Source organism: Microcoleus sp. K1-B1, assembly GCF_036704705.1.
GTDB lineage: Bacteria > Cyanobacteriota > Cyanobacteriia > Cyanobacteriales > Microcoleaceae > Microcoleus.
Genome location: NZ_JAUBSH010000050.1, coordinates 1 through 47,622, shown reverse-complemented (window position 1 = coordinate 47,622; position 47,622 = coordinate 1). Strand labels below are relative to the sequence as shown.

Sequence of the window (47,622 nt, the reverse complement as noted above, 5' to 3'; positions counted from 1 at the left end):
GACCTATCTTTTTTTACCACAAGTTGGTCAACACCTCACTCTATCTCGGTTGCGGCGGAGTTGTCACCCCGCCAGGTTTTAAAGTGGATTTTTTACAAGCAGCGGCTTGGGCGCGGTGCTGAATATAATCATTTTTTGACCCCTAATTTCGGAGATAAGATCGTACGTAATCTTAAACCCTAGTTTTCCCGCGCATAAAATCCTAAATGATTGGCAATGGGACGTTCCTGCATGGGAATTTTATTCTGAATCGGAGCATTTAACAGTTTCGCTCCTGACGGCGATGCTACTGCAAAAGTTACGGACCCGCCACCATCTAAATTTAGCACTGTCTCGGCTCCCAACTGCATCGAAATCTCAGTTATTTCGCTCAATTTCAGCCCTTCACTGTAAAGCCTCTGCTTGCCGTCTGCCAGAATTAACCACAACTTGTCGCCTGTTTTGTCGATCGCCGCGGCTGCACGGGGATAGGGTTTATCCTGTTTGCGTTCTTCCTGACTTTGTGCTACGGGTTTGCCATTTTTAACCAGCAAAGTATCTCCGGCAACTGCATAGGCTGTTCCCGCAGGACAAGTGCCGTTTTCGATTATTTGAGCGCGGTTTTTGGCATCAAAACAAAGGGCGGGAAAGCCTGGATTTGGTTGAGAATAAGCTTGGCTTTTGGCAATGGCTTGTCCGACATTATTTACTCGATCGCCACTGCGGGGATAGTAATCCCAAGGTGCTTCCTCGATGCAGGGATAAAAAAAATTGCCGTTGACTGCTAATTGCAATTTAAATTCTTTCAGGAATTCAGTAGCGGTGCGGGCATTGGTTTCTGTTAAATCGGGTGTTGGGTTTCCGGGAGTGACAAAAATTCCTATTCCCGGCGCTTTTAGGTCGATGCTAACAATGTGAATTAGGGTGGGACGCGGATTAGTCCGAAATTCCCTGCGGTAGGCTATTCCTTGAAAGAGCGATCGGGCTTCGTTTGTTTGTTCGGGACGCAAAAAGTAGGGAATGTTGTAAAGTAGTATTGGTGCGAGCAATATTCCGAGACCGAGAATCTGCCAAATTTGTTTGATCGTGGGTCGATAAGTCATACCATTTTAGATTGGAAATTGGGGACGAAAACACTGACAGATTTATATATTTTCAAGCATCCTGTACTAATATGAAGTATTCGGATTCCAATAATTTTAGCAATCAAATTTTACGAAATCGATCGTTCCAAGGACAAGTTCTTAACGGTGCTGATTTCAGCGGTGCGGATGTTCGAGGCTGCAATTTTAGAAATGCTCAGTTAGCGGGTGCGAATTTTATCGGTGCGAAAATCGGGCTTTCTCGGCGACAGATAGCTGTTTTGAGTGGTGGGGCGATCGCGATTTGTTTGGTTGTGGGCGATGTTCTGACTCGACTGATTTTGGGAACTCAAGGACAATTACCGGGATCTGGCAGTTGGCCTTTTGTTCTGTTGCTGTACGGGGTTTTGAGCGCTGCTGGCTTCGCTTCGGCGATCGCCAGCAAACAGCCAAAAACCTCAAAAGCGGGTAGATTGGCACGAACAATTTCTGCTATTCTATCAGGAGCTTTGTTGGGATTTTTCTATGCTGGCACTGCAACTAATAATAATTCCCAGGCTGCTCTTGCTGGAATGTCGATCGGCGGGGTGTTAATGTTTTTGGTGCATTCCCGGATTCGTAGCCAATTTTCACAGGTGGCGATCGCCTCGGCTGGAAGTGTGGCGACTTACGCAGGGGCTTTTTTGTTCAGTGCAACGGCGAGCGCTTTTCTGAGCACTCACAAACTGTTTTGGGGTATGTGTTTCGGTTTGCTGTCGCTGCTGTATCTTTGGTTTGCGTTTGTGTCTTTCTCGGCTATTGTTCGAGAGATTGGAAATGCTGAGGGTACTTCGTTCAGAGGGGCAAATCTCGCTGATGCTAAGTTCGATATAAATTACCTCAATCTAAAATCTAAAATTTAAAATCTCAAATTCCCCGACTGATATTCAAACAGCAATTGATCCAGCAGAAAGCGACGCTTTGCTGCAAACGGTGAGGGAGCAAATGGCGCTGGCAACTTTCAATCCCAGCGACAGCGAACTGCTCAAAAAGATGGTCGAATGTATGGGAGATTCCCAGGGAATGGTAAGGCTGAGTTTAGCCGATACACCATATCGCTGCGATTGGTGTAGGTCACTAAGCTGTCGCGCATTTAAATTGTATATTCAGGGCGGGCGGGCCGCCCAACCCCTACTCCCCACAAGACTTTGATTTTTTTTGACATACAATTTAAATGCCGCAACAGCTTATGGTTTTCTACTATTGGCATTATATCGGGGCGTGTTTTTCCCGGCGATCGCCCGTAATTTACACTCAAACATTGAAAAGCGAGATCCCTTGATTTGTCTAAAAGAATTCAAGGGATCTCGCTCTAATCAAAGTATTTATCTCATATCAGAGATTTTTGTTGCAGGCTGTTTTTTTGCCTAAACAGCTTGTTTAACGGAGAGGGAGGGATTCGAACCCTCGTTAAGTTGCCCTAAACACACTTTCCAGGCGTGCGCCTTCAACCGCTCGGCCACCTCTCCAGGACTAAATTAATTCATTTAGCCACAGCTAAGCTATCTTAGCAGAACAAATCTGATTTGGGAAGGGGTAACGGCATAAATTTACTGTTTAATGTGGGTAGGGTGTGAAAGGGGCAGCCTTGGATTCTCCTCCCTGTGTCGCAAACCCATTCATTTCAAGGATATTGCCCCGCCAACCCCAATCTAAAATCTAAAATCTAAAATCTAAAATTCCATGACTCGCTCTTACACAATTAAAATTCATAACAGACAGACAGGCGATCGCCACACTGTGCGAGTACCCGAAGACCGCTACATCCTGCAAAGCGCCGAAAACCAAGGAGTAGAATTGCCCTTTTCCTGCCGCAACGGCGCTTGTACCGCCTGTGCGGTGCGCGTCAAGTCGGGGGAACTGCACCAGCCAGAAGCAATGGGGCTTTCTGTGGAACTGCAAAAAGAAGGTTATGCCCTGCTGTGCGTCAGCTATCCCCGTTCCAACATCGAGGTAGAGACGCAAGACGAAGACGAAGTGTACGAACTGCAATTCGGCCGCTACTTCGGCAAAGGTAAAGTTAAAGCCGGTTTACCCTTGGATGAAGAGTGAGGCAATTTGATAAATTATCAACTACCAATTATCCATGCTTTATCGGTTATTTGCGATCGCCCTTTGTCTGTTGTTAGCTAGCTGCCAAAAACCAGAAATGCCCCAAGGTACGATCGCTAAAGTAGAAAGGGCCATCAGCGGCCAAACCATCGAAGTTATCAGTACAGCCGACAAAATAGCCTTATTAGAACAAATCAGGCTGATTGGTATTGATGCGCCGGATTTAAAACAGCAGCCTTGGGGAGAAGCAGCCAAACAAAGACTAGAACAGCTAATTGGGGGAAAACAGGTATTGTTAGAATCAGACATCGAAGGCAAAGACCAGTTCGATCGCAAACTAGCCTACTTGTGGCAAGATAAAAATTTGCTCAACGAACAGCTAGTTAAAGAAGGTTATGCCCTGGCCTCAGTGCGATCGCCCAACACCAAATACCAGCAGCGACTCGTGAACGCTCAAGAATGGGCGAGACTCATGGGTAAAGGCCTGTGGAATCCAGAACGAGCTTTGCGCCAAACTCCCGCAGAATTTCGCCAGCAAAATCGGAAATAGTCAGTAGGGAATTGTTGACGGTTGACGGTTGACGGTTGACGGTTGACTGTTGACTGTTGACGGTTGACAACTAACAACTAACAACTAACAACTAACAACTGACAACTAACAACTGACAACTAACAAATGACTGACAATCAACTGCAAAACTTCTTAGAAATAGCCACCGAAGCAGCCCTAGCCGCCGGTTCCGTCCTGAAATCTTTCTGCGGAAAATTAGAAAAAATTCAAGAAAAAGGGCGATCGGGCGATTTAGTCACAGAAGCCGACAAAGCCTCAGAAGCCGTCATCTTAGAAATTCTCGGCCGCCACGTACCCCACCACGCCATCCTCGCCGAAGAATCCGGCAAATTAGGAGATGCTAGCAGCAAATACCTGTGGGCGATCGACCCTTTGGACGGCACAACCAATTATGCTCACCAATATCCTTTTTGGGCCGTGTCGATCGGACTTTTAATCGACGGTATACCACAAATAGGAGTAATTTACGACCCTTTTCATAACGAATTATTTCGGGCAGGCAAAGGATTGGGAGCAACCTGCAACCGTAAGCCGATCGAAGTTTCCCAAATCTCAGAATTGAGAACCAGCTTGCTAGTCACTGGCTTTGCATACGATCGGCGGGAAACAGCAGACAATAATTATGCCGAATTCTGTCACCTCACCCACCTCACCCAAGGCGTGCGGCGCAGCGGTTCCGCATCCCTAGACTTGGCACACCTGGCGATGGGGCGATCGGACGGATACTGGGAACGGGGACTCTCCCCTTGGGACGTAGCTGCAGGTGTAGTCATCGTCTCCGAAGCCGGAGGTCAAGTTACAGCTTATGACGGGAGTGCCTTTGAGATGAACTCAGGTCGGGTTTTGGCCACAAACGGCAAAATACACGCCGAACTCAGCAGCGCACTGCTAGCAGTTCCTCCCTTATCTTCTTGGAAGTAGCGCCTCCCAGCAATAGATCGGGGGTAGTACGGGGGTCACAACCCCTTGACTCAAGCTACATTAAAGAATAGTGAAAAGCCAGGAAAGGAAGAGTAAAAGTTATGTCTTTTGAAATGACAAAAGGGCTGTTCAAGTACGACTTTACAGATCAGCACGCAATTTTGGGAATTCCCTTAGACGCCGAGTTTAACGACATCCGCAAGCGTTACATGAAAATCGCCCGCCGGTTGCATTCGGATACTTGCTCTTTTGAAAGCCAAGCCGATAAAGATTGGGCTAACCAATTTTTGTCAAAAGTAGTCAATCCGGCTTACAACAAATTCTCTAAGGAAAGCGATCGCAAAGAATACAGCCTGCTATTAGCAGCCATCGGCAAGCGCGTTGTTAAAGAACAGGCGAAAATGCAAATTGAAAGCGAAGCAGCCAAACAGTTAGCTACCGCTAAAGATTGGGAAGAAGCTTACAAAACAGCAGTTAGCAAACTCGCTCTCAAGCAGTACGAATCAGTTAAGGAAACGCAAGAGGCGATCGATCAAATTAGCGAACTTAACATGGTTTACCTGCTGCGAAAAGAGCGCCAAGGCATTGCAACCCCGCCACCACCCCCGCCACCACCCCCAACCCCAGTTCCAACCCCAACCCCAAATCTACCCCCAAATCTACCCCCGCCCAAAGACGACCCGCGGATCGAAGCCTATTGCCGCCGAGCTCAAGGATTTATGGACAGCAAAAATTACGCTAAAGCAAGTTTGGAGTTGAGGGAAGCCCTGAAGAACGCCCCAAAACACAGCAAGGCTCACGCTATGTTAGCAATGTGTTACCTTGAACAAAATCAAGCCACAATGGCTAAACTTGAGATGAACAAAGCTTTGGCATCAAATCCTGAAGAACCGACGGCTTTGGAGGTTAAGAAAAAGCTGGAACAAGCTTCCGCAAAAGCCAAAAAAGGTGACGAGAAACCAGGATTTTTTGCAAGTTTGTTTGGCGGGAAGAAGAAGTGAGAAGTTGTGAGTTGTGAGTCGGGAATATTTAGAAATTGGTAAACTGCTCAGCAGTGGAGTGATCTCGCTCAAAAGAATCAAGAGTTGGTGATATCACATCGGATCACAATCGGAATTATACCGTCAGTGCGATCGTCCCGCGATCGCGGATGCTCCAGAAAGAACGGGACGATCGCACTGACGGGGAAAATAATTATTCCGATGCCAACGAAAACGATATGACGCCTTAATTTGTTAAAGTCGAATGTTAAGCTTGCCTGCTTCGACTTTAACACCGTCCCCTAAAGCTAAGCTTCTAAGCCCAATCTAAAATCTAAAATCTAAAATCTAAAATTGATATGACACCTTAATTTGTTAAAGTCGAATGTTAAGCTTGCTTGGTTCGACTTTAACACCGTCCATAAAGCTAAGCTTCTGGGCCCCATCTAAAATCTAAAGTCTAAAATCTAAAATTGATATGGTTCACCAACCCCCATCCGGCGCAAGAGATTTATTGCCCCTTGACGTTGCTCAAAAAATTTCGATCGAACGGCGCTTGCAGCAGGTTTTTCACCGCTGGGGCTATCACCGGATTATTACCTCTACTCTAGAAAGGCTGGAAACTTTGATGGCTGGGGGCGCGATCGACCGATCGACCTTAATTCAACTGCAAGACGCCGAGGATGGAGAACTTGGTTTGCGGCCGGAATTGACAGCATCCATCGCCCGCGCGGCTGCAATGCGGATGGCCGGGACTCGCTGGCAGCCTCAGCGCCTCTACTACAACGCTAACGTGTTCCGCAAAGGCCCAGATACTGGCTCAGGCGGGCAACAGGAGTTCTATCAAGCTGGGGTAGAGCTGCTCGGCGCGGGGGGGGCGGTTGCGGATGCGGAAGTGCTGCTGCTGCTGTCAGAGTGCTTACAGAGCTTGGAAATTGATGAGTGGCATTTGGTTTTGGGAGAAGCGGGCTTGACTGCAACATTGCTGGAACCGTTTCCGCCAAATGTGCGCCAAAAAGTTCGGGGGGCGATCGCCAATCTCGATCGAATTGCCTTGGAAACTTTGCCGCTGTCAACAGAATTGCGAGAAAGAGCACTGCTATTATTTGACTTGCGCGGCCGCCCAGAAGAGGTGTTGCCAATTGTTGCCAAGCTGGATTTAGATTTGCCGCAGCAAGCCGCGTTAAATAATCTCAAATCGGCGATCGAATTGCTGCACCAATGCCAGTCAAAAATTCCCAATCTCAAATCCCACATTCACCTCGATTTGAGTTTAATTCAAACATTTGATTACTACACTGGAATTGTGTTTGAAGTTGTCAGCAGCAGCAAGACAGGACAGCGAGTTTTAGGACAAGGGGGACGCTACGACCAACTGTTGGGACTGTTCGATCCCCAAGGGCAAAATTCCCCCGGCATCGGGTTTTGTCTAAATATTGAAGATTTGCACCAAGTTTTGCTGACAGAGGGGCAATTGCCCACGCAGACGCCAGCTACCGACTGGTTGGTTGTGGCTCAAACTCCTGAAGCTAGTGCTGCCGCGTTTGCTTACGCTCGCAAACTCCGAGACTCTACGCACCTAGTTCGGGTAGAAATAGATTTGGAGAGTCGGGAGACAGCAGAGTCGGCGCGGGAATACGCGCGCGATCGACGAATTGCTCAAATTGCTTGGGTAAATGCCGAAGGATTGCCAACAATTGAAACGGTAAATTAGCCTAATTGGTAATTGGTAATTAGTAGTTGGTAATTGGTTAAAAATCACCGGATATGATATTATGTATCCTGCTGATTGATAGAAGGTTTTGCCAATTGCTAATTGCTAATTCCCTATCTACCTAAAATCTTTTGAGAGAACACTATGGCACACACTATTGTTACGAATATTTGCGAGGGAATTGCTGATTGCGTCGGCGCTTGTCCGGTTGCTTGCATTCACCCCGGCCCAGGCAAAAATGTCAAGGGTACTGATTGGTTTTGGATTGATTTTGATACCTGTATTGACTGCGGTATTTGTTTGCAGGTGTGTCCTGTCGAAGGTGCGATCGTTCCAGATGAGCGGCCTGAATTGCAGCAAACTCCGACTTGATTGAATTAACTCTTTTTCCCCTTCTGTTCTCTTCCTTTGTGTCCTAAGCGTTTTCGCGGTTCGTTAAATTTATATAGGAACTTTTTTAACGAACCGCAGAGGCCGCAGAGGACACAGAGAAGAAGTTGAGAAAGAACGAAAAAATCTAACGTTGAGATATCTTAAGTGCAGGTAATTAGTTATGCTACTTTTAGATCCCAAAACTCTCGCTCCAGCGACTGAACAGCGCATAATTCTATATGATGTGACTTGGGAGCAATACGAGCAACTTTCCGATATGTTTGTGGATGAATTTCCCAGAATGACGTACTTGGAAGGAACGTTAGAAATTATTATGACAAATTCGCCAGAACATGAAAGGCTTAAAAAAATTATTGCCCGGTTGATAGAAACTTATGCGGTTGAAAGGCTAATTAATCTCAACGGTTACGGTAGTGCTACATTTCGCCGCGAAGCTGTGAGACGGGGTGCCGAACCGGATGAGTGTTACTGCTTGGGTTCACTTGCAGAAATCCCTGATATTGCGATCGAAATTGCTCTAACTAGCGGTGGAGTTGACAAACTAGAAGTGTATCGCGGTTTGCAAGTTCCTGAAGTCTGGTTTTGGGCTAACGATCAATTTTCTATTTACCACTTGCGGGAGTCGGGTTATGAGTTAATTTCCAGCAGTGAATTTTTGCCTGAGTTAGACTTTTCTGTATTGAGTCAATATGTAGGATATGTTAACCAAACTGAAGCTGTCATTGCTTATAGAACTGTTTTGCAAACAGCTACAGGAACCTCCAATTAATAGACATTTCCAGAAAAGCCAGTATTGAACAGGCAAGATGCCTGTTCCACAATTTTAAAAAAGCCTGTGAAGCGTAGCTATCCCGCTCTTAATCGCACTTTACAAAAAAATCTACAATAAAATCTACAATAAAATCCCATGCAGCCGATCGCACTTTCCGACTCTCAAATTTTATCAATCCGCACCCACGCCGAAAGCGCTTATCCTGAAGAATGCTGCGGCTTGTTGCTCGGTCGAGTTACTGGCGATGTTAAAACTTTAGTAGAAGTTTGGCCGACTGAAAATGCTTGGAGTGGGGAAGCTGAAGAGAATTGGCCTGAACAAAAAGGATTGACAGAACGACGCAGATATGCTATTAAGCCCGAAGATATGTTGCGGGCGATGAAACATGGGCGCGATCGCAGTCTGGATATTATCGGTATATATCATTCTCACCCGGATTGTCCCGCAGTGCCCTCAGAGTGCGATCGGACATTGGCGTGGGCCGAATACTCTTATATTATTGTGTCCGTCCGACAAGGCTGTTGGGAAGACCTCCGCAGTTGGAGTCTTGACGGAGAGGGGAACTTTCAAGCAGAGGAAATTCGCCTAGTGGAACCGACTGAGATTAAGAAATAATTAGTAAAAATAACAAACACGTAAAAATGCGAAAGATTCAGATAGGATGTAATTCAAAATCTGCGCTACAAACAATATCATGCTAAATCCTAATCTGGAGGAGATCCAGCTCAACAAACAAGAATACGAACGCTACTCTCGCCACCTGATCCTCCCAGAAGTGGGATTGGATGGGCAAAAGCGTCTCAAAGCTGCCAGTGTGCTCTGCATCGGTACAGGAGGCCTCGGTTCGCCGCTGCTGCTGTATTTAGCAGCCGCCGGTGTGGGCCGCATTGGGATTGTAGACTTTGATGTTGTAGACCATTCCAATTTGCAGCGGCAAGTAATTCACGGCACTTCTTGGGTTGGGAAACCGAAGATTGAGTCGGCTAAAAATCGGATTTTAGAAATTAATCCTTTTTGCCAAGTTGATTTGTACGAGACTCGCGTTAGTTCCGAAAATGCGATCGACATTGCCACTCCTTACGATATCATTATCGACGGTACGGACAACTTCCCGACTCGCTATTTGATGAACGACGTTTGCGTGCTTTTGAATAAGCCCAACGTCTACGGTTCCATCTTCCGATTTGAAGGGCAAGCAACAGTTTTCAACTACGAAGGCGGCCCGAATTACCGCGATTTGTACCCGGAGCCCCCGCCTCCTGGGATGGTTCCTTCTTGTGCCGAAGGCGGTGTTTTAGGCGTATTGCCTGGAGTAGTTGGCTGCATTCAAGCAACGGAAGCTATCAAGATTATCTTGGGTCAAGGCACTACTTTGAGCGGCCGATTGTTGCTTTACAATGCCTTAGATATGACATTCCGGCAATTGAAACTGCGGCCTAATCCAGTGCGCCCGGTAATTGAAAAGTTAATCGATTACGAAGAATTCTGCGGCTTTAATCAAGTAAAAGCAGAACAACCGCAAATTCCTGAGATGACTGTCAAAGAACTTAAGCAGTTAATCGACAGCGGTGCGAAGGATTTTGTATTGTTGGATGTTCGCAATCCCAATGAGTATCAAATTTGTCAAATTCCTGGGTCTGTTTTGGTTCCTTTGCCGGATATCGAACACGGCGCAGGTGTCGCTAAGGTCAAGGAATTGTTGAACGGCCACCGCTTGATTGCACACTGCAAAATGGGCGGGCGTTCTGCGAAGGCTTTGGGGATTTTGAAGGAAGCTGGAATTGAGGGAATTAATGTTAAGGGCGGAATTACTGCTTGGAGTGAAGAAGTAGACCCGTCTGTACCTCAATATTAAGGCTAATCTTTTTCTGGGGCGGGCGATTTGCCCGCCCGGAACGGGGATTAGGGCGGGGGCAACTGTTTATTTCTATTGAGTAGATTCTTGAACTTACCTAGTAGATTCTTGGACTTGGCCAGTAACACAACCCCACCCCAAACTAGAGCCCCGGCACCGATACTAATCAACAATACGAAGGCAAAAGAATTAATTCCCACCTTCAGGAAAGGCAAAGCAACAATTTGATTCGGCGGGTCTTGTTTAATTAAATAAGGAGAACTTCCAGCCACCACTCCGGCTACTCCTAAACCAAAGCCGACAGCTTGAATCGTTACCTCTAGTTTGGCATCCCGATAAGCTTCTTCGATCGCCACAATAGCTCTAATTGCCTCGGTTGCTTGGTCTAGCAAGCCGGAACCGTGTTTGAAATAGCCTAAATCTGCTTGAATCTGCCTTTGAAACTGCGGGCAAGTTTCTTTACTGAATGCTGCGAGGAAACTTAAATCGGCATCACTATCATTGTACTTTTTAGCTGCTTTGATGTCAAGACTTATTTCATTTAATTTATTCTGGTAATTTTGGGCGTTAATGGCGATCGTATTTTGGCGAAACTCCAAATCAATCAGCATTCGGGCATACTTCACAGCGCGCGGCGGCATCTCTATTGTCTGACGTTCGAGATGTTCTAGTTCCTCTTGTTTTAAACCCGCACCTTTCGATTGCCTCTGCTGAGCTTTATCTCGCTGCAAATACTTAAAAGTATTGTCAATATCCAGTTCAATTTGTTTGTATTCCTCGCGAGTCACGGCGTAAAGCTTGCGGCTGTCGTGATAAGCGCGAAGAATCTTATTTCGGTACAGAAACAAATCCATAAAATCGCTGTACCGCGTCTCATCCCAGATTTCATCAGTTGCCGAACTGTTGAAAAACCAGACGATAACGTGGCAGTAACTATCGGGCTGACTCGGATTGCCGTATTCTAAAATCGGGCTACCGAACAATTCGCCTTGACGGTAAAAATCGGGCAGATTTTGACCAGAAATCAACTTTTCTAGACACTGTTTGCCTAAACTTTTGAGAAACTGCGAATCTGCCCGCGCCGCCTGATTTTGTTCGACACTCAGCCAAGCCGTAAGCAGCAGAGTTTGCCCGAAATAACTCTGCACGAAATCCGGCAGCAAGCAGTTATCGGGATTAAATTCCTTGAAGATGCTAACATCGACAGCAGGTGTTTTAATGCCGTTAACTTTTTCGGGAACAAAAATTTTTAAACCCAGGGCATAGCTGTCATCAATTCGCAGCGGTAGGGCAAAACCCTTGACAGGAATTTGCTGATTCTCAACCGAAATCTCCTTAGCAAAGGCAAGGGAATTGCGGTTGTCAACACGTTGTTTATTAATTAGGTTAACTCGGAAGCCGACAGGTTCCTCTTTTTTGTGGAAATAGCTGTCATTAAATTTTGTACTGACTGCTAATTTAGTTTGCAAAATCTCATCGCACTTCTGCCACAAACTGGCGGATTCCACAGGGAAATTCGACTCTGATTCTAGGGCGTTGCAGAGGTGAAAGGCAAATAAATAAACGTTGGGGGCATAGATTTGGCTAGTTGGAGTCATTGCTGGTATCTGATTGATTATTTGCTGCGCTTTCTTGAAGTTTTTTGTAGCTATCTTCAATGCTGGTACGCAGGGTTTGAGTGATATTGGTTAGCGGCGGTGTTGTACTTGGGGTGGGTTCGCCCGTATCGTCGAAATCTTTCCGCAGACAATCTCTTAATTGTTCTCCCAAGTCGCGCTCTATACACCAATTTTTGATAGCTTCAGCAATTAAAGATTCATTATCTGCTAAGTTTGCTATTTCGTCCTCTAAGTTGGGTAAATCTCGCCATGCTTCCGGCAAGAAAATGCTCGGTTCTTCCTTCAGCCAGTAGAGAAAGGTAGCGATATTTTTGTGAATTTTCACTGTAAAATCCTCCGTTAATAAAATGTGATTTACTTGGGCGGGCATTGTCAGCTAGTGGTGTCAATCAACACGCTCTTTCCCGAAGTCCGGCAGGGAATGAATTCCCTGCCTCAAAGCGAAAGTCCTCTGAAGAGGACTAATACCAAATTTAGCTTAAGTACCCCATTTATCTTGCTTGTCTGCGGAGGCAGACTTAGTTTAACAAGTAGCGGTTGTAACCGCCGAATCATAAAGGAGGTGAATAACTCGAATTAAGTATAACTCTTCAGTCCTCTTCAGAGGACTTTCGCTATTAGCCAGGGAATTCATTCCCTGGCGGCCTTTCGGTTTAACCTAAAACCATTATAATACCCACCCGATCTAATATCCAGTAGCACAAAATGCGGCCCAATACTTAGGATGAACAAAAGGCTGCTTAGCCTTGGGTATATAACTTAACCAATCTTTCACACTTTGTCTAGATTTTTCATCTAAATTTAACAATCCTACCCAAACTCGAAAATCCTCCATACTCACCCCGCGCATCCAGTTTTGCGCCGCATTCAAAGCGAGGGCTACTGAATCTGCCTCCGGCAATTCCTGATAAAATTTAATCATCAAAATTGCCGTGGCAAAATCATCGACTGCCCACAGACTGCTGACAACATTCATGCTACCCGCATACAAGAAACCGCTGGGTAAACCAATGTATTCATCCGTCATTGCGGTTGAGTCGGTTAACCCGGTTTCGCAGGCGGAAAGTGTGACGAGACTGCACTGCGGTAACTGCAAATCGGCAAAGATTTCTCGCAGGGTGAGGCATTTTTCTGGGATGGCTTTTCTGCCGCTGCGTAGGGTGACATAGGGCTGTTTTTCAGCGGGATGATTTGACTCTGCCGGCGGGGGTGAGGTTTGCGGTTCCAGGGAATCGGCTAAGACTAGGGATGACAGCAGCGGATAGTCAAAGTTGAATACGCCGTGACAGGAAAAGTGCAGGTAGTTGGCGTTTGAGAGGTTTTCTCGGTTGTCGTTGAGGGCGGTTTTTGTGGCTTGTTTTTTGAGTAAAATTTGATGCGGATTGAATCTGGTTTTGATGGTTTCTACTTCCATGTCGGCGTTGAATAAGTCTTCGGTGGGATTCTGGAGGGCGAATAGTTGTTGCTGATTGGGTGGGGGGGATTTTCTGGTGGTGATGCGATTTTTTACGAGTTCCAGCAGTTGCAAGCTGGGGGCGTATTTCACGCCTGCGGGGAAACTGTCGAGTAGGTAGCCGCGAAAGTTTGTTTTTTCTTGAAATCGGGTTTCTGAGGTGAATTGTAGGGCGTGGAGGGGGAATAGGTGCAGGTAGCGGTGGGGTACTAGGATTAGTTGTTTGCAGTTGGGGGGGATGTGGGCGATTATCTCGTTTAGTCGCAGGATTTCTGAGAGTTTTTCGAGTTTTTGGGATAGGGTGTTTTGCCAGGTTTTGTTGGTGTTTTTGGTGCGGTATTCGTCGAGATAGTTGTTTTTCCAGGTTTCTAATTCGGCTATTTCGGTTGTGGTATATGTGACTGGTTTTATGCTGTCGCGGGTGATGATGAAGGCTGATCCGCCCCAGCTATCGTCGGAGTTGGAGTTATTGCCGATGTACCATTCTATGATTGCTGTTTCGGTGTCTAAGGTTTGTTGGAATTTGGTGATGTCGATGGGTTCGACTTTTTGAGTTAGGGTGAATTCTGGTTCTCGCTGTTTTATTTGTTCCAGCAGTTGTGTTAGTTGCTGTGATGTTGTTTCTAGTTTGTCTTTTTCTTGTTGGAAATATTCGGGGCTGAGGCTGCGGGTTTGGGTTGTGCGTTGTGAGGGAGAGTCTTCGGGAACCCCCCCCGGCCCCCCCTTGGTAAGGGGGGGAGAAAGAGGGGGAGGAGATGGGGTTTCTGTTTCTAGGAGTTGTTGGGAGGCGGCGATTTGGCGGCGCAGGTTTTGGAGTTGCTGTTTCTCGGTTTCGGTGGCTGTTTTGGGGTAGATTTCGCTGTTGGTGAAGAGTTCGACTAGGTAGCGGGATTTGCTGCGTTCGATTGTTTGCAGGGCTTTGTCATATTGTTGGTGATTGATGCAGGATGGGATCATTTTTTCGTAGACATCGAGATTTTCTGCGATGATTTCTCGTTTGCGGTTGTCGGATGTTATCCAGTCGCGGCTTTGTTCGACTGCTTGGATGGCTTTTTCGTAGCCGAAGATGGCGGTTTCCCACAAACTTTCTGCAACTCCTAAATTGCCTAGATTTCTGCCTGTTTGCAGACAGTCAATTGGCAAAGCGGTGGGAGTGTGAACTTGTAAAGCTGCTTTAAAAAGTTGGATCGCCCTTTCTATATTCTCACCCTGTTCTCCTTTGATTCTGTGAATGTAAGCAATTGCCAAATTATTTTGACTCCCAGCCCAATCTTGGGGAAAAGCATCGCGGGTGAGAACTTGTAAAGCTGCTTCATAAAATGCGATCGCCTTTTCGATATTCTCACCCCGTTCTCCCTTGATTCTGTCACTGTAAGCAGCTCCCAGAGTATTTTGAGTCTTTGCCCAATCTTGGGGAAAAGCATCGCGGGTGCGAACTTGTAAAGCTGCTTCATAAAATGCGATCGCCTTTTCGAGATTCTCACCCCGTTCTCCTTTGATTCTGTCACTGTAAGCAATTGCCAAATTATTTTGAGTCATCGCCCAATCTTGGGGAAAAGCATCGCGGGTACGAACTTGTAAAGCTGCTTCATAAAGTGCGATCGCCTTTTCGAGATTCTCACCCCGTTCTCTTTTGATTCTGTTACTGTAAGCAATTGCCAAATTATTTTGAGTGATCGCCCATTGTTGGGGAAAAGCATCGCGGGTACGAACTTGTAAAGCTGCTTCATAAAATGCGATCGCCTTTTCGATATTCTCACCCCGTTCTCCTTTGATTCTTAGACAGTAAGCATTTGCCAAATTACTTTGAGTCTGTGCCCAATCTTCGGGAAAAGCATCGCGGGTGTCAACTTGTAAAGCTGCTTCATAAAATGCGATTGCCTTTTCGATATTCTCACCCCGTTCTCCTTTGATTCTCAGACAGTAAGCACTTGCCAAATTATTTTGAGTCTGTGCCCAATCTTGGGGAAAAGCTGCGCGGGTACGAACTTGTAAAGTTGCTTCATAAAATGCGATCACCCTTTCTATATTCTCTCCCCTGTCTCCCTTGATTCTGTTTCTGTAAGCAACTGCCAAATTATTTTGAGTCATTGCCCAATCTTCGGGAAAAGCTGGGCGGGTGTAAACTTGTAAAGCTGCTTCATAAAAAGCGATTGCCCTTTCTATATTCTCTCCCCTGTCTCCCTTGATTCTCTGGCTGTAAGCAGTTGCCAAATTATTTTGAGTCCCAGCCCAATCTTGGGGAAAAGCTTGGCGGGTGCGAACTTGTAAAGCAGCTTCATAAAAAGCGATCGCATTTTCTATATTCTCTCCCCTGTCTCCCTTGATTCTGTCACTGTATTTATTACCTAGACCTATTTGAAACCTTGCCCACTTTTCTGAGTAAGCTTCGCGGGTAAAAATAGTTAATCCTATATCCAGACAAGCAATCGCAATCTCTATGTTGCTTCTGCGACTGCCTTGCTGAAGACTTGAAATTTCTAGATTTAAATTGTATAAAATATTGGCACAATATTGGGCTATATCTGCATCCAAGTTGGGCAGGGTTTCTGTTGCCCACTCTCGCAAATATTCGGCAAAATCATCGTCTAATAATTCTAGATGGGCTTGCAGGATGGCGGTTTGTTCGTCGCTGGGACAGGTGAGGAGAGATTCAATCAGGGTGAGATAGGCTTGGCGGCGTGGTTGGTTCATTTTTGACTACCCATGTTTGTAGGATTTTACATTTTTTGTGGGCTCGGCGCGGGGATGAAGAAACCGGGTTTTTGGGAGTTTTCGGGTGTTGGGCGATGATTGTCAAAAAAACCCGGTTTCTGGGCTGGGCGCGGGGATGAAGAAACCGGGTTTTTGGGAGTTTTTGGGTGTTGGGCGATGATTGTCGAAAAAACCCGGTTTCTGGGCTCGGCGCGGGGATGAATTACCCCAACCCTTCAACTAACAGATTGCGAGCACTTTCCAACGCTTCCTGCAACTTGCTTGCATCGCGTCCCCCAGCTTGCGCCAAATTCGGCCGCCCGCCGCCTTTTCCGCCGCAAATTTGAGCAATTCCCCCGATAAACTTGCCAGCTTGCAATCCTTTCTTATTGACTTCTGGACTAAAAGCTGCCACCAAACTTACCTTGTCCGGTTCAGGAATTGATGCCAAAACAACCGCAGCATTTCCTAACTTTTGCTGCAATCTTTCCGCCGCAGTTTTCAGCGCTTCTGCATCCACATCTCCCAATTGAGCTACAATGATTTTGAATTCGCCGAGATCCTCAGCCGCACTCAGCAACTGGTCGGATTTCGCGATCGCCAATTCCGACTTCACAGCAGCCAAATGTTTCTGAGTATCCTTCAACTCATTCTGCAAATTAGTAATCCGGTTCGGCAATTCTTCAGGCTTCGCCTTAAATCGATCGCCCAAATCGCGCACCACCTTATCCCGCACGTTCAAATAGTCCAAAACAGCTTGACCGGAAACCGCTTCAATCCTGCGAGTTCCCGCCGCTACCCCCGCTTCGGAAACAATCTTAAACAGCCCAATTTCTGCGGTATTGCTGACGTGAGTTCCGCCGCACAATTCCATCGAAACGCCGGGAAAATCGATAACCCGCACCACGTCGCCGTACTTCTCGCCAAACATCGCAGTCGCGCCTTTTTCTCTCGCAAGGGCGATCGGCATTTCTGCAACGACCGCAGCGTGCGCCTCAGCAATCCAACTATTAACTAAATCCTCAATTTTCTGCAACTCTTCTGCTGTGACAGCGCGCGGAGAATTGAAATCAAACCGCAATCTCTCTGACGATACCAGCGAACCAGCTTGCGAAATCGAATCGTCTACAATTTTCCGCAAAGCTGATTGTAATAAGTGAGTTGCTGTGTGGTTAGCCTGAATTCGGCGGCGACCGCTATTGTCAATCTTCGCAGTAATACTATCGCCAACTCTCAGCGTTCCCCGTTCCACAAAGCCGAAATGCACGAAGAAATCCGATTCCTTCTTCACATCATCAACTCTTACTAACAAACCCTCTCCCTTCTCTCCCTGAATGCTGCCATTCAAATAACCTTTATCCCCAATTTGTCCGCCGGATTCAGCATAAAACGGCGTTTGGTTCAAAACAACTTGTACCTCAGTACCCGCCGTTGCTTCCTCCACAGATTTGCCGTCAACCAAGATAACTTCCACCTCAGCTAAACTCGACAATTCAGCATAACCGACAAACTCAGTTCCTTGGATTGTTTCAGCCAACTTATCCAAAGAACCCTGCACCGTCAAATCGATTGTTTGGCGAGCATCTTTAGCGCGAGTTTGCTGTTCCTTCATTGCCGCTTCAAATGCGTCCAAATCCACAGTTATTCCCTGTTCCTCAGCAATTTCTTGAGTCAGTTCTAAGGGGAAACCGTAGGTATCGTAAAGAGTGAAAGCATCTTTACCGCTGATTTGTTGGTTGGTTTGCTGTTTTGTACGATCGACAATTTCCTCCAGCAGCTTCTCTCCGCGTTCCAAAGTCTTGAGAAACTGCGCTTCTTCCCTTGCCAATTCCGCCTTAATTTGAGCTTCCCGCCGCCGCACATTCGGATAAGCTGCTTCCGAAAGGCCGATCGCACTTTCAGCTACCCGCACCGTAAATTCGCCCTGAATTCCAATCAGTCGCCCGTGGCGCACCACCCGGCGAATCAACCGCCGCAAAATGTAACCCCGACCAACATTCGACGCGCGAATTTCGTCCGCAATCATGTGTACAACAGCCCGAATGTGATCGCCAATTACTTTCAGTGAAACCTTGACTTTTTCATCGCTATTGTGGTAATCAATCCCGGCAATTTCTGCTGCCGATTGAATGATCGGAAAAATCAAATCTGTTTCGTAATTATTGGGGACTTTCTGGAGGATTTGCGCCATCCGTTCCAGTCCCATGCCAGTATCAATATTTTGATTTTGCAGCGGTGTTAAATTGCCCTCTGCATCTTTATTGTACTGCATGAAAACCAGGTTGTAGAATTCAATAAACCTGCTATCATCTTCGAGGTCAATATTGTCGCCTCTCTCTGGGTGGAAATCATAGTAAATCTCCGAACACGGGCCGCAGGGACCTGTCGGCCCCGATTGCCAGAAATTGTCATCTTCTCCCATGCGCTGAATCCGATCGCCCGGAATGCCAATTTCATCGCGCCAAATCGCAAAAGCTTCGTCATCTTCTCGGAAAACGCTAACAACCAAATTCGACGCTGGTAAACCGAAAACTTCCGTGGAAAGTTCCCACGCCCAGGCGATCGCCTGTTTCTTGAAATAATCCCCGAAACTGAAGTTACCCAACATTTCAAAAAACGTGTGGTGGCGGGCGGTGCGGCCGACGTTTTCGATGTCGTTGGTGCGGATGCACTTTTGAGAAGTCGTGGCGCGCGGTGATTCGGCGGTGCGCTGTCCGAGAAATATCGGCTTGAATTGTAGCATTCCGGCGATCGTCAGCAACACCGTCGGATCTTCTGGCACCAAAGAAGCACTCGGCAATATCTTATGTCCCCGCTGAGCATAAAAGTCGAGGAAGGTTTGGCGGATTTGGCTGCCACTGAGAAACTTAGGAGAAATAGACATGACAAAAACACTTAAGTATGTAAAGATGTAGCAACAATAGAATTTATAGGACTTACGCACGGGTGTCCAGAAACCCGGTTTTTCTACCAAAATACTTGCTTAAAATCCTCAATCTCGGTAGAAAAACCCGGTTTCTTTGTTCGGAGCGCGTGAGTGCTAACTTACATCTATTTGGAGATTCATATCATTATACTTAGTAATGTAAAGACCTATCAAGTTTTGCAAATTGTGCTTTACTCCTCCGAAAAGCCATGCTAACTTAATAATAGACACCAGGACAGGAAGAGAAAGGAGGTCGCTATATTTAGAAAGAAAGTTCGAGGATATAGGCATGGTGTCTCCGGTCTAGATTCCCAGGCGCAGCAGAAATTAACCGAACACAACTTGAAATAGTGGCGAACTGCCAAACCGCAGTCAAGCCAAACCGCAGTCGAGTCAGACTTAGTTGTCGTTGCGGATTAAAAGTAAAGCTGCACAAGTTGTAAACCCTAGTAAGTAAAAGTTCTCAACCGGAAACATCTCGTTTGTTAGAAGAAAAAACAAAGTTCTCATATTATTGGGTCTGGTCGCTGTCGATCGGGCCCTATGAATTTTTATAGGGCGATCACAGGAGGAGACGGTTCGAGAGGGAGATTGGGGGAGAGTTCGACGGTATAAGTGCTTTCTGGTGAAAAGAAACTTCCCTGCAAGTCGATCGGCGAGCGATCTGTGCAGCTTTTGAGTTATATCTTATATATAATTGATTGAACGTGTGCGCCCGCGCCCGCCTGCTTTTTGCCGGGGGTCAAGCGCTGTGGTATGAGGCACTCTCAAGATGCGATATCATTGAGGATGTCAGTCAAGACATTAAAACCTACCCCGCTGTGCTGTATAGCAGCAAAATCAACGCTTCTATGAGCTTGCTGCAAGCCAAGGATAGCCAACCGCCATTTTTGGTGACAAAACCAGGCTCAAAAATTTGAATCTCAGGATATTTAGAGTCAAGACTCTAAATAATCCCATCCCCGACGCAGGGGTGAGAGTTCAAAAAATAAAAGCCCGCCCACTCAAAAAAGCTAGTGCCACTAACAACGGTAGTAAATCACTAGCACAGTTCTTAAACTCACAATTTCCGGAGATTCCAGGTACAATTATGGCCGAAATAACTAAAGAAGAAATGCGCGAACGGCTGGGAAATATCGACCAGATTCGCGATATAATTTTTGGAGCGCAGCTTAGAGAATACGACAATCGCTTCGATAAAATAGATTCCGACTTGTCGATGATGCAGCAAGATATGCAAACTCGCATCGAACAAGTAAAAACAGTTCTTTCAGGAGAAATGAGGGCTGCAGTTGATTCGTTAGAGAAGAAAGTTAAATCGCTCACCTCAAACACCCAAGAAGAAAGCGCAGACATCCGCCAGCAAGTCGATCGCGTTAACCGCAAATTCTCCAGCAGCATGGAAGCCCTCGACGAAGCTATCGACAATCAAACCAGTTCGCTGCGCGAGGAACTCTCCCAAACCAGAGAGCGACTATCTGAAGAAACCCGCACTTTGAAAACACAGGTTTTTGAAGAGCTCGATCGTCGCTTTTCTATGCTCAGAGATGTTAAAGTTTCTAGAGACGACATGGCAGAAATTCTGTTTGAACTCGGCATGAGGCTCAAAGGAACAGAATTTGTACCCGAACTTAAAGGCGTTGCGGATAATAAGTTAAATACCGAATTTCTGTTGCCGGAGCGCCACCATAACGGATAATAACGAATGGCTTTACCGAAAGAAAATCCGGCTGACGAAAATGAGTTAGAGGGTTTTGTTTCTCAACCTGACGAGTCTGCTGCCGATGCAGCAACCCAGCTAGAACCCTTGCTGAATCTGTTAGTAGATCTCAAAATTTTTGCGGGTTCCAACCAGCAAAATGCAGAGCCCGAAGATCACAGCAGTGGCGATAATAATCAAGCTGGGGCCCTCGGTGGGTTGATGGATTTGTTAGGTATTTCTGAGCAAGCGCCAGAGGAAGTTGCAGCGAGTGTACCCGAAACTGGCGATGATCGCCAACCGGAGTCTGGCGATTCCCCGCCTGTTGCAGACGAGTTCAAAAGTTTGCTATTCGCTACTCACAAACTCAACACTTCTGAACTGGAAAAAGACTATTCCTCAGCTAAAACTATAGATGTTTCCGCGATCGCCCAGCCGGATTTGGAGGAGGAATCACAGCCTGTCGAAGAATTGTCTAACTTGACAATGAAAGATTCTCTACAGGAAGTACAGGCTCAACAATCCCACGGGTTCGATCGGCAACAAGATGTTTCCCCTCCCGAAACCGAGTCAAAATCCTCGGAAATTCCCAATGACTTCATAGTTTCCACAGTCTCATATCCACCAGAAACAGGATATTTAGATCCGGTGGTTGCTTCGCTTCAATCGACGCCAAACTTGGTAGAACAGCCGACACCGATATCGCAGCCAGGAGAAATATTAGGCCAAATTAAACAGGATTTAAATGAAGCCGACAGCGCGATGGAAAGGCTGCAAAATCTGATGTTCGGCTCAAAAATGTCGGATATCGAGCAAGTCAAAAATCTTCTGGCAGAAAACGATTTGCCGGGGGTGCGCCACCTGATGGCAACAATCGACGATAAATTAGGAAAATTGGAGCACCAAATTTACGAGCCCCAAGAGTTGATTGAGTTGATGTTACCTTGGATCGCAGAAATTCTCAGTCGCAAAGTGGCCGATTCCAGGGAAGAAGTTGTCAAGGCGATCGTCCCAATTATTGACGAAGTGATTAGGGCAAAAACTGTCGAAAACAAGTCGGCAATGAGTGCGGCAATAGCTGAGCTGCTTCCCGACGCACTTGCTCAACAAATAGTGAATTCGCCAGCGGATATTGCTCGCGCGATCGCCCCAGAAATTGGTCTGGCAATTAAAGAGCAAATTCGCCTTGACCAAGAGTCGATCGCTCAAGCCCTCGCCCCCGAAATGGGCAAAGCGATTACAGCCCAAATAAGACTCGAACGGGACTCTATGGTGGATGCGCTCTATCCCGTAATTGGCAGTACAATTTCCCGATACATGGCAGAAGCTATCAAGACAATCAATGAAAAAGTGTCAAATGCCATCAGCGTCGAAGGATTCCAGAGAAAAATTCGCTCCAAAGTACAAGGAGTCTCCGAAGCTGAATTAATCCTCAAAGAATCAGTACCCTTTACCGTCCAAGCCGCATTCTTAATTCATAAAGCATCAGGCTTGATTATTTCCGAAGTTCAAAACTCAGAAAGCTACCAGCTAGAATCCGAAATGGTAGCAGGAATGCTCACAGCTATTCGCAGCTTTGTTAACGAGTGCATCGTGCAGCCGGGAGAATCTTCCGAACTAAATCAAATTGAATACGGCGACTCAAAAATTATCCTAGAAGTAGCGGGATATTGCTACATGGCAGTCGTGATTAAAGGAGAACCGCCCCACTTATTCATCAAAAAAATACGACAAACCGTTAGTAATCTCATCCTTAATTATGCTAAAGTAATTCACGAGTTTAACGGCGACCCCGGTACTATACCGGAGTCGCTGCACCCGTGTATAAAAACTTTATTCGACCCGCTAGAAACGGAAAAATCAAAAAAACCCCCGATCGCCCTTGCGGCGATCGGTTTAGCCGCCTTGAGCTTAATCTTAGTACCTTGGGGAATTTATCAGTACCGCAGCAGCGTTGAGCGCCGCCTCGAAGCAAATGCCATCGCAGCTTTAGCATCGACTCCCGAATTAGCAGTTTACCGCTTAGATGTTGCAGTTGATGGCAAAACTTTAAAGCTAACCGGTAAGTTGCCAAATCAAGAATTGCGTGCACAAGCCGCAAAAATAGCCGCATCAACAGCACCAAAATTGCAATTAGATAATAAAATTATAGCTGTAGATGTCCCCCCTGATCCAGTTTTGACGGCGGCTGAGGTGCAGCGGATTACCGCCGTTTTGAATCAGAAAGAGGGCGTTTCTATTTCTACGCGGTATGGCGATCGTAAAGTGACTGTAGAGGGGACAGTTAGAGAGGGTGCAGACGGACAGAAAATAGCTCAGTCCCTGAAGCAAATTCCCGGTGTTCAATCGGTGATTAGCACAGTTAAATTAGAGCCGCTGAAAATTACAACCCGCATCTACTTTCAGCCAGGAACGACAACATTAGACTCTACACAGGGAGAAATCATCGCCAGTGTCAAAAAATTCATGGATCAATATCCTCAAAAACAGCTTAAGATAATTGGGCACAGCGATCGAACAGGAGAACTTGTTACAAATCAACAGTTGTCGCTCAGGCGTGCCGCAGCAGTGCGAGATGCTTTGGTACGGCAAGGTGCTGATCCAAAGCGCCTCCAAACGGTTGGCATCCCCCATCCTCCTGCCGACGTGGAACCAAATCAACCACGACTTTTAAGCAGATGCGTGGTATTTGAACCAATAACTAAGACCATAAACAGTAAATAATTATGTCAGTTACTATATCTAAAAAAATGTGTATGATCGGCGATTTTGGCGTGGGCAAAACCAGCCTGATCCGCCGTTTTGTTGATCGGCAATTCAGCGACCAATATCTCTCCACCGTGGGAGTAAAAATTTCTCGCAAAAACGTAGAATTAGAAGGCGTAAAACAGCGGGAAAACGTGACTGCACAGTTGCTAATTTGGGACTTAGAAGGGCATACAAAATTCAAAGGAATAGCACCGACTTACTTGCAGGGAGCTAGCGGCGTTTTAATCGTTGCCGATGTCAGCCGCTCGGAAACAGTTGAGCGAATCTCCGAACACATTAAGCTTTTTTCTTCAGTCAATCCTAAAGGAGCAATTATCGTCGCTTTGAACAAAGTAGACTTGATTGACGAGGAAAAATTGGCGCTGCTAGTGGAAATGTCCCATTCGATAAGTCAAGACAAAGTAATAGCAGTTTGCACGACATCTGCTAAAACAGGCAAAGACGTTGACGAAATTTTCTACAAACTAGCTTACACAATGGTAGAACAAGTATGAACATCCTGTTAAGAAAGCTGTTAGGCCCGCGACAAACACAGTATTTTCTAGTAAATCACCATTTCATCATTCAGGAAACCTCCGCCGAACTGCAGCATTATGCCGATACTCCGGGCGAGGCTATACCCGGTGTAGATGCTCGCCTGAGTTTTCCTGAACTGATTGGCATTGAAAATATCCTCATGTCTATCATTATGGGACGGCTGCCAGGTTTTGAAGTCAAAGGTATCGCTCGGTTTGCTGACCCGAACCGCCCTTTATACTTTGATATGTTGGCTATCAAATATGAAGAAGAACAAGAAGATGTGCCCAGTAAATTACTAATTTTGATTGAAGATACCACCGAAAAGATGGTAATGAAGCAATCCTTGATTCAGAGGGCGAATGAAGCTAATCTTTTGGTGAGTGCTTTAGCCGCTTCTAAAGATTATATAGATAAAGTTATCCGTTCGATGGGCGATGCTTTGTTGGTGACAACAACATTAGGAACGATCAAAACAATCAATCAATCGGCACAATGGTTATTTGGGTATAGCGAAGCAGAATCAATCGGCAAACCCCTGTCTTTAATAGTCGTAGAAGAAACATTAATTTACCAAGCTCGCCACAGCTATATTTTGTCTCAAAAAGAGCTGCGTAGAGAACTAGAAATAGTCTGCACTACTAAAGCAGGAGAAGAAATTTGGGTAGAATTTTCCTGTTCGGCAATTCAGACAGAATTAGAGGGACTTTACGATTTCATTTATATAGGTAGGGACATCACAGAACGCAAACAACAAGAAATAGAAATTCGCCGCTCTTTGGCAAAAGAGCAAGAACTCAGACAGGTAAAATCTCGTTTTTTCTCGATGATTGCTCACGAATTCGGCAATCCTTTAAGTACAGTATTATTTGCTACTAAAATTCTCCAAGACTACGGCGACGACCTCACCCACGCGGAAAAACAACAATACCTGCAACACGTTAAATCAGCATCTCAACAAATGGCTCAGCTATTAGATGACGTGCGGTTGCTCAGCAGCGCCGAAGCAGGAAAACTCGAATTCTATCCCGCACCACTTGACTTAAAAAAATTTTGCAGTGAGTTAGTAGAATCAATTAAAATTAGTTATGGAAAAAATCATACAATTAACTTTATTTATCAAGAATTAGTTACCCCCGCGAAACAAAATGATACCGACTCGCAGGAAACGCCACAGTTGCCCGCACTAGATCCCAAATTGCTGCGGCACATTTTGACAAATTTGCTGTCAAATGCGGTCAAATATTCGCCCCTCGACAGCCATATTTATTTTGAATTAAATTGTCAGAATAATGAAGAAGCTATATTTAAAATTAAAGACGCAGGCATTGGCATTCCTCTCGAAGACCAAGAACAACTCTTTGAATCTTATTATCGAGCCAAAAATGTCGGAAAAATACCCGGTACAGGACTGGGTTTATCCATAGTCAAGCAGTGTGTAGACTTGCACGGAGGTCAAATCGAATTTTCCAGTGAGATAGGGCTAGGCACTACCTTTATAGTCAGAATTCCATTTGAGAAACAGAGATAAATAAATAAATTTTATATAATTAGATACAGAGGGCGCCTTCCATACTAAAAACCTCACATGAAAACCTTGTTTAAAAAACTGTTAGTTCCCCACCACTTGGAGTACCTAGCACTGGATAAAAACTTTTTAATCCAAGAAATCTCTCTGAAAGTGCAGCGGTTTGCCGACTGTCCCGACGAAGTAGTCGCCGGCAACGATGTCCGCATTCCCTTTCCAGAATTACTGGGAACTGAAGAAATTTTAATCGATATTTTTGAAAAACGTTTGCCAAATTTTGAATTAAAAGCGATGACGCGACTATTAGAAAATGGTTCGCGGCTTTATTTTGATATGTATATTGTGGAGTTCACCAATGACGAGAATTATCAGAGATTAATTATATTTTTTCAAGACGTAAGCGACCGGATGGCTTTAGAACAAACTCTAGTGCAAGCTACCAATGAAATGGATATTTTATTGAGTACCTTAGCAGCTACTAATAATTATGTTGAAAAAATTATAACTTCAATGGCCGAAGTTTTGTTGGTAACAACAGCTTCGGGAAAGATTAAAAAAGTCAATCAAGCGGCTCAAGATTTGTTCGGTTACAGCGAATCAGAATTAGTAGGCCAGCAAATAGACGCTCTTGCAGCTTTTGGTTCCTCTTTGCAAGCACTGAGCCAGGAGCCTCAACAATTGCAAACTAACGCCGAAGTAATTTGCACGGCAAAAACCGGAGAAAAGCTAACGGTTTCGTTTTCCTGTACGGCGATTTCGACTGATATTAAAGGTTTTTCTGGCTCTGGGCCCGCCCTTCAAGATTTCGTGTACATCGGCCGCGATGTCACGGATAGACAGCGCGCCCGCAAGCGACAAATAACTCAGTACGTCACCACTCGCATCCTGTCGGCATCCGAAACAATCAAAAAAGCTATAGCAGCAATTCTCCCCGTAATTTGTGACAGCTTGGGATGGGATACGGCCGAACTTTGGATGCCCGAATCTGGGGAAAAACTGCTGTCAGAAACTAAGAGAATAACTGGGGTTTCCGATCCCAATTTGCTTCGGTGCGTCGCCAGTTGGACAAAACGCTCAGTTTCTATCCCCAAATTTGCCGAATTTACCGAACAAATGACTTGTGCGTTTGGCGAAGGATTGCCCGGTTTAGTTTGGGCCAGCGGTTCCTCTCAGTGGATTGCCGATGTCACAAAAAGCGACAGTTGTATGCGCCGCGAACTCGCTGCTGAAGAAGGACTACACGGAGCTTTTGGTTTTCCAATTTTGGGCGACTACGACCCGGAAAATTCTGCAAAGTCTGTGTTGGGGGTGATGATTTTATTCAGCCGCGAAGTGCAGTGTTTTGATGAAGAATTGCTCCAGATAATGGCAACCATAGGCAGCCAGCTCGGTCAATTTATCAAGCGCAAGCAAGCGGAAATAGCTTTGCGGGAAAGCGAAGAACAACTGCGAGACTTATTTGAAAACGCTACTGACTTAATTCAAAGTATTGGAGCGGACGGTCATTTTTTGTATGTAAATCGGGCTTGGCGGGAAACTCTGGGCTACACCGAAGCAGAAATTGCTCAAATGACTGTTTTTGATATCATTCATCCGAACAGTTCGCCAGAGTCTCTGGATATATTGTATCAAGCTCTTAGAAAAAAAACGGTCAATGAAAATACATTGTATCCCGACTCTATTGAACTAACATTTATAACTAAATATCAGGAAAATATTTTGCTCGAAGGCAGCATAAGCTGTAAATTTGCGGCAGGTTCGCTAGTAGCGATTCGCGCTATTTTGCGAGACATTACTGCTCGAAAACTGGCCGAAGATGCCCTAGCCAAATCTGTGTCCCTGCTGCTAGCAACTTTTGATTCTACTGCGGACGGTATTTTAGCGATTGACAGGAGCGGAAAAATCGTCACTTTCAATCGACAATTTGTGGAAATGTGGGGCATACCTGATGAATTGATGGTACTGCGAGACGACGCCACAACGATCGCCTTTGTGCTGAACCAACTCAAAGATCCCCAAGGATTTCAAGAAAGAATACAATCGCTTTACGAGCAGCCAGAAGCCGAAAGTTACGACTTGTTGGAATTTAAAGATGGCAGATTTTTTGAACGCTATTCGCAACCGCAGCGGCTGGGAGATACAATTATCGGCAGAGTCTGGAGTTACCACGACATTACGGAACGTAAACAAGTAGAAGATGCCCTGCGGGAAGAACAAGAAAAATCAGAAAAGCTGCTGTTAAATATCTTGCCCAAGGCAATAGCAGAACGCCTCAAGCAAAACGAAACTACTATTGCCGAATACTTTCCCGAAGTGACTGTTTTGTTCGCTGACATTGTGGGGTTTACTGCTTTGTCGGCAGTCATGAATCCGATCGAACTTGTGGATCTCCTAAATAAGATATTCTCAGGATTCGACCTTTTGTGCGAACGGCACGGGTTAGAGAAAATCAAGACCATCGGCGACGCATACATGGCAGTAGGAGGACTGCCTGAACCCAGGGCAGACCACGCAGATGCGATCGCCCAAATTGCCCTAGATATGCAAGCAGAAATAGCCCGATTTAATGCTAACAATAATAAATTTTTTAGCATCCGCATCGGCATTCACAGCGGCCCGGTTGTTGCCGGAGTAATTGGTATAAAGAAGTTTATTTATGATTTATGGGGCGACACGGTAAATATTGCTTCCCGCATGGAATCTCAGGGTTTGCCTTGGCGGGTTCAAGTAAGCGACACTACTTATAATTTATTGAAACACAAATATTTGTTTCAGGAGCGAGGAATGATTGAAGTTAAAGGCAAAGGGGTAATGAAAACTTATATTCTCATTGGCCGAAAATCAGGCAGCTCATCAGTTATAAGTCATCTGGCTGATGACTAAAAGTGTTGCTAAAGTTAATTAGCAATACTTTTTGACCAAGACTAATGGAACTTGCTAATTTGTCGGCAAATTTACGATCGCCCGACGAAGCTGTCGATCGCCACCCTGTGACGGTTGCGCCCTCAACTTCCCTGGCAGAGGCGATCGCCCTGATGCGTCGGACGATCAACCCCTGCCCACTGCCTAATGACCCTGGACTTCCCGACTCAAACGAAACTGTAAAAGCATCGATTAATTGCGTCTTAGTTGTCGATGAAAATCAGCTAGTCGGACTGCTAAGCTCGCAAGATGTGCTGAACTTAGCTACCGCCGAATACGGATGGCAAGGCATGAAAGTTGCCGACGCAATGACGCGGAATTTAATTGTCTTACAAGAATCAGAATTTACAGATATTACTACCGCATTCAAGCTATTTTGTCAATACTCGATCGATTGCTTGCCAATTGTAGATGAACGGGGTCAGCCAGTAGGTATAGTCAGTGAAAAAAGGATTCGTCCAGCAATGTATAGCTGGATCGAGGAACTGCATCAAGAAGTGGCAAAACTCCAGGAACAATGCGAACTGTTAGAGGGCAATTGTGAACTAGAAAAAGCCAGCGATCGCCAAAATGCCGAAAATGCCATGCGGCAGAGCGAGGCGCGCTACCTGGCGATTGTGGAAGACCAAACCGAACTGATTTGCCGGTACCTCCCAGACGGTAAAATAACTTTTGTCAATCAAGCTTACTGCCGTTATTTCGGCGTGCAGCCGATCGATCTACTCGGCAAATGCTTCATGTCGCTGCTGCCAGAAGCATACCGAGAAATTTTTCAACAGCAATATACTTCTGTGTCTCCCGACAACCCTATTTTTACCTGCGAGCACCAAGTAATTTTGCCTAGCGGGGAAATTCGCTGGCAGCAGTGGATCGATCGGGCGATATTTGACGACAGCGGACAAATCGTCGAGTATCAAGCTGCGGGCCGGGATGTTACGGATCGCAAACAAGCAGAAATCGCTTTGCAGCAGCTCAATGCAGAGTTAGAACTGCGAGTGCAGCAGCGGACACAATGGTACGAAATGGCAGTATCGGCCGGCAAAGTGGGGGTTTGGGACTGGAATTTGGAAACCGACGAAATCTACATTGCTCCGTCTTTGAAAGCTTTGTTGGGCTATCAAGACGCAGAGATTCCTAACCGCATGGAAAATTGGGCGTCTCACGTTCATCCCGACGATCGAGTTGTAGTCGCCGAAGCAGTAAATGCTTATCTAGAGGGTTTGACAGAAATTTATGAAGTAGAACACCGGATGCTGCGTAAAGACGGCAGCACCTGCTGGATACTTGCCCGCGGCAGCGCGATTCGATCGGCTTCTGGCAAGGCCTTCCGCCTGACTGGCACTGACACCGACATTACCGAGCGCAAATTGACCGAAGAAAAACTCCAAAACTCCGAAGCCGAACTGCTGGCGCTGTTTAACGCCATGACGGATATAGTGCTGGTTTTCGACGCCAGCGGTCGCTACCTCAAAATCGCCCCCACGGCCCCCGAACTGCTGTACAAACCTGCTCCTGAAGTGCTGGGCAAAACCCTCGCCGAAATCTTCCCAGAAGCGGAAGCTAATTTTGCCCTGGCCCACATTCGCCAAACATTAGCATCTAGGGAAACCCACAGAGTTGAATACAGGATGGAAATTGGCTGCAAATTATTTTGGTTTGATGCCAGTATTTCGCCACTGGATTGTGATCGGGTGATGTGGGTAGCCCGAGACATTACCGCTCGCAAACACGCAGAAGCTGCACTGCAAAAGAGCGAGGAAAAGTTTCGCAACTTATTTGACGATGCTCCGATCGCGCTTGGTTTGGCAAGCCTGCGCGACTTCCGCACGATCAAAGTGAATGAAGCTCACCGCCAGATGTTGGGCTACAGCGATTCGGAGTTGGCTAGCATGACTTTTAGTGAACTCACGCATCCAGAAGATTTACAAGCAGATTTAGAGGAAGTCAAGCAGTTGATCTGCGGCAATATTTCTCGCTTCCAAAGGGAAAAACGCTTGATTAAAAAGAATGGCGAGCTGATGTGGGCCAACTTGACGGTGACGCTGATCCGCGATCGCGAGGGCATTCCTCTGTACAGTATGGGGGCGATCGAAGATATCAGTTATCGTAAGCGGGCAGAAATGGAATTTCAGCAATTAAAAGAACGCCTGCAATTTTTACTGGGTTCTAATCCGGCGGTAATTTTTACAGCCGCACCGACGGGGGACTTTTGTACTACTTACATCAGCGACAACGTTCAGACAATCGTTGGCTACGACCCCCAAGAATTGTTAGCAGATTGTAAATTTTGGTCTAGCCGGATTCACCCTGAAGATAGGCCACAATTTATAGTAAATTTTTCCGATTTGTGCGAGGGAAAAAATTGCATTTGCGAGTACCGTTTTCTACACCAAGACGGAATTTACCGCTGGCTAAGGACGGAACTCAAACTATTGGTAGACAGCAGGGGCATTCCGATCGAAATTATTGGTTACGCCGCTGATATCAGCAATTCTAAACACGCCGAACTCGCTAGGGGGCAGCAGTTCGAGCAAGAACGGCTTGTGGAGGCGATCGCCCGTCGTGTCCGCCAGTCTTTGCAATTAGAGGAAATTCTCAACACCACCGTTGCGGAACTCCAGCAAGTATTATTAGCCGATCGAGTTTTGGTTTATCAACTTTTACCCAAAAGGGGCGGGCGAGTTATTGCTGAAGCCGTGGCCGAAGGATGCAGCCAACTCCTGGATAGATATTTTGGCGAAGAAGTTTTTCCGGCTGAAAGTTATCAGCTTTATTTACAAGGGCGAATTTCTGCGATCTCCGAACTAGATGACCCCTCCATTACGCCCTGTGTGATGGAGTTTATGAAACAAATTCAAGTTAGGGCAAAGTTAGTAGTGCCGATTATTCAGCACAGGCAGCTTTGGGGATTGCTGATTGCCCACCAATGCGATCGCCCTCGTGATTGGAAAGAATGGGAAATCAATTTATTTCAGCAGTTGGTGAATCAATTGGCGATCGCCATTCAGCAATCTCTACTTTACCAGCAACTGCAAGCTGAACTGAGCGATCGCAAACAAGCGGAAGCAAATTTGAAAAACTCCCTCAGAGAAAAAGAAATTTTGCTCAAAGAAATTCACCACCGCGTCAAAAACAACCTCTGCGTAGTTGCCAGTCTGTTAGAATTGCAATCAAACACAGTTGCCGATCCCCAAGTAAGCAAAATGTTTGAAGAAAGTCAGAATCGCCTTTATTCTATGGCTCTGATTCACGAAAAACTGTACCGTTCCACTAACCTAGCGCAAATTAATTTTGGTGAATATCTTGAAGATTTGGTAAGTAACTTGTTTCACTCTTACAATATTAGCAACAACCAAATTCAGTTGCAGGTATTAGCTGAGCCAATTTCCCTAAATCTTGAAACCGCTACTCCCTGCGGTTTAATTGCCAATGAGTTGGTTTCAAATACGCTGAAACACGCTTTTCCTGATGGTACAACTGGTACGGTTAGTGTAGAATGCTATCAAACGGGCGATCAAGAAATCAACCTTTTAGTTAAGGACAACGGCATTGGCTTTCCTCAAAACTTAGATTTTCGGAAAACTCAGTCGATGGGGTTTCAAGTTGTCTGCACTTTAACCGAGCAGTTAGAAGGAACCATCGAAATATCCAGAGAATTTGGTACATCCTTTCACTTAAAATTCAACGAGTTAAACTACTTTCAAAGATTGTAATAATATGAGCTTGGTCGAAAAACCAATTAAGATTTTGATTGTCGAAGACGAACTGTTAATTGCCAAAAATTTATCCCCTAAATTAGAAAAACTGGGATATCAAATCGCCGATATCGTTTCTTCAGGAGCGGATGCCATCCAGCGCGCCCGCGAACTAAGACCCGATTTAATTTTAATGGACATAGTTATCAAAGGCGACATTGACGGCATAGAAACAGCAGCAATAATTAATCAAGAATTAGATATACCAATTATCTATACAACTGCCTATGCAGACGACGAAACTTTGCAGCGAGCCGAAAATACTGGTTCTTACGGCTACCTGCTCAAACCTTTTAAAGAAAGAGAAATGCACGCCACTATCAAGATAGCACTGAGCAAACATCAAGAAGCTGTTATCCTGAAAAAATTAATGGCATTAGCAGCAGAAAAAAGCGAAAATAGATCGCGCTTTATTTCGATGGCATACCACGACTTAAATACTCCTTTAACTACGATACAGTTATCGGCTGAAATGCTAGAAGATAGCGACTTGCATAGAACCCCCGGAACGAACAATAAAAATGTCGATCGCATTAAAAAAGCCGTCAGTAATATGAGTGGGTTGCTGGAAGATATTTTAATGCTTAGCAAAGCAGAATCCGGCAAAATTTCCTTAAATTTAAATTTGATTAACGCGACGGATTTATGCAATTCTATTTTAGAAGAACTGCAACCTATTGTCACCGACAAACACCTAGTACATTTCCGCAGTCACACAAATCCGCTGCACGCCAATCTTGATGCCAAACTACTGCACCACCTTCTGACTAATTTGCTTTCAAACGCTATTAAATATTCTCCCAACGGCGGCAAGGTAAGTTTAGACTTAAGCTGCGAAAACCAACAAATAATTTTGTGCGTTCGAGATGAGGGAATTGGGATGACACCGGAATATCAAGGAAAACTATTTCAGCAGTTTGAACGGGGTGCTAATGTAGGCAACATTAAAGGATCGGGTTTGGGACTCTGCATTGTCAAACACATAGTTGACCTGCACGGCGGTACAATAAGTGTAGAAAGTGCGATCGACAAAGGTACTACATTTATTGTCGCCCTGCCTTTTTTAGTTAGTAGTCATTAGTCATCTATCCTTCTTCCTTCTTCCTTCTTCCTTCTGCGATAAATCTATTGGGGGATAAAAGCTCGATCGCCCTATCTTCTTCTCCCCCCGCCGCCTTCGCAAATCGCTCAGCCAAAGCAGGTACAAGCACCAAAGGATTGCTGAATCCCGAAAAAACGTGCAATCCAGGGCGATCGGCAATCGGCCCCACTACAGGCAAATTATCAGCGCTAAATGCCACAATACACTCGTGCCAAGTTGCCGGCAAACCTGCCAAATCAGGCAAAACCTTGCCGATTCCTGCACGAATTGCCGTTTCGCTGGTTTCGCGATCGACTTTAGCATTCAAATCGCTCAAAGTGCGCGACAATTGCCCGATCCGCAAACTGCCATCATTAAATTGAATGGCACCCGAATCTAAAATCGGCGACAGCAACTCTTTACCAGGTTCATCCCAAAGAAAATCCACCTCATTTCTACTAGACTTAGCTTCCAATTCAAAACGTTTTAATACCGCAGGCATCACCAAAGTTCTGAGTTTCAAATCCACAGGTGCTGTTTCCAAAATCTCCGTGCGAGTAAAATAAACTCCCACAGAAACACCAGCCAGCTTCAGTAAACTCCGACTCCAACCTCCAGCACAAACAACAGCATTTTCACAACGATAAATTCCCTGCGCCGTCTTGACTCCCGAAATCCGATTTCCCTCTTCTATAAACCCAATTACTTCAGCAAATTCTATCGTTCCTCCCAACCGCAGAAACCCTTGACAATAAGCTTTATTTGTGGAACTCGGCGAAATGTGACCGTGACGCACAGTCAGAGCTCCGGCGATCGCACTTTTATTCAGCAAAGGTTCCAAATCGCCAGCTTCTGCAACACTCACAAGCTGCGGAACGATCGCAAAATGCGCGTAATTAGCCGCTACTTTTTCGGCATCATTGCCCGCATCAATTGTCAGCAACAAATCCAACTCGCGAAACTGAGTATCAGCATCTAATTCCGCTGATAAATGGCGGTGGCGTTCAATACCTTCCCGACACAATTGCCGCGTTAAATCAGTCGTTCCCGACCAATAAGCCAAGCCGCCATAACTAAAACGAGTAGCATTTTGCATGGTAGCATCTCGTTCCAAAAGCAGCACAGCAAAACCTTTTTTTGCCAGTTCGTAACTCAGTGCCGCACCCGTAATGCCACCGCCGACAACAATCCAATCGTAACTTTTCATGGGCAACTCAAAGGAAATGAAAATATCATGCTTAGATTTTAGCTTACGTTTTTTCGGCACCAATCGAAAAACCTCTACCTACAGGAAGAGGCTGCCTGCGATCGCCCTAACTGAAACTTCCACCCGTCGGGAGATGTTTGCGTAGAGATATTTTTCGTTCAATAGTAGGAATTAGAGTCAGCAAAAAATTAGAAATACCAGAGAGGTTTTTATGAGTATCGACAAACCAGGCAAAGATATGGAGCGCACTGTCAATCCGGGCGATCGTATTTCCGACAAACCGCAAACCATTGAAGAAAAAGCGCAGCAACTGGCGGTAGACCACGTACCCGACATCGTGGGAGATGTTGTTACAGTTCCAACTTATGTAATCGTCGAAGAACCAGACGGGGAAAAGAAAGCTTTGCACCACGTCAAGGACGCCGAAGAAATTTCCGACGTAATTCGGCAGGCCCGCGTTGACGAAAATGGCGAACGGGTTTGGGATTAAGTTCAATCCAATAAAAACGGGTTTTTTGTACAAAAGTTATCGTAGAAATCATGGAAACAAATCCCAGAAATAGTACGCCCTATCCCAATATTCCGCCGATTCTAGAAAGTGACGACACAGAGTACCGCGACGCCGGCATTACAAGTACAGTTTCAGTTGCAGGCCATCCCCTCCACCCAGTGCTGATCGTGTTTCCGGTAGCCTTTTTAGTAGGAGCCGCCGGCACGGATATCGGTTATTGGCTGACAAGCGATCCGTTTTGGGCGAGAGCTTCGGTTTGGCTGATTGGTGCTGGTTTTGCTGCGGGGATTTTGGCGGGAATCACGGGCTTTTTAGATTTTTTCAAAATAAAAAGAGTGCGCGATCGCAGTGCCGGTTGGTTGCACATGGGGGGCAATGTGGCGGCTTTGGTACTTTCCCTGATTAACTTGCTGTTGCGACAAGGAAATCCGGCTGAGCCGATCGTATATACAGGTTTAGCAATATCGATCGTCGTTGCGACCTTGCTGGGCGTTACAGGCTGGTTTGGCGGCGAACTAAGTTTTCGCCATAAAATCGGCGTCATTGGCCCTACAAGTCATAATTCTTAGGTTTGTGACCGTTTGTAGTAGGGACTTCAGTCCCTCTTGATTTGACACTTTAGCACTAAAGTCTTGACTACAAACTTAAAGATTGTCCCAGCCAATTGAGATAAGCATCGCTGCCAGCAATAATAGGAATAGCAATAATTTCGGGAACTTCATAGGAATGGAGTTCCTGAACTTTTGTTTTTAAAGCATCAAATTTAGCCAAATCAGTTTTAATCACCAACTGCCACTCTGACTCGGAATGAATCTCGCCTTGCCAAGTATAAATAGAGCGAATTGGTGACAAACTCACACAAGCAGCCAGCTTGTTTTCAACTAGAGATTTCGCGAGATTCTCCGCCTCCGCCTCCGATGCCGCAGTTACCAGCACCACCCCAAAATTAATTGTCATAGTCATAGTCATCAGTGAACAGTCAACAGTGAACAGTCAACAATCAACCGTTAATCTCATTAACTTCCCAAGAATTGACTTTGCCAGCCCCAGCTAATGAAAAATAGCGCCTAGTAGAATCCGGCAAAATAGCTCCCGCCAACAAAGCATTATCTAAATTAGCTCCTATTAACGTCGCCTCGCTCAAATCTGCCGCAATCAAATCTGCTTGACACAACTTCGCCCAATTCAGATTTGCCCCTCTCAAACAACTTCCCCTCAACTTAGCCCCGGTTAAGTTTGCACCCGCCAACTTCACCCCACGCAACTGAGCCGCGCTGAAATTCGCCCCCGCCAAATTCGAGCCTTCCAAATTAGCTCCCATTAGTTTAGCTTCGCTCACGTTAACGCCGCTTAAATCTGCACCGCAGAGATTCACCCCTGTCAACTGCGCTCGCCGCAGACTGACTCCGGTTAATTGAGCTCCAAAAAGTTTTGCACTGTTGAGCCTTGCACCGTAAAGGTTAGCCCACTTAAAATTAGCTCCCGTCAAATTCGCGCCCAGCAAGTTAACTAATTGCAAGTCGGCGCTGCACAAATTGGCATTCCACAACACAGCAGCCCGGAGGTTTGCGCCAGTTAAAGTTGCGCCGCTTAACTTTGCTTTGGGCAACTTTGCTTTTACCAAAAAAGCTCCGCTGAGATTGGCTTTTGTCAAATCTGCACCTGAGAGTTGGGTTTCACCCATTTTGGCAAAACTTAAATTTGCTCTGTGCATCTGTGCATCTTTGAGTGTTGCTTTGGTGAGAAACGCCCTGCTGAGGTTCGCCCCGGAAAGATTAGCTCGCGAAAGGTTGACTCCGATTAAGATTGCTCCGCTGAGGTCTTTCCCGCTGAGGTCGGCTCCAGTAAAGTCTCTTTCTCCTTTTTCGTAATTGTTGAGCAGTTCACTAACTTCCATAGGGCATCATACCTTCTATGATTGGGGGGTTTCGATCCAGAAATCTCTACTATTAAGGTTGTTTCAGAAAGGAAACTGTTTCAGAAAGGAAACTGTTTTAGCGTTTGCCTCAAACGGTATAAATTTCATTAACATTACTTTCTGTTTAAAGGCAATCTCTTAATAAAGATTTTATATCTTCCACGCGGTAGCGATCGCGCTTTCGGTATTTTTGAATTAAAAGTTAATGTTTCTTGAGAGAGAGACTCCTTAGCTTAAGGATCGACGGTAATTCGCAACTTCAGGCGCAGCGTGCCCTTGAATCCTGCAGGAGGTTGCCAGGAACTCAAGGCCCTCTTGAGAGTTTCTACGGCGTCTGTTGCTTGCAGCGTCGAGGTTTTAGTGTCGATAGCCAATCGGGCAACGCGGCCGTCTTGTACCAATAACTTCCATACCGTTTCACCGCTAACCCCCGCCGGGAGATTAACAGATTGCAGGTATTGAGTCAAAGCGGCTAGGGCCCCGGCATCCAACCCTTCGGCGCTAACTACTTGGAGGCGAGAAACCAAAGGCTTCGGGCGCGGGCGTTGCAACTGATCGTAACCTCGCTGCGGCGCCATAGCAGGAGCTGGACTCACCGGTGCCGAGTTGCGAGTCGAGGTAACGCTGCGAGTGCCGCCCCTAGTTTGCTCTGCCGCTCCCGACTCGAAAATACCCTCATAGCTGACACCCTGTGGCAATTCCACAGGCACTTGCACGCGGCGACGAACTCCATCTGGTTCCACTCGCACTTCTTCGCTCACAGCCACAAAAGCCGTGTATTCCGACAGCAACCGATAAGTCAGAGCAGTATTAGTCACAGCTTCCACCAGAGATTTAGTCTCGCCACCAAACATTTGATTCATTAAATCTTTAATGCGCGATCGCCCCCAAAGTTGAGCTACCGCCGGATTGCCAAAATCCGTAGCGGTTGCTGCGACTGAAGTTGACTCCCGCTGTCGCCCGCCGGATTGAGCAAAATTAACCGGTAAAACTTGCTCGTAAGCTTTGCCGCCGGCAAGAGTGCCGCGGATGCGAAGTTGGCCGTTAGTTCGATCGGTCTTTTTGCCAAACAAAACCAGTGGCCCACTCGCAAACAAGTCTGGGGGTGCGATCGGATAAATCTCTGGTTTTTCCCCCATTCCTTCCCAACTAATTTGAATATTAGTCAATACCGGACGATTAATTTCACGAAAAAACTTTTCTGCTGCTTCTGCTGACGGTTCATCTTGACGAATTACTTGAGACGTACCTCTTCCCACTTCCGCCAAACGGTTGAGCAAAAACCGATTCACCGAACTGCCAACACCAAAACTATAAAGTCGATTTCCTGGTTTCAGACTCTGCTGAACCAGAGCCAGCACTTCATTTTCATTACCAATGTAACCATCAGTAATTAATACAATACTCCGCAGCCTCCCCGTAGCCGCCGCCGGAAAATTCATCACTGTTTGAAGGCCGTTAAGCAGTTCACTTCCCCCGTTAGCCTGCAAATTTTCGATATAATTAATTGCACTTTGTCGATTTTCTGCTGTATTTGCTAAAGGATTTGTTGAAAGCGCTTTTGCACTATTGGCAAAATCAATAATAGTAAAAGTATCGTTGGAATTCAGCCCTTGAATAAAGCGGCGCATCAACTCCTTGGATTTGGCAAGCGGTTCGCCCTGCTGAGAACCGGAAGTATCCATTAGAAACACGACATCTTTAGGTACAATTTCATTAGTTTTGTAGTTTAATGCCGGAATCAAATATGTAGCAAAATGACCGCCCCGCTGGTCGGATTGAGTCAAAATAGTTGCGCGCGTATTTTCGCCCGCCACTCGATAGCGCAAAATTAAATCTTTATTGGGAATTGTGTCTGAATTGGCTAATTGAACTTGCACAATATTGCCGCTGCGATCTGTTGTAATTTGATGAGAAGTAGAGCGGACATCGCCGATCGCAACTCCGGCATCTATTTCTACCGAAACAGCAATATTGTGACCCGATCGCGTTCCCGGAGGCAAAACAGGCGGGTTAATGCGATCGGCACCAGAACTATAGCCCCCGCTTGCTAAGGAGGGGTTGGGGGGGGTCGTATTTCCCGAAATATAGCGAGGCCCTACCACCATTGGAAACACAAATTCGTAATCGCCGCCGGCAAACTTGAGACTTTCCGTGTAGCGAATCGTAACTTCAATTTTTTCTCCCGGTTTGATATTAGCCAGAGACTGAGTAAAAATATTGTCACGTTCTTGTTCCAACAAACCCGCACTCCGGCCTTGCTTTCTGGCTTGTTCGTAAATTTCCAAAGCTTCCTCGCGGAGTTTGATATCAGCTTTAATAGTTCGTGAGCCTATTTTAATTTCCATATCATCCACCGCCGCTTCGTCGGGCAAAGGAAATATATAAACCGCTTCTATAGATTCTGGAAAAGGATTTTCAAACTTCTGCACAACTTCGACGCGGGAGATATTGCCAGCTATTTTGGCTTTAACTTCCGTCTGCTTGAGAGGAAAGACTTGTTCTGAGGTCGTATTGGGAGTGTTGACGAACAAACCGCCGACTGGACAGCGATTTTGTGGCGATCGTCCGCCATTGCAATTAACATCGTTACTAGCGAGGATTTTCGGCGACACAGACGAATAATTTTCCCCAGGATCTTTTGCCCGCGCTGCATGGGGAGCAAGCCACGCGCCACACTCGATGATCGCAGCGAGCAATGCGATACCAGCACAAAGCAACCGTTGAGGGGATAGAACGCAGACAAACTTCATAGCTGTTTTTTTTAGCCGACTTGAGATGCTTTGTTTACCATGACTTTACGATTGCCGAAACGTTCCTGAGTTAGCTTTTTGGGAAAATGACTGAGGGCGTAGGGCTGATTTTAGATTTTAGCTTTTAGATTAACTCTACAGGCGCTCATGGGGGAGTGGAACTTTTGTCTAGACTGCTGTGGGCTTGCATCCGTATTTGGGTGAGGTCGGTTGGGGCGATCGTCCGCGAACCCAACCTAGAAGATTGTATGATAGTTAAATAATTAAATAACTCTAACCTCAACCTCTCAATCTCTAATAAATTGAAAAAGCCATGAATTTTATTAACCCCAAAACCGACTTTGCATTTAAAAAAATCTTCGGCTCTGCTGACAGCAAAGACATTTTGATTAGCTTTTTAAATGCCATCCTCTACGAAGCGCAGCCAGTCATCGAAGATTTAGAAATTCTTGACCCTTATTTAGCTCCAAAAATCAAAGGAGTCAAAGATACTTACTTGGATGTCAAAGCTAAAATTAGTGGCAGCAAAACTGTAATCATTGAAATGCAGGTGTTGAATGTAGAATCCTTTGAAAAGCGGATTTTATACAATGCTACCAAAGCTTACTCAGTGCAATTGAAAAGCGGAGAAAACTATAACCTCTTAAATCCCGTGATTGCCTTGACGATTACAGATTTCCAAATGTTTGAGCATCTGGAAACAGTAATTTCGCGGTTTTGTATCAAAGAAAAAAACAACTTAGTCGATTATTTAGCGGATGAATTAGAATTTGTATTTGTGGAATTGCCAAAATTTGACAAGACTTTAGCAGAATTAGAGACTCTGACTGATAAGTGGATATATTTCATGAAAACCGCTCGGACGTTAAGGTCTGTGCCAGAAGAGTTGGGAAATGTACCGGAACTCCGCAAAGCTTTTACAATTGCCAATGAAGCAAATCTCGATCCTGATGAATTGGAGGATTTAGAAAGGCGAGAAATTTTTATTCAAGACCAGCGCGGTGCAATTACCAAAGCTACCCGAATCGGGATAGAACAAGGAATCAGACAAGGCATTGAACAAGGCATTGAACAAGGCATCGAACAAGGCATCGAACAAGGCATCGAACAAGGCATCGAACAAGGCATCAAACAAGGAAATATGACATTAATTGTTCGTCAGTTGGAGCGCAGTGTCGGCGTGCTGTCGGCGGATCTCAAAACCAGCATCGCTCAGTTATCCACTCAGCAATTAGAGAATTTAGGAGAGGCACTATTAGACTTTGCCAGTGTGTCAGATTTGACAACTTGGTTGCAAGCACATAACAATCGTCAATAATTTGGTCAAATGGGCGTAGGGGCAATCCCCCGTGGTTGCCCTTATGGATTACCTATGTCACATTTGAGTCTGACCTGAAATTGAAACATCTAAAGTCGAAAATCCTATGAGCAAATTTGTGTTTGTGACCGGCGGCGTGGTTTCCAGTATCGGCAAGGGAATTGTCGGTGCTTCCTTGGGCCGCCTATTGAAGTCGCGGGACTATTCTGTCTCGATTTTGAAGCTAGACCCCTATATTAACGTTGACCCCGGCACTCTGAGCCCATTTCAACACGGAGAAGTCTTTGTCACGCAAGACGGTGCGGAAACTGACCTGGATTTGGGGCACTACGAGCGTTTTACCGATACTTCCATGTCTCGCCTCAATAGCGTCACCACGGGTTCCATTTATCAAGCGGTGATCAACAAAGAACGCCGCGGTGAGTATCAGGGGAGCACGGTGCAGGTGATTCCGCACATCACTAACGAGATTAAAGAGCGAATTCACAGGGTAGCAAAAAATACTAATCCCGATGTGGTGATTACGGAAATCGGCGGAACGGTGGGAGATATTGAATCTTTGCCGTTTTTGGAGGCAATTCGCCAGTTTCGCAAGGATGTCGGCCGGCAAAATGTTGTGTATATGCACGTCACGCTGATACCTTGGATTCCTTCGGCTGGGGAGATGAAAACTAAACCGACTCAGCATTCGGTGAAGGAATTGCGGTCGATCGGCATTCAACCAGATATTTTAGTCTGTCGGTGCGATCGTCCGCTGTCTTTGGGCATGAAACAGAAATTGTCGGAATTCTGCAACGTACCGGAAGAATGCGTCATCACCTCTCAAGATGCTAAAAGTATCTACGAAGTACCCCTAATGATGGAACAGGAGGGTTTGGCGCAACAAACGCTCAATTTGCTGCAAATGGAACATCGCCAGCCAGATTTGCATCAGTGGCAAACTTTAGTCAACAGGCTTTACAGTCCCAATCACAAAATTGATATTGCTTTAGTTGGCAAATACGTGCGGTTGAACGATGCTTATCTTTCGGTAGTCGAAGCTTTGCGGCACGCGGCAATTGCGATCGGCTGCGACCTGAATTTGCACTGGATTAACTCAGAAGATTTAGAGTCGGGCAACCTCGATAATTATCTCAAAGATATCAACGGCATTGTTGTGCCGGGAGGTTTTGGGGTTCGGGGAGTTGACGGCAAAATAGCGGCGATCGAATATGCTAAACACCACAAAATTCCATTTTTGGGATTATGTTTGGGGATGCAGTGTGCTGTGATTGAATGGGCGCGCAACATCGCCCAACTAGAGGATGCCAACAGCGCTGAATTTAACCCAGATACAGCAAATCCGGTAATTAATTTATTGCCAGAACAGCAAGATGTAGTCGATTTGGGCGGTACAATGCGACTGGGTTTGTATCCGTGCCGTGTCAACCCAGACACGCTAGCTTTCAAACTTTATCAGAAAGAAGTGATTTACGAGCGGCACCGCCATCGGTACGAATTTAACAACGCCTACCGCAATCTTTTCTTAGAATCAGGTTATGCAGTGTCCGGTACATCTCCAGACGGCCGATTGGTAGAAATGATCGAATTTCCCAACCATCCCTTTTTCATAGCCTGCCAATTTCACCCCGAATTCCAATCTCGACCTAGCGCCCCCCACCCCTTGTTTCAAGGGTTTATCCAGGCAGCTAGCATCCAGGGAAAGCAGGATGTTTTAGAAGATGAGGGTCGCGACTTGGTGGCCGGGAAAGTTGTCGCAAACTGATCTGATATCATGTGCGATCGATTAGTTCTGATATATTAGATGTCTGTAGGGGCGGTTCAGAGTAGACAATATTCAAATCGCCCCCACAATCGACATTACAAAACCCGCCCAACAGACCAATAGGATTTGATAGGGGTCGCACTTATCGGACTAGATATCGGGCAGCATTCTCAACGAGTGAAAGACCTCACCCCCCAACCCCTATACTAGGGTTGGGGGGCTAGTACCGCAAGGGAGAAGGCAGAAGGCAGAAGGCGGAAGGGAGAAGGCAGAAGGTAAAAGTTTGATATTTTTACTTAACTTTTTACGGATTTCAAGGGTGATACCAGTTTCCCAAAAAAAATGCAACTTTAGGCAACTTCCCAACCCAGATAGTCATCAGTCATGCCCAATCTAAAATCTACAATCTAAAATCTAAAATGGTAGGAGTTGTCAAACTATCCTAAAATACCAGGAAACACAGGTTTGAGGAGGCTTTGTGGCTTATTGGAGCAAAATTACTTATGAGAAAAGTACATACATAATTGACCTTGACACTATTAGTGCTTTTTCTAGCGAACTGGATAACAAGCGTCTCACCTTTTGGCTGCCTAATAGCAGTCAGCCGATTATCCTCAATCCCCAAGGCAATTATGAGGCTTACAAGCAAGTTCTCGATTACCTCAAAAAAACCATTGATCGCAATTCTAGAGGTTCGTGGATTAAAATTCATTATGACCGCAAAGAATTTGCGATCGATATGAGTCGAATTAGCTCTTTTGCTTGCGAACAGAACGGTCGGCTAAGCTTTTGCCTGCCTGACAGCGCAACTAATATTATTATCCTCCGCCAAAACAACCCGGAAACTTATCAAGAAATTCAGGAATACATTAAAAATACGACTGGACAATCTCTGCCATGAAGAAGTCATTAGTCATTGAAGGATGAAGGGAGACTAGGTTTAGTAACTCCTCACATTCATTTTATTTTTTTTGAGCTAAAGTGCTTAGGTTGCACCCTAATTTTAGATATGAAAAAAGCGCAGTAAAATGCGCTGCTTTTTTAAATTTTAACTATTGAACAAGCTGCCAAGCTAATTTTGCTGCACCTACCATGCCTGCTTGATTGCCCAATTCAGCCACCAATAACTGTAAATCTTCGCGAGAACTCGGCAGTACACGTTGCTCAATTTCTTCTCGAACCTTCGGCAAGAAAAATTCTGCACCTGCACTAATTCCACCGCCGATAATAATAGCTTCCGGCGTCAAAATATAAATAAGACTAGCCAAACCGATACCCAGATAGCGCCCGTAATTTTGCCAAAATTCTAAAGCTTTGGCATCTCCCGACTTAGCTAGATTTGCTAATTCTAACGGTTCCAAACCCGTTTCTCGGCGTATTGCTTGCACCGAAACGTACTGTTCTAAAGAACCGCGATTGCCGCTGTTGCACTCCGGGCCGTCGGGATTTATAGTAATCAATCCTAGTTCTCCGGCCGCGCCTTGATGACCTACAAATAGTTTATCGTCTAGGATAACTGCACCGCCGACTCCTGTACCTAAAGTTATTAAAATTAGGTCTTTAAAGTGCCTTCCTGCGCCCAACCAAGCTTCTCCCAATCCGGCACAGTTGGCATCATTTGCTAACATGGTTGGCAGTCCGGTTTTAGCTTCCAACCAGTCAGCGAGGGGGACGTTATGCCAGTTTTTGAGGTTAATTGCAACTCTGGCTATGCGGCCTGCGGCGTCTGCGGGGCCTGGAGTGCCGATGCCGATCGCACTTACAGCATTTTCGACCGGATTCAGTTGTAAAATAGCATCGGTCATCGCGGCTAAAACGGCTTCTGGCGTTGCGGGTTGAGGGGTTGGAACAGTTAAGGATTGGTGACAAATGCCGTCTTCGCTAAATCTGCCGAGTTTAATGGCGGTTCCGCCTAAGTCAATGCCGATTACTTGTGTCATTCGATTTCGGTTGTGGATGCAAGGATTTGGGATTAATCCTCATAGAATAAACATATTTTAGAGTGCGGATTGTGCACTTTACCAAGTAAGTTTGTAGTGAGGATTTAAATCCTCCCACTCCTATTTGAGTGTATAATAATTAGCGAGGAAAACTGCGCTTAATTCTTAATAGTATCATACCGATCGCACTACCTAGCAAAAATTATGGATACCAGCGAGTTCCCCTATTGAATTTCGCCTAACTTACGTTGCGCTACCTCTCGGTTGTGCAAAGCATCGCGATAGTCTGGTTGGAGAGCAATTGCTTGGGTATAAGATGCGATCGCATCTTCAAATCTTCCTAAATTATACTGCTCATTCCCTCGATCGCACCACGCCTCAGCATCTACATTCACTTCCGATTCTGCCTCCGCAGCTTCTGCGCCTCTGCGGTTCACTTGCCCAGACAAACCCAAACCATTCCCAACAAACACCGCCTCAATCACCCTCCCCTTTGTATCCTCCTCAACCTCCGGCAGCGGAAACCGTGTCAATATCTCCCGCCCAATTTGCCTCGCCACCTCTGACAATTCCCCGCTGCCAATTCTACCTAACAAAACCAGCCGCTGCGCCAATTCCTGAAGCGATGCCACCGCATCCGTAGCAGCAGTCTCATCATGTTCGCCCTCTAACAATCGAGCCCCAAACCGTCGCAGCCAAGCCGCTAATTCACCATCTTTAAGGCGTTTTGCGATTAAAAATCCCGCTACATCCCCTCGACTCCAGCCGGCATTCACCCCTTCCAGAATTTCCATGAATTTCGACTCGTATTCCGCGTCAGTTAAGGTTGGGCGGATGGCGGTATTTTCCTGCGGTGGGGAGGGTTTGGTTGGGGTTCCGAACAGCCGCTGAATTAGTCGTTTGAAGAATTGCAGAATTTTGTTGAGCATTTGTGAGGTTGGGAGGGTGGGGTATTTTCTATTTTATAGCAATTATCAAAAATAGATTACATATTGATTGCCGGCGATATCTGTAGGGACACGGCACTGCCGTGTCCGGGATGGCGACGCACAGCAAACAATCACAGAAAGTAGAATTAATCTACTTTAAAAGCGGATAATAAAGTTCTCCTGTTGAGTTGATATAACCGGCCCTATCACCCGCTAAATCCCCCGTTCCCATGAATACGTCAACTCTCCCCGCGCCTTTGATTGCACCGCCAGTATCCTGATCCAAAACGTACCGATTCACGGCATTTTGTTCGAGTTGTCCTGCCGCATTCGGATAAGGGAGTTTTGTACTAATTAATGCTAGTGCGCCGGGGGGCATTAAGGCTTTGTCGGTGGCGATCGACCTTTCGGCAGTTACTGGCACTCCAATGCTTCCTGTGGCTGGAGCTCCATTACTATCCCGGAAGAATACAAAGCTTTCATTTTTCGGCAAATATTTGTTCATATCTGCGGGAAAGTTGGTAAAATATTCCCTTAATTTCGGCAAAGTTAACTCTTCTAAAGTAAACTTTCCGTCTTTAACTAATTCTCGTCCAACTCCTGTATAACTGTGACTGGTTTTGCCTGCAAAACCGACGGTCATCTCGCTACCATCTGTTAGTTGCAATCTCGCAGAACCTTGGACGTGCACGAGAAATGCTTGGAAGCGATCGCGCAACCAAACTAATTCTAATCCTCGCAGCAATCCTTTACTTGCCTGCAAAGCATCTTCGCCTTCTAATTGCAATCTTGTCGGGTGAGGTTTCGGCCAAGATGCCATGTTGGGCGGCATCCGGTACAGGGGATAACGGTATTCGGAATTAGGCGTGCGAGATGCTGCGTAAGTTGGCTCGAAATAACCTGTAAATGCGACTGTTCCTTTGCCATCTTTGCCCGTGGATTTGTAAAATACAAATTCGCGCTTGACAGATTCCTGAAGTTGTGATGGGGTTGTGGAACTGACAACTAATTGGCGGAATCGATCGAGGGAACGGCGGACTCGATCGCGCGTAACTCCTGCTACTGGATAGCGGCTGTAAGCGCTGGCGGCGGCCGATGTATTGAGATAGCGGAGGCTGTGGTCGATCGACTTTAACAGCAATTCTTTATCGCCCGGTTTGCCATTTTCGCCCCAGATTTGAGCGTCAAAGGCGATCGACTCCAACTCACTCGCTTGTAACTGATTTACACTTATTGGTTGCAGCGATGGAACTGCAACGGCGGGCACAGAAAAAGCGATCGCCAAAATGCAACAGGCGATCGCTAATAGCTGATAGCGAAAAATCTTGCTCAATTTCCAATCTTCCCTACTCAATTGATTATTTTCCTTATTCATCGTATCGTTCGACACTAGAAGTAAATATCGGTTCTACGCGAATTGCGAGAACGCTGGTAGGCCGAACTACCATGTATTCGCCTTGAATATTTTTAATCGGGACGTTAAGAAATTCTCTTGAATCTTGTTTCGGCACCAGCGTACTGCTGTACCACTTTTGAAAATCTTGCAGCGTTGCGAAACGCACTTCTTCGCGATGGCCGCCTTCAAGCAGCAGGTGCACGGAATATTCGCTGGGTGTTCTAGGCATAGGAGATGGAGAGAATTGTTGGAGGACAATGGGAAATCTAAAATCTAAAATCTAAAATTGATGTGGTTGCCCTCAAGCAGCAGGTGCAAGGAATATTCGCACTTGTGTTCTAGGCATATCTGTATTTTAGATTTTTGATTTTAAGCTTTTGGAACGATTCCATATTTTACCTCTTCCTCGGCGCATTCCCTCATCTAGTAGGTTGGATTGAGGGAGGGGGAGAGACTGGGAGAGGGGGAGAGGGGAAGAAGGGGCTGAGAGGTGTAGGTTTTTTACAACTAGGAGGAGTTACAAGCATAAAAGGCATCCACAGGAGTGTGAGGGAAGGAACTCCAA

At 45.9% G+C, this 47,622-nt stretch carries 36 protein-coding genes and 1 tRNA gene; 23 read left to right on the top strand and 14 right to left on the bottom strand.

Annotated features, from left to right (window positions below; genetic code table 11):
- Positions 1-179: 179 nt before the first annotated feature.
- Positions 180-1,082 carry a phosphodiester glycosidase family protein gene (locus tag QUA83_RS18515; protein ID WP_333294987.1) on the bottom strand — a complete coding sequence of 301 codons (903 nt, stop codon included), beginning with the start codon at positions 1,080-1,082 and terminating at the stop codon, positions 180-182.
- 71 nt (positions 1,083-1,153) lie between these two features.
- Here QUA83_RS18515 and QUA83_RS18510 point away from each other — a divergent pair, with 71 nt between their 5' ends.
- A complete protein-coding gene (locus tag QUA83_RS18510; protein ID WP_333294986.1) occupies positions 1,154-1,963 on the top strand; it encodes a pentapeptide repeat-containing protein in 810 nt (269 codons plus the stop codon).
- Between the two features lie 521 nt (positions 1,964-2,484).
- Here QUA83_RS18510 and QUA83_RS18505 read toward each other — a convergent pair.
- A tRNA-Ser gene (locus QUA83_RS18505) sits at positions 2,485-2,569 on the bottom strand.
- 214 nt (positions 2,570-2,783) lie between these two features.
- Here QUA83_RS18505 and QUA83_RS18500 point away from each other — a divergent pair.
- The 9 genes from QUA83_RS18500 to moeB all read left to right on the top strand — a co-directional run bounded on the left by QUA83_RS18500 (position 2,784) and on the right by moeB (position 10,358).
- Complete coding sequence (locus QUA83_RS18500) at positions 2,784-3,152, top strand: 2Fe-2S iron-sulfur cluster-binding protein (RefSeq protein ID WP_333294985.1); 369 nt, start codon at positions 2,784-2,786, stop codon at positions 3,150-3,152.
- 34 nt (positions 3,153-3,186) lie between these two features.
- Complete coding sequence (locus QUA83_RS18495) at positions 3,187-3,702, top strand: thermonuclease family protein (protein WP_333294984.1); 516 nt, start codon at positions 3,187-3,189, stop codon at positions 3,700-3,702.
- Positions 3,703-3,828: 126 nt separating this feature from the next.
- Complete coding sequence (locus tag QUA83_RS18490) at positions 3,829-4,644, top strand: inositol monophosphatase family protein (protein WP_333294983.1); 816 nt, start codon at positions 3,829-3,831, stop codon at positions 4,642-4,644.
- Between the two features lie 101 nt (positions 4,645-4,745).
- Positions 4,746-5,645, top strand: coding sequence for a tetratricopeptide repeat protein (locus tag QUA83_RS18485; RefSeq protein ID WP_333294982.1), 900 nt, complete (start codon positions 4,746-4,748; stop codon positions 5,643-5,645).
- Between the two features lie 457 nt (positions 5,646-6,102).
- Positions 6,103-7,338 carry an ATP phosphoribosyltransferase regulatory subunit gene (locus QUA83_RS18480; protein WP_333294980.1) on the top strand — a complete coding sequence of 412 codons (1,236 nt, stop codon included), beginning with the start codon at positions 6,103-6,105 and terminating at the stop codon, positions 7,336-7,338.
- 144 nt (positions 7,339-7,482) lie between these two features.
- Entirely contained in the window at positions 7,483-7,710 is a 228-nt protein-coding gene (locus QUA83_RS18475) for a ferredoxin family protein (protein ID WP_333054336.1), read from the top strand.
- A gap of 181 nt (positions 7,711-7,891) precedes the next feature.
- Positions 7,892-8,500, top strand: a complete 609-nt coding sequence (locus QUA83_RS18470) for a Uma2 family endonuclease (protein ID WP_333294979.1) — start codon at positions 7,892-7,894, stop codon at positions 8,498-8,500.
- A 138-nt stretch (positions 8,501-8,638) separates the two neighbouring features.
- A complete protein-coding gene (locus tag QUA83_RS18465) occupies positions 8,639-9,118 on the top strand; it encodes a M67 family metallopeptidase (RefSeq protein ID WP_333294978.1) in 480 nt (159 codons plus the stop codon).
- A gap of 79 nt (positions 9,119-9,197) precedes the next feature.
- Positions 9,198-10,358 (top strand): molybdopterin-synthase adenylyltransferase MoeB, encoded by a 1,161-nt coding sequence (gene moeB / locus QUA83_RS18460; protein ID WP_333294976.1) that lies wholly within the window; start codon positions 9,198-9,200, stop codon positions 10,356-10,358.
- Positions 10,359-10,405: 47 nt separating this feature from the next.
- Here the strand turns inward: moeB and QUA83_RS18455 are convergent, their stop codons facing one another.
- The 4 genes from QUA83_RS18455 to alaS form a co-directional block, all read right to left on the bottom strand.
- A complete protein-coding gene (locus QUA83_RS18455) occupies positions 10,406-11,956 on the bottom strand; it encodes a hypothetical protein (protein ID WP_333294974.1) in 1,551 nt (516 codons plus the stop codon).
- Positions 11,943-12,302, bottom strand: coding sequence for a hypothetical protein (locus QUA83_RS18450; RefSeq protein WP_333294973.1), 360 nt, complete (start codon positions 12,300-12,302; stop codon positions 11,943-11,945). Before QUA83_RS18450 ends, QUA83_RS18455 begins: the two co-directional genes overlap by 14 nt.
- Before the next feature lie 360 nt (positions 12,303-12,662).
- Positions 12,663-16,124: a CHAT domain-containing tetratricopeptide repeat protein gene (locus QUA83_RS18445; protein ID WP_333294972.1), complete on the bottom strand. Its 3,462-nt coding sequence runs from the start codon at positions 16,122-16,124 to the stop codon at positions 12,663-12,665.
- 223 nt (positions 16,125-16,347) lie between these two features.
- Complete coding sequence (gene alaS / locus QUA83_RS18440; protein WP_333294970.1) at positions 16,348-19,008, bottom strand: alanine--tRNA ligase; 2,661 nt, start codon at positions 19,006-19,008, stop codon at positions 16,348-16,350.
- Between the two features lie 743 nt (positions 19,009-19,751).
- Between alaS and QUA83_RS18435 the strand changes: the two genes are divergently transcribed.
- The 8 genes from QUA83_RS18435 to QUA83_RS18400 all read left to right on the top strand — a co-directional run bounded on the left by QUA83_RS18435 (position 19,752) and on the right by QUA83_RS18400 (position 33,320).
- Positions 19,752-19,970, top strand: coding sequence for a hypothetical protein (locus QUA83_RS18435; protein WP_333294968.1), 219 nt, complete (start codon positions 19,752-19,754; stop codon positions 19,968-19,970).
- A gap of 170 nt (positions 19,971-20,140) precedes the next feature.
- Positions 20,141-20,749, top strand: coding sequence for a hypothetical protein (locus QUA83_RS18430; RefSeq protein WP_333294966.1), 609 nt, complete (start codon positions 20,141-20,143; stop codon positions 20,747-20,749).
- 6 nt (positions 20,750-20,755) lie between these two features.
- The gene (locus QUA83_RS18425) at positions 20,756-23,473 is read left to right on the top strand and encodes an OmpA family protein (protein ID WP_333294964.1); all 2,718 of its coding nucleotides are present in this window, start codon (positions 20,756-20,758) and stop codon (positions 23,471-23,473) included.
- 2 nt (positions 23,474-23,475) lie between these two features.
- Complete coding sequence (locus QUA83_RS18420; protein WP_333294963.1) at positions 23,476-24,012, top strand: Rab family GTPase; 537 nt, start codon at positions 23,476-23,478, stop codon at positions 24,010-24,012.
- Positions 24,009-25,565, top strand: a complete 1,557-nt coding sequence (locus tag QUA83_RS18415) for a PAS domain-containing sensor histidine kinase (protein WP_333294961.1) — start codon at positions 24,009-24,011, stop codon at positions 25,563-25,565. The genes QUA83_RS18420 and QUA83_RS18415 overlap by 4 nt, the downstream gene beginning before the upstream one ends.
- Before the next feature lie 57 nt (positions 25,566-25,622).
- Positions 25,623-28,445 (top strand): adenylate/guanylate cyclase domain-containing protein, encoded by a 2,823-nt coding sequence (locus QUA83_RS18410; protein WP_333294959.1) that lies wholly within the window; start codon positions 25,623-25,625, stop codon positions 28,443-28,445.
- A gap of 44 nt (positions 28,446-28,489) precedes the next feature.
- The gene (locus tag QUA83_RS18405; RefSeq protein WP_333294957.1) at positions 28,490-32,197 is read left to right on the top strand and encodes a PAS domain S-box protein; all 3,708 of its coding nucleotides are present in this window, start codon (positions 28,490-28,492) and stop codon (positions 32,195-32,197) included.
- Positions 32,198-32,201: 4 nt separating this feature from the next.
- Positions 32,202-33,320 (top strand): ATP-binding protein, encoded by a 1,119-nt coding sequence (locus QUA83_RS18400; protein WP_333294955.1) that lies wholly within the window; start codon positions 32,202-32,204, stop codon positions 33,318-33,320.
- A gap of 4 nt (positions 33,321-33,324) precedes the next feature.
- Here the strand turns inward: QUA83_RS18400 and QUA83_RS18395 are convergent, their stop codons facing one another.
- The gene (locus QUA83_RS18395) at positions 33,325-34,527 is read right to left on the bottom strand and encodes an FAD-binding oxidoreductase (RefSeq protein WP_333294954.1); all 1,203 of its coding nucleotides are present in this window, start codon (positions 34,525-34,527) and stop codon (positions 33,325-33,327) included.
- Between the two features lie 211 nt (positions 34,528-34,738).
- Here QUA83_RS18395 and QUA83_RS18390 point away from each other — a divergent pair, with 211 nt between their 5' ends.
- Both QUA83_RS18390 and QUA83_RS18385 read left to right on the top strand, forming a co-directional pair.
- Positions 34,739-35,017: a hypothetical protein gene (locus tag QUA83_RS18390; protein ID WP_333262355.1), complete on the top strand. Its 279-nt coding sequence runs from the start codon at positions 34,739-34,741 to the stop codon at positions 35,015-35,017.
- 50 nt (positions 35,018-35,067) lie between these two features.
- A complete protein-coding gene (locus QUA83_RS18385) occupies positions 35,068-35,607 on the top strand; it encodes a DUF2231 domain-containing protein (RefSeq protein WP_333294952.1) in 540 nt (179 codons plus the stop codon).
- Positions 35,608-35,674: 67 nt separating this feature from the next.
- Here the strand turns inward: QUA83_RS18385 and cutA are convergent, their stop codons facing one another.
- The 3 genes from cutA to QUA83_RS18370 form a co-directional block, all read right to left on the bottom strand.
- Entirely contained in the window at positions 35,675-35,995 is a 321-nt protein-coding gene (gene cutA / locus QUA83_RS18380) for a divalent-cation tolerance protein CutA (protein ID WP_333294988.1), read from the bottom strand.
- A 43-nt stretch (positions 35,996-36,038) separates the two neighbouring features.
- Positions 36,039-36,935: a pentapeptide repeat-containing protein gene (locus tag QUA83_RS18375; RefSeq protein ID WP_333294950.1), complete on the bottom strand. Its 897-nt coding sequence runs from the start codon at positions 36,933-36,935 to the stop codon at positions 36,039-36,041.
- A gap of 254 nt (positions 36,936-37,189) precedes the next feature.
- Positions 37,190-39,709 (bottom strand): VIT domain-containing protein, encoded by a 2,520-nt coding sequence (locus tag QUA83_RS18370; protein WP_333294948.1) that lies wholly within the window; start codon positions 39,707-39,709, stop codon positions 37,190-37,192.
- Positions 39,710-40,022: 313 nt separating this feature from the next.
- On the opposite strand from QUA83_RS18370, the gene QUA83_RS18365 reads away from it, so the two are divergent.
- The 3 genes from QUA83_RS18365 (at position 40,023) to QUA83_RS18355 (ending at position 43,693) form a co-directional block, all read left to right on the top strand.
- Positions 40,023-41,027: an Rpn family recombination-promoting nuclease/putative transposase gene (locus QUA83_RS18365; protein WP_333294947.1), complete on the top strand. Its 1,005-nt coding sequence runs from the start codon at positions 40,023-40,025 to the stop codon at positions 41,025-41,027.
- Between the two features lie 106 nt (positions 41,028-41,133).
- Positions 41,134-42,792, top strand: a complete 1,659-nt coding sequence (locus QUA83_RS18360; protein WP_333294946.1) for a CTP synthase — start codon at positions 41,134-41,136, stop codon at positions 42,790-42,792.
- Between the two features lie 478 nt (positions 42,793-43,270).
- The gene (locus QUA83_RS18355; RefSeq protein WP_333080303.1) at positions 43,271-43,693 is read left to right on the top strand and encodes a hypothetical protein; all 423 of its coding nucleotides are present in this window, start codon (positions 43,271-43,273) and stop codon (positions 43,691-43,693) included.
- Between the two features lie 151 nt (positions 43,694-43,844).
- On the opposite strand, the gene QUA83_RS18350 is transcribed toward QUA83_RS18355, so the two are convergent.
- The 4 genes from QUA83_RS18350 to QUA83_RS18335 all read right to left on the bottom strand — a co-directional run bounded on the left by QUA83_RS18350 (position 43,845) and on the right by QUA83_RS18335 (position 47,286).
- The gene (locus QUA83_RS18350; RefSeq protein ID WP_333294943.1) at positions 43,845-44,732 is read right to left on the bottom strand and encodes an ROK family protein; all 888 of its coding nucleotides are present in this window, start codon (positions 44,730-44,732) and stop codon (positions 43,845-43,847) included.
- A gap of 224 nt (positions 44,733-44,956) precedes the next feature.
- On the bottom strand, positions 44,957-45,661 hold the full coding sequence (locus QUA83_RS18345; RefSeq protein WP_333294941.1) for a tetratricopeptide repeat protein: 705 nt from the start codon (positions 45,659-45,661) through the stop codon (positions 44,957-44,959).
- Positions 45,662-45,812: 151 nt separating this feature from the next.
- The gene (locus QUA83_RS18340; RefSeq protein WP_333294939.1) at positions 45,813-47,036 is read right to left on the bottom strand and encodes a murein transglycosylase A; all 1,224 of its coding nucleotides are present in this window, start codon (positions 47,034-47,036) and stop codon (positions 45,813-45,815) included.
- Positions 47,029-47,286 (bottom strand): hypothetical protein, encoded by a 258-nt coding sequence (locus QUA83_RS18335; RefSeq protein ID WP_172192361.1) that lies wholly within the window; start codon positions 47,284-47,286, stop codon positions 47,029-47,031. The genes QUA83_RS18340 and QUA83_RS18335 overlap by 8 nt, the downstream gene beginning before the upstream one ends.
- Positions 47,287-47,622 lie beyond the last annotated feature (336 nt).

What these genes read in the sequence shown, in the direction of transcription:
- QUA83_RS18515 (WP_333294987.1), bottom strand. Translation starts at nt 1,082, where the DNA reads ATGACTTATCGACCCACGATCAAACAAATTTGGCAGATTCTCGGTCTC.
- QUA83_RS18510 (WP_333294986.1), top strand. Translation starts at nt 1,154, where the DNA reads ATGAAGTATTCGGATTCCAATAATTTTAGCAATCAAATTTTACGAAAT.
- QUA83_RS18500 (WP_333294985.1), top strand. Translation starts at nt 2,784, where the DNA reads ATGACTCGCTCTTACACAATTAAAATTCATAACAGACAGACAGGCGAT.
- QUA83_RS18495 (WP_333294984.1), top strand. Translation starts at nt 3,187, where the DNA reads ATGCTTTATCGGTTATTTGCGATCGCCCTTTGTCTGTTGTTAGCTAGC.
- QUA83_RS18490 (WP_333294983.1), top strand. Translation starts at nt 3,829, where the DNA reads ATGACTGACAATCAACTGCAAAACTTCTTAGAAATAGCCACCGAAGCA.
- QUA83_RS18485 (WP_333294982.1), top strand. Translation starts at nt 4,746, where the DNA reads ATGTCTTTTGAAATGACAAAAGGGCTGTTCAAGTACGACTTTACAGAT.
- QUA83_RS18480 (WP_333294980.1), top strand. Translation starts at nt 6,103, where the DNA reads ATGGTTCACCAACCCCCATCCGGCGCAAGAGATTTATTGCCCCTTGAC.
- QUA83_RS18475 (WP_333054336.1), top strand. Translation starts at nt 7,483, where the DNA reads ATGGCACACACTATTGTTACGAATATTTGCGAGGGAATTGCTGATTGC.
- QUA83_RS18470 (WP_333294979.1), top strand. Translation starts at nt 7,892, where the DNA reads ATGCTACTTTTAGATCCCAAAACTCTCGCTCCAGCGACTGAACAGCGC.
- QUA83_RS18465 (WP_333294978.1), top strand. Translation starts at nt 8,639, where the DNA reads ATGCAGCCGATCGCACTTTCCGACTCTCAAATTTTATCAATCCGCACC.
- moeB (WP_333294976.1), top strand. Translation starts at nt 9,198, where the DNA reads ATGCTAAATCCTAATCTGGAGGAGATCCAGCTCAACAAACAAGAATAC.
- QUA83_RS18455 (WP_333294974.1), bottom strand. Translation starts at nt 11,956, where the DNA reads ATGACTCCAACTAGCCAAATCTATGCCCCCAACGTTTATTTATTTGCC.
- QUA83_RS18445 (WP_333294972.1), bottom strand. Translation starts at nt 16,124, where the DNA reads ATGAACCAACCACGCCGCCAAGCCTATCTCACCCTGATTGAATCTCTC.
- alaS (WP_333294970.1), bottom strand. Translation starts at nt 19,008, where the DNA reads ATGTCTATTTCTCCTAAGTTTCTCAGTGGCAGCCAAATCCGCCAAACC.
- QUA83_RS18430 (WP_333294966.1), top strand. Translation starts at nt 20,141, where the DNA reads ATGGCCGAAATAACTAAAGAAGAAATGCGCGAACGGCTGGGAAATATC.
- QUA83_RS18425 (WP_333294964.1), top strand. Translation starts at nt 20,756, where the DNA reads ATGGCTTTACCGAAAGAAAATCCGGCTGACGAAAATGAGTTAGAGGGT.
- QUA83_RS18420 (WP_333294963.1), top strand. Translation starts at nt 23,476, where the DNA reads ATGTCAGTTACTATATCTAAAAAAATGTGTATGATCGGCGATTTTGGC.
- QUA83_RS18415 (WP_333294961.1), top strand. Translation starts at nt 24,009, where the DNA reads ATGAACATCCTGTTAAGAAAGCTGTTAGGCCCGCGACAAACACAGTAT.
- QUA83_RS18410 (WP_333294959.1), top strand. Translation starts at nt 25,623, where the DNA reads ATGAAAACCTTGTTTAAAAAACTGTTAGTTCCCCACCACTTGGAGTAC.
- QUA83_RS18405 (WP_333294957.1), top strand. Translation starts at nt 28,490, where the DNA reads ATGGAACTTGCTAATTTGTCGGCAAATTTACGATCGCCCGACGAAGCT.
- QUA83_RS18400 (WP_333294955.1), top strand. Translation starts at nt 32,202, where the DNA reads ATGAGCTTGGTCGAAAAACCAATTAAGATTTTGATTGTCGAAGACGAA.
- QUA83_RS18395 (WP_333294954.1), bottom strand. Translation starts at nt 34,527, where the DNA reads ATGAAAAGTTACGATTGGATTGTTGTCGGCGGTGGCATTACGGGTGCG.
- QUA83_RS18390 (WP_333262355.1), top strand. Translation starts at nt 34,739, where the DNA reads ATGAGTATCGACAAACCAGGCAAAGATATGGAGCGCACTGTCAATCCG.
- QUA83_RS18385 (WP_333294952.1), top strand. Translation starts at nt 35,068, where the DNA reads ATGGAAACAAATCCCAGAAATAGTACGCCCTATCCCAATATTCCGCCG.
- cutA (WP_333294988.1), bottom strand. Translation starts at nt 35,995, where the DNA reads ATGACAATTAATTTTGGGGTGGTGCTGGTAACTGCGGCATCGGAGGCG.
- QUA83_RS18375 (WP_333294950.1), bottom strand. Translation starts at nt 36,935, where the DNA reads ATGGAAGTTAGTGAACTGCTCAACAATTACGAAAAAGGAGAAAGAGAC.
- QUA83_RS18370 (WP_333294948.1), bottom strand. Translation starts at nt 39,709, where the DNA reads ATGAAGTTTGTCTGCGTTCTATCCCCTCAACGGTTGCTTTGTGCTGGT.
- QUA83_RS18365 (WP_333294947.1), top strand. Translation starts at nt 40,023, where the DNA reads ATGAATTTTATTAACCCCAAAACCGACTTTGCATTTAAAAAAATCTTC.
- QUA83_RS18360 (WP_333294946.1), top strand. Translation starts at nt 41,134, where the DNA reads ATGAGCAAATTTGTGTTTGTGACCGGCGGCGTGGTTTCCAGTATCGGC.
- QUA83_RS18350 (WP_333294943.1), bottom strand. Translation starts at nt 44,732, where the DNA reads ATGACACAAGTAATCGGCATTGACTTAGGCGGAACCGCCATTAAACTC.
- QUA83_RS18345 (WP_333294941.1), bottom strand. Translation starts at nt 45,661, where the DNA reads ATGCTCAACAAAATTCTGCAATTCTTCAAACGACTAATTCAGCGGCTG.
- QUA83_RS18340 (WP_333294939.1), bottom strand. Translation starts at nt 47,036, where the DNA reads ATGAATAAGGAAAATAATCAATTGAGTAGGGAAGATTGGAAATTGAGC.
- QUA83_RS18335 (WP_172192361.1), bottom strand. Translation starts at nt 47,286, where the DNA reads ATGCCTAGAACACCCAGCGAATATTCCGTGCACCTGCTGCTTGAAGGC.